Origin of the sequence: Lacimicrobium alkaliphilum (assembly GCF_001466725.1) — a bacterium.
GTDB lineage: Bacteria > Pseudomonadota > Gammaproteobacteria > Enterobacterales > Alteromonadaceae > Lacimicrobium > Lacimicrobium alkaliphilum_B.
Genome location: NZ_CP013650.1, coordinates 2,590,235 through 2,647,905 on the forward strand (window position 1 = coordinate 2,590,235; position 57,671 = coordinate 2,647,905).

A 57,671-nucleotide genomic window follows, 5' to 3' on the forward strand; every position below is an offset into this window, starting at 1 on the left:
AGCGGCAAAATAAATTCCCACTGATTAGAACGGTAGTGTTCAGGTACATGGGCCCGGTGAATCTCTCCTGAACTCATGGGCCGGGCTTGTGGTGCATCGAGCTGCCCGGTTTTTGCAGCCCGATGGTTGGCTTTTTTAAGCCGCGAGCCGGAGAAGGTCAGAATATTCATGGCCAGCAGAAAGGTACCGAACACCGCCAATATGGCGTAAAAACTTAAAGGCACACTGGAAAAGAAAAAAGCGATGCGATCGGCTTCGGTAGCCAGAAAGGCTACCCCCGGCACAAAAATAAAGGCCTGTACATAAGCCGGCCAGGCATTAAAAGCCAGAAACACGGCTATGGGTGATGCGGTAGAGTCCACCACATAGCTGAGCTCTTCATGGCTGACGCCGGCTTTATCGGCGATGGGCCGCACGGTTGTACCGACTAAAACGGTACTGATAGTGCCGCCCTGAAAGAACAGAATACCCAGCATCCAGGTCACCACTTTGGCGCTTCTGGGCCCACGTACAAAGTGTCTGGTCATGCTTTCGGCAAAAGCCTGAGCGGCACCGGTTTTAGCCCAGATGCCGGTCAGCCCGCCCAGCAGCCACAAATATAGAATCAGAATAGCTGCGGCGCTCTCAGTACCCAGACTCGGGATCAATACCTTGTCGATAATATCCAGTTGCCCCATCAGAAAAGCGCCACAGACAATACCACCGAGTAAAGCAATAATAGGCTCACGACAGATCAGGCACAGGGCTATGGTGATAAAGGCCGGTAATAATGACCAGGCGCCATAATGGTAATCGGTTTTAAGCAACACGATCTCACCATCAGGTTTTTTAACCCATTGGCGGGTCAGTTCAGGGTCGCCCTCAAGCTGATCCAGCGCGGCTTGCCTGAGCACAGAGTCCTCGTAGTCCACCAGCTTTTCAATCAGTATTTCTTCGCCCTGATGCCGGTATTTGAGTTTGCCGTCAGCGGTTTCGAAGGTTTCATACAGATAGCTCTGCTCTTTCCACTGTGGGCTCTGGTATTGATGAGCTAACAGTGCACCAACACAGCCAAGCAGCAATAAAATCCAGGTAAAGGCGTTGCGAGACACAATACAGCTCCGCTAAAAGTATGAAAAGAAAGATAAAATAGCATTAATTACGGGTAAAAAGCGAGGCTGACATATTGTCCCCATACCCTGTTCGGGTTAGTCTGAGGCATAGCGTTAAATAACCAGTCAGGCAAAATGCACGACCACCATCATCACCATCACACACCGCCACAGGATCGCATTGCCACGGCATTTTTTCTCAATCTGGGCTTTTCCATCATCGAATTTATCGGTGGGCTGTTGACCAACAGTACGGCCATTATGGCCGATGCAGTACATGATCTTGGCGATGCGTTGTCCATAGGGCTGGCGTGGCTGGCGAGTAAACTGTCTGATAAACCGGCTGACCATCATTTCACCTATGGATTTAAGCGGTTATCGTTATTATCAGCAGTGCTCAATGGTGTGGTCCTGATTGGCGGCACCATCTGGGTGTTATCTGAAGCCATTCCCAGGCTATGGGCACCAGAAATGCCTCATGCTTCTGGCATGTTTGCACTCTCTTTACTGGGCATTGGTGTCAATGGTTATGCCGCCTGGAAGTTGCACGGTGGCAAAACCCAGAATGAAAAGATCCTTAACTGGCATCTGCTTGAAGATATGTTTGGATGGGTGGCGGTACTGATCGTCAGCCTGATAATGATGTTAGTGGAATGGCCGATTCTCGACCCGATTCTGGCGATTGGATTCAGTCTGTTTATTCTGGTGAACGTGTTGCGCCATACCTATACCAGCATGGGCCTGTTTTTGCAGCGTACTCCAGATCCTGAACTGCTAAAAAAAATCCGCCATACGTTACTTGATCTGGACAGTGTCAACGACGCTCACCACCTGCATCTGTGGTCACTGGACGGTGAGAAACATGTACTGACCGTGCATCTGGTCAGTGAAGCGCCCCTGACCGCGATGCAATATCAGCAGCTTAAGCAGCAAGTCAGTGACAGCCTCGCTGATTTTGAACTGGCCCACACCACTATTGAAATCGAGCTACCCGAAGAGGCCTGCCGGGATATCAGCCATTGAGAACCCCGGTTGAACCTGCGCCAGGCGATGCTGTTGTAATTGATAACACGCTGTAAATCCTCTTACGCTGCACTGTCCTGCTTCGCTCAGAGCCCAGCCATGTCATCCCTGACATATCGTTCTCTGAACTGCGAAGCTGCGCTTCGGTTTCAGGTCACCCCTGGAAGCTCCACCACAGCATCCCTGCTGTGGAGGGTTCTCAATTACAACAACATCACCTTTTATCAGACTCAGGCCGTGCTGGCCCTGGCTTTTTGTTCACAGGCGCGCAGGTATTCTTCATAGGGCCCCTGAAAATCTACGATGCCATCGCTGGTCATATCCAGCACGCGGGTGGCCAGGGAGGAGACAAACTCGCGATCATGGGACACGAAAATCAGGGTACCCTGGTAGTTTTCCAGCGCCAGATTCAGTGCCTCAATAGATTCCATATCCAGGTGGTTAGTAGGCTCATCCATCACCAGCACATTAGGCTGCTGGTTAATCAGCTTGCCAAACAGCATACGGCCCTTTTCACCACCGGATAAGGCTTTTACCGACTTTTTAATGTCATCCTGAGAGAACAGCATACGACCGAGAATGCCGCGAATGGTCTGCTCGTCGTCATTGGCATTTTTCCACTGGCTCATCCATTCAAACACCGTCATATCCTCGGCAAAATCCGCACTGTGATCCTGCGCATAGTAGCCAATACTGGCATTTTCTGACCATTTCACCATACCGGACTTCGGCGTCAGCTGGCCCATCAGGGTTTTCAGCAAGGTGGTTTTACCAATACCGTTAGGGCCAATCACGGCCACCTTCTCACCCACTTCGAGCATCAGATTCAGATCACTGAACAGCGGATTAGTATACCCACTGCTGAGCTGTTCCAGTTCCAGTGCATTGCGATACAGCTTCTTATGCTGATTAAAACGGATAAAGGGGCTGACCCGGCTCGAGGCCTTTACCTCAGCCAGTTCAATCTTATCGATTTGCCGCGCTCTTGATGTGGCCTGTTTGGCCTTGGACGCATTGGCAGAGAAACGGCTGACAAAGGTCTGCAACTCAGCAATCTTTTCTTTCTTACGGGCATTTTCATTCAGTAACTGCTCACGGGCCTGCGTTGCTGCCGTCATATACTCATCATAGTTGCCCGGATACAGGCGCAGTTCGCCATAATCCAGATCCGCCATATGGGTACAGACCTGATTAAGAAAGTGGCGATCGTGAGAAATAATGATCATGGTGGCCTGGCGCTGAGACAGCACCTGTTCCAGCCAGCGGATAGAGTTAATATCCAGGTTGTTGGTGGGCTCATCCAGCAGCATGATATCAGGTTCGGCAAACAGCACCTGAGCCAGTAACACCCTGAGTTTCCAGCCGGGCGCCACTTCGCTCATAGGGCCAAAATGCTGCTCAACCGGAATATCCAGCCCCAGCAACAGCTCCCCGGCACGAGACTCGGCGGTATAACCGTCCATCTCGGCAAACTCGGTTTCCAGGTCCGCAACCCGCATGCCGTCCTCTTCGCTCATTTCCGGCAGCGAATAGATACGATCCCTTTCCTGTTTGACCTGCCACAATTCTTTGTGGCCCATGATCACGGTGTCCACAACACTGTATTGCTCATAGGCAAACTGGTCCTGCCCCAGTACACCGACCCTGTCGTTACTGTCCAGCATCACCTGCCCGGCTGAGGGTTCCAGCTTGCCAGCCAGGATCTTCATCAGGGTCGATTTTCCACAGCCATTAGCGCCAATCAGGCCATAGCGATTGCCTTCGCCAAATTTAACGGAGATATTTTCAAACAGCGGCTTAGCGCCAAATTGCATGGTGATATTTGCGGTGGAAATCATAATAGCCTTAAGTGGAACAGGGGTAGGTGTAAACGACACGAACACAGAAATTAAACGGCGCGCAGTGTACCCTGTTTACCCGGGTTTGTCTGCATAAGACGATGAATCGGCGTTTACTGCAAACAACCTCTTATCTACATCTCATCAGCGTAGCGCCGGTACCAATTAACAAACTCCCCTATACCCTTTTCCAATCGGGTTTGGGGCAGAAAACCAGTCTTTTGTTGCAAGGCGGTGATATCCGCACAAGTTTGATACACATCGCCAGGCTGCATGGGTAACATCTCAAGATTGGCCTGCACGCCACAGGCCTTCTCAATACAGGCAATAAAGTCGAGCAGCTTTACCGGCTGGTTATTACCGATGTTATAAATAGCATAGGGTGGCTCTGCACCCATTGGGACAGGAGCAATAGCCTGAATTTCGCCGATCCCACTGACAATGTCATCAATAAAGGTAAAATCCCGCTGCAACTGACCATGATTAAACACCTTGATAGGCGTCCCCGCCAGAATTGCCTGGGTAAACAGCCACGGCGCCATATCCGGCCGTCCCCAGGGACCATATACCGTAAAAAAACGCAGCCCGGTTACCGGTAACTGATAGAGATGACTATAACTGTAGGCCAGTAACTCGTTAGATTTTTTAGTAGCCGCATATAAGGAGATGGGGTGGTCAGTGACGTCCGTTTCACAAAAGGGCACCTTTTGCTGATTGCCATATACCGAGCTTGATGAGGCAAACACCAGATGCTCAATATGATGATGCCGACACGCCTCCAGAATGTTCATAAAACCAACCAGATTGGATTCTGTATAGCTCTGGGGGTTGTCGATGGAATAACGCACCCCGGCCTGCGCGGCCAGATGGATCACCCGGGTAAAGGCATAATCTCTGAACAGGGCATTCAGCCCGTCACGCTCAGCAATATCAAGGGGGTAGAAGGTAAATTGCTGAAACCCTGCCAATGTCGCCAGTCGGTCTTGTTTAAGCTTCGGGCTGTAGTAGTGATTCAGATTATCGATCCCGATAACTTCAACGCCGTGCTGACATAGTTGGCGGGCAACATAGCTGCCGATAAACCCTGCAACACCGGTGACCAGAATCCGCATGTTGTTTAACTCTGAAAAGACCAGAGTCACAGTTTGCAAAGGTAAGCTTAAGGCTGCCTTAAGCAACCAACGTTATGTTTACCCTATTCCAGAAGCAAATCTGTTGCCTTCATGCTAAAGCTCTCAGTGGTTATTCCGGCTAAAAACGAACAGGATAATGTTCTTAAGTTGATCGAAGAGATTATTACTGCCCTCACTCACCAGAGGGAATTTGAAATCATCGTGGTCGATGATGGCAGCGATGACCAGACCTTTAATAAACTGCAACTGGCTCAACAGCAGTTTGCAACCATCATCCGCATTCTTCAGCATCCGCACTCAACCGGGCAGAGTACCGCCATCTACAATGGTGTGCGTTTGGCAAAAGGCGAACTCATCGCCACCCTCGATGGCGATGGCCAGAATGATCCGGCTGATATCCCCCGCTTGCTGGAACAGGCCGACTCATTCCATCCCCGACAGGATTTTTGCATTACCGGTTATCGAAAATGTCGCCATGATAGTCACTGGAAGCTGCTACAGAGCCGCATCGCCAATAGCATTCGCAGCTCCTTGCTAAAAGATGATACGCCGGATACCGGCTGTGGGCTGAAAATATTCCCGCGCTCAACCTTTATGAAACTGCCCTACTTCGATCATATGCACCGTTTCTTACCAGCCCTGATTAAACGCAGTGGCGGCATTATCCGAATTGTCGAAGTCAATCACAGAGCCAGGCATGCAGGCGTCTCCAAATACACTATGCTGAACCGGGCCTGGGCCGGTGTTATCGATATGCTCGGTGTGATCTGGCTACAAAAACGCAATCGCCTGCCCGTTGACGTCGAAGAGCACTGAGTCATGTCCTCAGCACTTAGCCATCTCAGATACTACTCAGGCTTGCTGTGGCTGATTGCATTATTGCTGCTGGGCTGGGCGCTGGCTCAATCTCAGTACCTTGAAATCCTGCAACCCCAGAAAATCAACAGCCTGCTCAGCGAAAACAACCTGCTGAATGTGGCGGGCTTTGTGGCGGCGGCTGCACTGATGACGGCCGTCGGCCTGCCCCGACAGTTGCCTGCGTTTTTAGCCGGTTTTATCTTTGATATTTACACGGCGGTATTGCTGACAGCCGCCGCCGCGACACTCGGTGCCTGGTCAGGCTATATGCTAGCCCGTTATCTTATCAAAGGGCCGTTTATCAAAAAATTAGTCGATAAAAATCAACGTATTACCAGTCTTTTCAAACAGCATACGTTCAGCACTGTGTTAGCGGTACGGCTTTTTCCCGTGGGCAATAATTTGCTGGTCAATCTGCTCAGTGGTGCCGCGGTAATCCCCTTAGCGCCGTTTCTGGCCGCTTCTTTTGTCGGCTATTTGCCACAGACTCTGATCTTCAGCCTCTCCGGGGCCGGCCTGCAAACCGGGACATACCAGAAAATTCTGCTTGGCCTGGTACTTTTTATTATCTCAACACTGGTAGGTATCCGGCTTTACCGGCGCAGTGGCCGGTTAGCCATCACCCCACCAGAATCCGATCCTCAGCAGCAAACAGAAAGTATCCATGGATCAGGCTGACATCCGGCGGCTGACCTGGCTGTTCTGGGCCAGTGCCTTAGTGCTGATTTTTAGCGGACTGGGACTCAGAGATCCCTGGCCAGCGGATGAACCCCGCTTTGCTCAGATAGCCCTTGAGATGGTGCAATCCGGTGACTGGTTTTTCCAGCGCCGGGGCGGCGAGCTATACCCCGACAAGCCCCCGATTTTTATGTGGTCCATTGCCCTGTTTTACTGGCTGACTGGCTCAATCAGACTGGCATTTTTACTGCCCTCGGCGCTGTGCTCCATGCTCACCCTGTATCTGACCTGTGATCTGGGCAAGCGCTTTTGGAATGCTCAAACCGGCCTGATCGCGGGGGCCACATTACTGTTAACCCTGCAATTTACGATACAGGCAAAAAGTGCCCAGATTGACGCCATGGTCTGCTGTTGGATCACTATAGGCTGTTATGGCCTGCTCAGGCACCTTATACTAAAAGATGGCTGGTACTGGTATTGGCTGGCGTTTGCCGCCATGGGACTGGGTGTCATCACCAAAGGCGTGGGTTTTCTACCGGTGTTAATGCTGATCCCGTTTTTTATCAGTCGTCGCCAGTTCATGGTGCAGCCTGCGGTCACAGGCCGCCTGTGGCGCTGGTGGTCCGGGCCTGCCATTATGCTGGCAACCATAGGGCTGTGGTTAGTCCCCATGTTGATTATGGTTGGCTTATCAGATGATACGGCCCTGCAGGCATACCGGAACAATATTCTGTTTAAACAAACCGCCACCCGCTATGCCGATGCCTGGCACCATATCAAACCGTTCTGGTATTACCTGACCTCGGTGATTCCGATACTCTGGCTGCCATTAAGTGCGTTATTACCCTGGCTTATTCCACACTGGATAACGGCGATCAGAGCCAGAGATGCCAGGTTTATTCTGCCTTTAGGCTGGATTTTACTACTGCTGCTGTTTTTCAGTATCAGTCCCGGCAAGCGTGGTGTTTATATTCTTCCGGCACTGCCCATGCTGGCCCTGATATCGGCACCTTTTCTGCCCCGGATTATGCAAAACCCCGCGGCCTGCCGGGTGCTCTGGCTGATTACTGCATTCATCAGTATTCTGCTGCTGGTACTGGCCATCGGCGGCTGGTCAGGGGTTGAGGCAATTCGTTCCCTGGTATCTGAATATGACATTCAGCCCTGGACATTTTTGCTGACCTGTTCGCTGTTTGGTTTTATCAGTCTGATTCTGAGCCGTAATAACAAGTTTAAAAGCTGGTTGCTGTTTATCCCTTCATTGTGGCTACTCTACAGCACCTGGGGTTACCTGTTGCTGGAGCCGGTAAAAACTCCTAAAGCCATACTCAGGCAAGTGGCGATACATACTCAGCTGGACTCAGAACTGGCCATGATAGGGCTCAAAGAGCAGTTTTTGTTGTTTGCACCCAGGCCCTTTACCCATTTTGGCTATCATACACCGACCGAACAGCAACAGGCACAAGCCTGGCACTGGCTTAAACAACACCCGCGCGGGCGCATCCTGGTCGCCAGTGATGAAAACCTGGCGTGTTTTAATCCCACAGATGCTATAAAACTTGGCCACGCACATCGCCAGGACTGGTTATTGCTTGGACCTGAAGTGATGAAACCGGCGTGCGCTGGGGCTGACGTGCCGGCACCGGTTTTCCGCCTTGATTAATTGATCTGAACTGTCTGATTAACCTTAAGTCAGCGTTAAGAAAGCCACCGTATTGTAGACACCATCTGCTATTTAAAGGATGTTGTTGTGCGTCAAATCATCTTACTATTTTGCCTGCTGAGTTTTCCATTAATGGCTCAGCAGGCTCCCGACTTCAGACTCAGCGATCCGGCCCTCGGACAACAACTGTCTGATCTGAAAGGCAAAGTGGTGTATCTGGATTTCTGGGCTTCCTGGTGCAAGCCCTGCCGCCATTCTTTTAGCTGGATGAATCATCTGCAAAGCGAGTATGGCGATCAGGGGCTGGTGATACTGGCGGTTAATCTCGACGCTGAACCTGAGCTGGCTCAGGGGTTTTTACAGCGGCATCCTGCCAGCTTCCATATCCAGTTCGACCCACAGGGTAAGATTGCTGAGCAATATCAGTTGCTGGGCATGCCCAGCAGTTACCTGATCGATGCCAATGGCACCCTGCGCCATGTTCATCAGGGTTTCTTTACGGATAAGCAACCTGTCTATCACCAACAAATAAAAACCCTGCTCGGGGAACGTTACACCGGGCAGTTACTGACTAATATGGGAGCCCCAAAATGAAATCCAGACCCGTTGTTGTGCTTTGTCTTGTGCTGTCGCTCAGCGCCTGTGCCTCTGTGGGGGTCAAGCCCTGGGAACGGGATCTGCTGGCCAGAGATGAAATGTCACTGGGTGCCGATTCACTGGATCTTGCACTGGACGATCATATCTATTTCAGCAAAGAAGCTGCCAGCGGCGGCCGCGCCTTTGCAGGAGGCGGCTGCGGATGCAACTGAATCAAAGTAAAAACATACTCGGCGCCCTGGCCGCAGCAACCTGCACACTGATAGGCACACCGGCCGCAGCACAACAGGCACCCGGTGCCGAGGAGCCGTGGAAATTTGACACCGCGATTCTCTACTATGGCGAATCTGAGCGGGTCACTGCGGTTGAGGGGATATTTTCTGCCAGCAAAGATTTTGGCAACGAACATATTTTCAACGGTAAAGTGACCATTGATGGGCTGACCGGTGCCTCAGCTACAGGCGCCGTAGCGCAGCCCACTGCACAAACCTTTACCCGGCCCTCCGGCAAGGGTGAATATCAGATCGCAGCCGGTGAAACACCTCTGGATGATACCTTCCGCGATACCCGGGTACAACTCAACGGCCAGTGGACTCAGCCTGTCTGGCAGGACTACCGGGTCAGTGGCGGCCTGCATTTGTCGAAAGAGTACGATTATCTGTCTATGGCAGTCAATGGCGCATTGGCCAAGGACTTTAATCAACGCAATACCACCGTCTCGCTGGGTCTCTCCTATGCCTTTGACAGTATCGATCCCGAAGGTGGCAGACCCGTGGCTCTTTCCAGTATGCCACTCAGAACAGATTTCGCCTCAGAGGAAGAGTATCAGCAGGCCTTTGATGCCACTCGTTTAGCCGGCAGTGACGATAAAAACACGCTGGATCTGTTACTGGGCCTGACGCAGGTGATAAACCGGCGCACTATTATGCAGCTCAACTACGGACTTTCTGTGGTGGACGGTTATCTCACCGATCCCTTCAAGGTACTCAGTGTCGTCAATACACTAGGGCTGACCGAGGACATCCGTTATGAAAACCGGCCTGACAGCCGTACCCGCCACAATGTCTTCTGGCAAACCAAATATGCCATGGACAGTGGCGTTGCCGACATCTCCTATCGCTTCACCACCGATGACTGGGACATTAACTCTCACACCCTTGATTCGAGACTGCGCTATAACCTGACGGCGAACACCTATATTCAGCCTCACTTTCGCTATTACCAGCAAAGCGCCGCTGAGTTCTATCAACCCTATCTGCTGACAGCAGCCGGTTTGCCCGAATTCGCCAGTGCCGATTATCGTATTGGAGAGATGACCGCCTATACCCTGGGCTTTAAGTACGGCATCTTGCTCGATCAGGGTAAAGAACTGGCCTTCAGGCTGGAGTATTACCAGCAGGTTCCTAAAAACGCCGGTTTCGAGGAACCCGGGGTATTACAGGAACTGGATTTATATCCCAGTGTGAAAGCAGTGATCGCTCAGGTAAGTTATAGGTTTTGAGGCAATCCGTGACAGAACCTGCATTTCAACTGACCTGGCAGGGCGATCACTTTTGTGGTCGCTTTAGCGCCATGGCTAGTCCCTGTGAGGTTTTGATCGACACAACAGACAGACAGCTGGCTGAGCAACTCGCCGCCGTGGCATATTTTGAAGCCAGACGCATTGAGCAAAAATACAGCCGTTATCTGTCTGACAATCTCTGCAGCAGAATCAATCTCAGCCAGGGCCAACGGGTTGCCAGTGATGATGAAACCTACCGCTTGCTGTGTTTCGCCGATAGCTGTTATCAGCTCAGCGAAGGACTGTTTGATATCACCTCCGGTGTGCTGAGACAGGCGTGGAAGTTTGATGGCTCAGACCGATTACCGGAGGCGCAGCAGGTAGCCGCGTTACTGCCCCTGATCGGCTGGCAACAGGTACGTTTTGACCAGCACAGCATTATCCTGCCACCAGGCTTTGAACTGGACTTTGGTGGTATAGGTAAAGAGTATGCTGTCGACGCCGTGGCTACGCGCTGTTTACACCTGACACCCCAGATATCGGTCGTGGTCAATTTCGGTGGCGATATTCAGGTGACCCGCCCCAGAGTCAACAAACAATGCTGGCATATCGGCATTGAAAATCCGGACTCAGAGGGTGATGCTGTGAGGTTGCTCAGGATCACTCAGGGTGGTCTGGCAACCAGTGGTGATGCCCGGCGATTTTTATACAAAGACGGCGTTCGCTACAGCCATATTCTTAACCCTCAAACCGGCTATCCGGTCGCCGATGCACCGCGCTCTGTGACCGTCGCCGCCGATCACTGCGTTCAGGCCGGCATACTGGCTACGCTGGCGCTTTTAAAAGGCAAACAGGCTGAAGAATTCTTAAACCAGCAAGGCGTGATGTTCTGGCTACAGGCTTAGTTTTATAAATTCCAGACAAACATGATGCAGATCATAGCGTTGTCATGAAAACATTTTAAGCTCTATGACCAGTAACGGAGAGAGAAGACCAGTAACGGAGATAAAGAATGCAAAATACGACTGAAAAGTACCATCGAGCCAGTATTGCCCTGCACTGGATTATGCTGTTGTTAATTGTTGCCGTCTACGCCTGTATTGAACTAAGAGAATTCTATCCCAAAGGCAGTGAGCCCAGAGAGCTGCTAAAACAGTGGCACTTTATGCTGGGACTAAGCGTGGGATTACTGGTTCTGATTCGGCTATCTGTCCGTTTGCGCCACCCGGCACCGGTTATCAGCCCTCAGCCTCCTGCCTGGCAACACCGGCTCGCCAAAGTGATGCATGGTCTGCTCTATCTGCTGATGCTTGGCATGCCTGTGGCTGGCTGGATGATATTGAGCAGCGCAGGCAAACCTGTTCCTTTCTTTGGTCTGGAACTACCTGCTTTGCTACCGCCAAATGAAGTGCTGGCAGAACAAATTGAGGAAGTGCATGAAACCATTGGCAGTGCCGGCTATGTATTGATCGCGCTGCATGCCCTGGCGGGACTGTTCCACCACTATTTTATTAAAGACAATACGTTAAAACGGATGCTGCCCTGAATTACCGCTATGTGGTAACACGCAACTAGCTTATTCGGTGCTATAGGCCTGCAAATAGAAATTCACAATATCCAGGCTGGAAAGCATGCCTGTTACTTCTGATCCACTCACTACCACCAGGTGGTGACAATGTTGTTTCATCATCAACTCTGACACCCTGCGGATACTGTCATCGGGAGTCACTGTTATCAGTGGGGAAGATGCATGCAGGCTGACCGGCGTACAGACGAAATCATCCACCTCAAGTAAATCATGGCTGGTAATAATACCGGTGGGACTCTTCTCACTATCCACTACTAACAAAGCCCCGATGCGATGCCTTCGCATCAGCGCTCTGGCTGTCTGCGTGTTATCAGACCCGTTGACATAATGCACTGCCAGATGCAGCTTCATATCCTTTACTAACATGTTGACACTCCTTGGCATCCGGAACCATAAATTGTCTATCCAATCCTCTGAGAAACCGGTTTAGAATTCATATTCCAGCACAAAACGCAGAGTATGATCCTTGCCAATATTACTCAGTTCAGTGATAAATCCCAGCTCCCATTTCAGTTGTTTCTGGCCATCAAAACGCTGCAAACCCATTAACGCAGGACCAATGCCAATATAATCCTCTCCGCTGTATAGCTCAATGGAAGGCTGAACCTGCGGCATCCAGCGGTAACGATATTGCAGACGGAACTCACTTTCCAGTTCGTCCTGTATCTCTCTGCCCCATTCATAAATCATAAACCAGTTAAGGGTCAGGCTGTTGCGACCAAATTCTTTTTCCAATACCAACCCGGACGCCGTCTCCCACTGATCCGAACCCTGGCGTTTTTCCAGTTCAAACACCATCCCCCAGTCGGCCCAATAGCGCCCTTGTTCAGTCATCATCCAACGAGCTTCAAGTTCATAGGCCTCAAGACCGAAATCTCCGTCAATATCGCGTTCACCAATCAAATACAGCTCAAGGATCCACCTGTCGTTAATGGAATGGCCAAATCCAATACGCTGGGCAAGAAAATTTTCATCGTCGGTCTGCCGCGACATGAAACGCCATTCCACTCTGTGTTCATTAGCCAGTACATAGGGGTGATAAATACGATCCACCACCTGACCGTCAGCCTTAAGGTTGAATGGGACGACCATAGCCAGCAGACAGAGAGAGCAAAACAAATTTATTCTGATATTCATTCTGAAACTCCGGTACTTTGAACCGTTTCTGATTGACTGGACGTTCTGAAAAAGATGTATAACGGCGTCAGAATGCACAACAGATAGGTGATGATTTGCAGCAGAGTGGGCGTGGATTCATAGCCAATCAGCGTATTTAACACCAGTCCCAGCTCAGAGCTGTCTGATATCCAGTCACTGGTATCCCATATGGGAGCGGACGCTGAAATCACATTAACCTGGGCTAGCAGGTTGAAAGTAAAAATCAGCTGACCTGCACTCCAGCACAGTATCAGCAACACAAAAAGCCCCTGACTGCCCCGACGCAGGAAAGCATGATTGAACAGATAAATCAGGATCCCAGCGCTGAAACAAACACCAAATCCTAATAAGGTTCCGGTGAACAACGACCAGTAGTGCTGTCCGGCGCGCCAGTAGTTGTCCAGAAACATGAGAAAATAACTGCCGTTTATGCCGATGGTTAACACACCGAGTGCCCCGGCACTCTGTTGCCAGTATTGATTAAGGCCTTGTCGGAAAATATACAGGTGTAATACCACCAGCAGGTAGATCAGTGTGTGAGTCACAAAGGTCATCCACTCCAGCCCGGCTCCCTCCGCCAGATTGCTCAGGGCAGAGAAATTGAACATCAGAGCAAAAGCCAATATCAGCCCACCAGGTACCGTCCAGAGTACCCAACGATAGCTCTGCTTTGCGCTGTTGCCCTGGGCCAGTAACAGACTGATTAACCAGAATACCGGCAAAGCATCGCGCAAAAACAAAATGACGGTATTAATCAGCATCGGCGTCTCCTGTAGAAACTGCGTGAACTTGCCCTTTTGCCTGATTGGGATGAAATTCACCAAAAAACGAATAGATGCCGGGCTCAAGAGGGCCGATATAGATAATGGTTCGACGCCCTGGAAACAGCACTTTTTCACGGTTTAAATCAAAGCTGTCAAACTCTTCTGGTGCGTCATCCTGATTATGGATAATCAGCCTGAATTTCTGTCCGGCGGGTACCTCCAGGCGCTGGGGATAAAACAAGTGCTGCCTGAGTATCAATTCAAACTCAGGCAATTCGGCGCTGACCGCTAAACTTGCAGTCAGACTGAGTATGGCTGTAAAGATTAGCAGCAGTCTGCGCAAACGATTAATCATCCACCCCTCCGGATGGAAGTGTTACCCGTACTTTTAATCCTCCCAGACTCTCAGATTGTCCAAGGTAAATGTGGCCCTGATAGAGTGTCAGTACATGCTGGACGATTGAAAGACCCAGCCCGCAACCGGGAATGCCTGACTGATGCCGATCCCCGCCGGCACGATAAAAGCGATCAAAGACCCTTTCATACTCTTGCTCATCCAGGCCTGGTCCGGAATCCTCGACCGTCAGCTCGACCTGATCGCCGATTTTGTTAATCGCCACTTCTATCTGACTTTGTGCCGGACTGTATTTGTTGGCGTTAGTCAGCAAATTCTGCACCAGTACTCTTAAGGAAAATTCATCTCCCCGCATCATGCAAACCTGCCCCTGCAAACTGATGTGCTGGTTTTTCTGTGCAATCTGCGGATAGAGCTCGCTGATCACCTGCTGACTGATCCTGTACAGATCCACCGAACCGAACTTAATACTAAAATGCTCCGGGTTCGTACGATTTAAAAGCAGTATCTGATCCACCACATGGCTCATTCTCTCTACACCCTGTTTCAATAGCAGCAAGTTCTCAGAGTCTGGGCTCAATTCTTTTTCCAGATTATATGCATTGAGTTTAAGGACACTCAGCGGAGTGCGCAGCTCATGGGCCGCATCGGAGGCAAACCGACGCTCTCTGACAAAGGCCTGCTCCAGCCGTTGCAACAGACTGTTTATGGTTTCCACCACAGGCTGGAGCTCTTTTTGCTCCGCATATAGCTGCAGCGGACTGAGATCATCGGCACGTTTGGTTTTAAGCTCACCGGTCAATTGATGTAATGGATTCAGCCCCTGTTTTACCACCACCGAGATCAAAACTGCCAGCACCGGCAGGCTCAGTACCAAAGGAACCAGTGTCGCCAGGATCATTTCCTCGCTCAACTCAACCCTGTGATGCAGGGGCTCAGCCACCATCACCCGGTAGCCTGTACCCGGATAAAAGTGAACCAGCACCTGCCAGCGCTGGCCCTGAATATTCTCCTCCCGGATACCCGGAGATAAGTCACTGAATGGCATTTTTGCTAAACCAGCACTGGTCAGCAGTAAATGGTTCTGATGCCACACCTGAAAGATAAACTCACCATCAGCTTCGACCTCTTGAGGCCTGTTATCCTGCTCATCGGTCTGCTCCAGAGGCAGACTGTTGAGGGTGTCTGCCAACGCCTGTAACTGACGGTCGAACAGTATCGCCGAGGCACTGATAGTATTGCGATAACTTTGGGTCGCTGAGAAGAAGATCACCAGAGTGATAATGGCGAGCAATACCAGTACCAGATAGCGACGGACTGAACTCATACCGGATTCACTGTGTAACCCACCCCTCTGATGGTTTTAATAAAATTCTCCGGCAGTTTCTTGCGCAGGTGATGAACATGCACTTCCACAGCATTGCTGGCAACTTCGTCTCCCCATTCATAGAGTTTTCCTTCTAACTGCTCCCTGGACTGAATACGTCCGGCATTTTCCATCAGTACCCTGAGCAGCATATATTCGCGGCGGGATAAGGTAATGACACGGCCATCGAGTGTCACCTGATGGGCGCGAGTGTCGACACACACACTGCCAATACTGATGGTGGCCTGAGCAGCAGTACCCAGTCTTCTGGTGATCACCCGAATTCTTGCCAGTAACTCATCCATTTCAAAGGGTTTGGCCAGATAATCATCGGCACCCAGATCCAGCCCGGTGATCTTATCTGAAGTACTGTCACGGGCAGTCAGTACCAGAATTGGTATCCGCTGTTTCTGCTGACGGGCCCGTTTCAACACCTCAATCCCATCCATATCCGGCAAACCTAGATCGAGGATGGCCAGATCGGCACTGGCGGTTTCAATGGCCAGCAATGCCTGTTTACCACTGGTTAAATGGTCAACAGCAAAACCTTCCTGACGCAAGGCCTGCTGCAAAGCCCTGGCTAACTGTTCATCGTCTTCGACCAATAACAGACGCATGCTTATCCTTTTTATCTGGTTTTCGAACTGCCACCGGAATCTTCTAACACAGGCACCTTAAATCTGGCTTAAGAAACCTGTTGAACCGTAGTGACTTAGTCGTAGTATAAACAGCATTATTTAACAAAAATAAGCTTTTCTTGATGCCTTTACGCGCTAGTTTGCTGAGTTTTCTGCTGCTTTTCAGCCCGCTTTTGCTTGCGTCTCCCACGGCTACCGGCCAACATATCGAAGTGGCGCTGGTATCTGAGCATCAAAAGCTTAAAAAAAATGTCACTAACTGGGTCGGGCTGTATCTGCAACCCGAACAGCAATGGCATACCTACTGGCGCAATCCTGGCGACTCCGGCGAACCACCTAGAATCGACTGGCAACTGCCCGCTGGTGTCAGTGCCGGTGATATTCTCTGGCCCATTCCGCAGGCCATAGACGTTGCTCACCTGACCAATTATGGCTATGAAGGTAATAATCTGTTGATGGTGCCGCTGACCCTCGGTGAATCGGTGCAGGGCCCGGTGCAGCTGATTGCCGATGTGTCCTGGCTGGTATGTAAAGAAGACTGCATTCCCGGCTGGGCAACCCTGAGCCTGAACCTGGAGGTCAGCGATACGACTCAGCCCTCTGAACATGCCGGATTGTTTGCACAGACCCGGCAGCAGTTACCGCTTGCGTCAGACAAACAGGCCAGCCATGAGTTTGCCGATAATCAACTGCTGGTGTCCATCTCCGGCGTTGAAAAAGATCAATGGCGGCTGTTCCCCTTTCGCAGCGACCTGATTCAGCATGCCGGTGAACAACAAGCTTACCGTGAAGGTGATACCCTGACTTTAAGTATTGAGGTTTCAGATTATCTGAATCAGCCTGCAGAGAGCTTTGATTTTCTGCTCAGTGACGGTAAACAGGGCCTCTATCTGCAAAGTACCCTGCGGACCGGCCCTGTTGGGAACAATGCAGCCACTGCAACCGCAACGCCCTTGTATCTGTATCTGCTGATGGCATTCGCCGGCGGGCTGATCCTCAACATTATGCCCTGCGTGTTCCCTATATTGTGCTTCAAAGCCATGTCATTGAAACAGCAATCCCCGGTGCAGTGGCAGCACTTAGGCTATGCCACCGGCATTTTTGTCAGCTTCTGGCTGTTTGCTCTTGTGATCAGTTTACTGAAGCTCTCAGGGCAAACTGTTGGCTGGGGTTTTCATCTGCAAAACCCGCTGATTATCGCCCTGCTCACCTACCTGTTTTTTGCCATAGGTCTGATGCTGCTCAATACCCTGCCTGTGGGCTCAAGGCTGGCCGGACTGGGTGATAAGCTGACCCGTGGTCAGGGCTTTGGCAGTCAGTTCTTTACCGGCGTACTGGCAGTGATCGTTGCCTCGCCCTGTACCGCTCCTTTTATGGCCGCAGCCCTGGGCGTGGCCATGGTCAGCGATATGCTCACCTCCTGGCTGATTTTCAGCTTTCTGGCGCTGGGTTTTGCCCTGCCACTCACCTTACTGGTGATGTTGCCGTCACTGAACCGCTTACTGCCTAAACCCGGTAGCTGGATGGAACATTTCAAGCAGTTGCTGGCCTTTCCTATTTTTGCTACCTGTGTCTGGCTGCTGTGGATCTATCAGCATCAGGTCGGCGGCACGCAGCAGGCCATGCTGATGCTGGGCCTGCTGGCCATTGCCCTGCTCTGCTGGCAGTGTCGCCTTGGCAGTAAAACCGGCAGAGTTGTGCTGATCATCTGCGCTGTGGCGCTGATCATCAGCCCGCTAATATGGCCAGCCAGTGAAAATAAGGTTGAACGCCGGGATACTCTGGCGCTAAATTTTTCGCCTGACAGGCTCAGGCAATTGCAACAGGATAATCAGGTTATACTGTTGAATATGACTGCCGACTGGTGCATCAGCTGTAAGGTTAACGAACAAACAGCGCTCTCCAGCGAGAGAGTAAGGCAGGCGCTGCAACAGCCTGACACCCATTATATGGTGGGTGACTGGACCAACAAAAATCAACAGATACTTGAGTTTCTGAACCACTATCAGCGCAGCGGCGTACCTTTATATGTGGTGTATGGCGGTACGTCTCATGTTGAGATATTGCCGCAGTTACTGACGGTAAACATGGTTATTGACGCCCTCAACCGGGCAAAAAAGGAGATAAAGCAATGAACAATGTATTTCGCCTGCTCAGTGCCGGTCTGTTTGCCGGCCTGCTATCCAGTCACGCTCTGGCAGCCAAAGTGGATGAAAAGGCGCCGGATTTCACCCTGACCAATACCAAAGGTGAGCAGATATCGCTGCAGGACTACGCCGGTAAGCATGTGGTGCTGGAATGGACCAATCATCTCTGCCCTTATGTACAGAAACATTATGGCAGTGACAATATGCAGTCATTGCAGAAAAACTATACCGGCCAGGATGTGATTTGGTTGTCGGTGATTTCCTCAGCCGAGGGTAAACAGGGCCATGTCAGTGCAGCAGAGGCCGATGCGCTGAGCGAGTCCCGGAGTGCTCACCCGACTCATGTACTGTTCGACCCCAGTGGTAAGGTGGGTAAAGACTATGGCGCTAAAACCACGCCGCATATGTATGTTATCGATACCCAGGGCGTACTCAGATACAACGGCGCCATCGACAGCATTAAATCTGCCAATCCGGCTGATATTGACAAGGCCAAGCCTTATTTTCAGCAGGCCATGGATGCGGTGCTAAAAGGTGAAGAGGTGGCCAGCAAAATGACCGTACCCTATGGTTGTTCAGTAAAATACGCAGGCTAGGAACCGGGTTCAGGCGCGGCAATATCAATCAGCTTCTGGTCTGAGCCGCTGCCTGGGTCAGGCTCTGGTAAAGAGCCTGAACATCAGTGAGCGCATCATCCACTATCATCAGCGCACTGGTCGGCTTAAGGTTCAGAGTCCGGCCCTTTGAGATATGAACACCCTGAGACCTGATAGACTGGGTGATACGTTCAATCTGCTTACGCGCCTGAAGCTCATCAATATCACTTAAACAGACCATAAACTCGTTAACCCCAACACGGCCTACCACATCACCATGGCGAGTGGCGCCCTTGAGTTCTGCAGCGATTTGCTGCAGCGCCTTGTCACCGGTTCCCTGGCCATGCATGGCATTAATCTCGTCAAGCTGATTGAGTTCAAATAACGCCAGCGCATGAGCCCGCATCGAAGAGGGTCGTGGCAGAGATTTGAGCTTATCCAGGGTCGCCCGGCGGTTAAGCATACCGGTCAGTTCATCGATTTGCGCCAGGCCTTTGTGGCGACGGTAAAACATAAACAGTAAAATCAGCAGCAAAATGACGGTCAGCGTCAGACCGGTAACGACTCTCATCGTGGTATTGGATTTTTGTTGCTGCACCTGCTGTAAGCTTGACTCCAGCTCAACAATATCGGTCATCATCCTGGCCACGCCGAGAATACGGGAGGCCGCCTGTTGCTTCTCAAGTGCCTGCTCTGCGGCGCTGGCATAATGACCAAAAGCCTGCTGCGCGCTATCCGGCAGTTCCAGAGCATAAAAACTCTCCACCAGCAGCTTCAGGTAAGGCAAATCATCGCTCTGATGCATTGGCCGGATAGCCAGTTCTGTATCCAGATAAGCAGCCACACAGTTCAGATCACCCCGATGCAGGCACAGACGGGTATTCAGACGCCTGTACTCCTGCTCCATCTCCGGCATCGACAGTTCAGGTAAAAATGCAGACCAGCGCATTAAGCTTTCTTCCAGAGCTTTCCAGTCTTGATTATTTTCTGCCAGATGCGCCTGCGCCTGGTTCAGCCAGGCATTGGACAGCGGCGTGTTGATATCGATGTTCTTGCGGATCAGTTCCTGTATCACCTCTTCGGTGCGTTCCACCTGAGCACTGTTAAGATAAGTTCGGGCAGCGTTGAATAGCGGCAATATCAGGGTTTCCCCTTCATAAATGCCCAAAGACATCTGATAAGACTTGTAATATTGCTCTGCAGCCAGTTCATGTTGGCCAAGCAAGCGATAAAGATTGCCGATGTTATTAAAAATATCTGAGCGAGTGGCCTTGTTCTGTGCACCGGAGTATTTTTCCAGCAGCATATACAGGGTACTCAAACTCTGCTCAATTTTATCAGCACCGATATCACAGGCGGAGGTCAGCTCCAGCTGTGCTCCCAGGTGAATCGACTCTGAACCGACTCTGAGGGCTTCTCGCTCGGCGCGGCGGTAGTAATCACAACGCTGTTGTTTGTTGTCCGGGTCAGTCACGACCCCGGCAAGAAACAGTGCATAGGCATGATTTTCACTTTCATCTTCCGTTACTGGCCGTGATAACAAAGTATCCAGAATTGTACTGGCCTGATCATATTTGCCGGCACAGGCCTGATACTGTGCTTTGCGCACTTTTAGATAAAAATCCTGCTGCCCCGTTAGCCCGTCAGAGGCCAGGTGCCGATCCAGTTGCTCCACCTGCTCCTGGGTCAGGCAGTCATAATTATTGACCTGGATTTCACTGATAAAGTCCTGCAATGCCTGCTCAGCCTTTAGCGAAAAGGCCGATAACAGCAGCGCCAGCAAAATCAATTTGTTTAGTATTGTCATTATTCGGTAAACGAGCAGCAAATAGGGGCTTGTATAAGCTCGATTTTGCATTGTTATACAAGTGCTTACAATAAGAGATCTACAACCGTTGCTGATATTGACGAGATTATTCAGTCATGAGGCCTGCCCTGGTGCCGGTCCGTCAGCACCTCGACATCGTCATCAGAGTCAGTCTGCCAGGCATCACCAATGACAGGATCTTCCTGCTCGTTATTCTCCCAGCTGTATTTTTTCTCTTTTGGCCTCGGATCCCGGCGCTGGAACAAAATGGCTGCCAATGTACCTGCCACCGCACCAAAAAAGTGATACTCGAAAGAAATACCCGGCTCGCGGGGCAGAATGGTCATGATCATGCTGCCATATAGAAAGGCGCCGATCATCATTAGCGCCACAGAGACTTTATCGCGACGCAAAATACTGGAAATAAACAGGTAGAAAAAGATGCCATGAGTGAGACCACTGGCACCAATATGGGTCGCATCACGGGCAAACAGCCAGACACCGAGCCCGGACAATGGCCAGATCATCAGCACAGCAATCCGCCATGAGCGCGGATAACCATAGAGCAGCAACGACCCTAAAATCAGCAAGGGTAAAGTATTACTGAACAGGTGCTGGTAAGAGCCATGCACCAGCGGGCCGCCGAGCACCCCCACCAAACCGCCCCACTGCCCCGGCGTCACGCCGAGAAACCCCAGATCCAGTCCGGTAAAGGACTCCGCCAGCTTGATCCACCACAGCAGACAGACAAACAGGGCTGAAGCCAGTATGCTTTTGGTGAGCCGCCTTTTATTGGTCATAGTGTATTCCTGCGGTGAACTTAGCATCAGGATGGGGGCAAAAGGTGTAATACCAAATGGGATACACATCATCGGATAAGAATTATTTGCACAATGTTGTAATAAAAACACCGGCCGGTGCGTTATATCCATGAGCAAATAATACCAGTGTGCAGAAATAAGCCCTTCTGACCCGCTCTGAATGGGCAATTATCTATGCGGATTGGTATAACAGGAGCACCACATTGAAGCACTCAAACAGAGCCATTATTGCCAATTTGGCAGAGAAGCATGGACGCCAGGTTTTTCAGACTGCCTATCGCCTGCTGGGAGACAGCCATCTGGCTGAAGATGTCACCCAGGAGGTGTTTCTGAAGCTGTTTAAGAAAAGCCCTGCGGCGTTCGACAAGATCCAAAACTGGCCCGCTTACCTTTGTACCATGGCAACCTCCGCCGCCATCGATCAGTTGCGCAGGATCAAACGACGCAGTGAACAGCCTATTGAGCAGGCCTGTGCGGAGAGTGACTCCGCTTCCGGCCCCTGCTCCACGCTGGCACAACAGCAGGATCTGGAAAGGTTTCGCCGGACACTGACCCGGCTAAGCCCCCGGGATGCGCAAGTATTTTGCCTTCGCCATATTGAAGGCCTTTCCTATCAGGAAATAGCCCATTGTGTTGATATCTCCACCAGTCTGGCCGGCGTGAGCCTGCATCGTGCTCAGCAAAAACTCAGCCAGTGGCTGGGTGAATCACAACTTTCAGGAGCAGAACATGAACTTACCTATTGATACCTCTCAGGAACTGGAAAAGTACCTGCAACAAATAAAAGCACAAACGCCCGACAAGGATCAGACCGACCAGGCTCAGCAGCGCCTGCAACAGGCGATTGCAGGCTATCAGGAAATACCGTTAAAGTCTGAGTCCTGGCTTAACCGTCTGAAGCAAAGACTAGGCACAGTTTTGCCTGCGCGTTATCTGGCATGGACCGGCTCTGCTGCCATCTGCACCCTGGTCTTCGGCCTGATGTTCAGCACCGCTCAGACACCGGCTTTTGCGGCAGTAGTCGAAAAGCTTCAGCAAATATCCAGCATGAGTTACAGCGGCGTGATGTCCTCCAACGGGCTGCAGATTATGGACTTGCAGGTGTACTATCAGGCGCCGGATAAAGTCCGTATTGAAAACACCCCGTTGGCGGGCCAGCAACAGGCAGCACCGGTGATCAACATACTGGATGTGAGTCTGGGCAAGGGGCTGATTCTGATGCCAGGACCCAAAATGGCGACGCCCTTCAGCTTCACCCCGAATCAGCAGTCAATGCAGTCTGTTGAAGATGACCCGCTGTACTGGTTTGAAGCAATCAAAAATCATCAGGGAGAGGTCACCAGACTGTCTGCTCAGATGGTCAACGATACTGAAGCAGTGGGTTATCAGATTATTGAACAGAACATACTCATCACCCTGTGGGCCAGTGTAAAAACCAGCCTGCCGGTCAAAGTGGAAGTCAGTATGCCCGGTACCGGAGAGAATCAGGGCGTCTTTCATCTTGAAGCCGATCTTGAGTTTAACCGGCAACTTGACCCGCAATTGTTTTCACTGACCCCGGACAGCAGCTACCGGATGGGTAGAGACCAGGAGTAAACTGAAGTAAAACAACACAGAGGCAAGGCCCCTTGCCTCTGCTTATTTTCAATAAATGTCGTCAAGACCACTCTTTATGTCAATTACACTTGACTTTCAACGGGCACCTGACTAACCTGATCTAAAAGTAAAGCAGAGTTTACTTTATGACAAAGGAGTCAGACTTATGCAAAGCCATCAAGGTCAACATCATTGCGCTAAAAATACCCTTAATCTGGCAATCTGGACATTTGCCTGGTTACTCTCTCTGGCTCTGGCCCAGTTTGGCCCGTCCTTGTTGTGGGATCAGCACATCGCTCTTACAGCCGCAGCCATAGTACTGAATCTGCTGTTAGGCATTGCCATGTTGCTGGCCAACCGAAAACACCTGCGCGGGCTGGATGAACTGCAACAAAAAATTCAGTTAGAGGCGATGGCACTTACTCTGGGAGCCGGGCTGATAGCCGGGATCCTGTATGAAGTCATTGAAGATACCGCCCTCATCAGCTTTAACGCCGAGATCTCGCACCTGGTAGTGTTTATGTCACTGGTCTATATCGCTGGCGTATTGCTGGGTTATCGGAGATATCAATGAAGAACAAGCTCAAGGTACTGCGGGCCGAGCGGGACTGGACTCAGGCCGATCTGGCCAACGCCCTGCAGGTATCCCGCCAGACCGTCAATGCCATAGAAAAAGGCAAGTTCGATCCCAGTTTACCGCTGGCATTTAAAGCCGCCAGGCTGTTTAACCTGGCCATTGAAGAGATTTTTCAGGATGAACCGAGTCCGAAATAAAGCGGCAATGACTGCTGCTTCACCAGTTCACTACACCTCTAAATGCTTATTCACCGGCAAATCGCGGATACGCTTGCCGCTGGCGCGGAAAATCGCATTGGCCAGGCTGGCGGCCACCGGCGGTACGCCGGGCTCACCCACGCCACCCGGAGGCGCATCGGACTCAACAATATACACGCTGATGGGCGGCGACTGATGCATGCGCAGAATGGGGTAATCATGGAAGTTGGACTGTTTGACGGCCCCCTCTTCTACTGTGATTTCCCCGAGCATGGCCAGTGACAGACCGAAGATCATCGAGCCTTCCATTTGTGATCGCACCCGATCCGGATTTACGATAGTGCCGGCATCGATGGCGCAGTGCATTTCCAGTACCTTTACTTTGCCCTCTTTGACCCTGACTTTGGTGGCTACGGCGGTATAGCTGACAAAACTGCGGTGCACACTGATGCCCCAGGCCTCATTGGCGGCGGTTTGCTGTTCAACATTGGCCTTGTCTGCCACCAGATTCAGCACCTTTTTCAGGCGCGCGGTATCGATAGGGAACTTCTCTTTCGGATCACCGTAATTACCGTACTTGAAGCCTTCAGGTTCGGGATCCACATGGCGGTCACTGCCGAGCAGTTCCAGCCACATCTGCCGGGGTTCACGGCCGAGTTTATCCGCCAACTCATCCACAAAAGAGCCGATGGCAAAGCCATGCTGGATATTACTTACCGAACGCACCCAGCCGATACGGATATGGCCCTCTGCGGTCTGGGTTTCACAGGAGAGGTTATCCAGCGCAAAGGGCAGATCGCCAAAGCCCAGTGACAACTCACCATCAGAAGGCGCATCGGTTTTACCGTCGAAGGTCCAGCTTATGCTCGGAAACGCGGTACGTTGTAGCCAACTGGTAACCCTGCCGGTATCATCCATACCCGCTTCATAATACTGCGCGCTGACGGCATGGTAGTAACCCTGTTTAATCTCATCTTCACGGCTCCAGGTGACTTTTACCGGCTTACCGGTCTGTTTTGCCAGCAGCGCCGCCTCGACGGAAAAATCAGGCTTGGACTTGCGCCCGAAGCCGCCACCTAAGAGGGTAACGTGAACCTTAACCTGCTCTTTCTCCAGCCCCAGAATCTGCGCCACGGTACTTTGCGTGCTCTGGGGTGTCTGGGTACAGGCCCAGATTTCCATCATGCCGTCTTTAAACACGGCCGTGGCCGCAGGCGGCTCCATGGGCGCGTGGATCAGATAAGGCAGGGTATAAGAGGCCGAGTGAGTCTGTACCGCATTCATCATGCCGGTATAGGCATCACCGATCGAGCGGATCACTTTGCCACGGTTTTGTACACGCTGTTTCAGAGTATCCAGGTATTCGGCAGAATCATGGCTGCCGTGTTCACTGTCTGTCCAGCTGATTTTAAGCTTTTTGCGGCCCTGCATCGCCGCCCAGGTATTGTTCGCCAGCACTGCAACGCCAGCCAGAGGTTTAAAGGCGGCGGGCAGGCTGAACTGTGGCATCGGGATCACATCCACCACGCCACTGACTTTTTTTGCCTGGGTATCATCCACCGAATCGATATTAGCGCCCAATACCGGGGCACGTTCGATACTGGCATACAGCATCTCCGGCATCTGAATATCAATACCAAATTCGGTATTGCCGCTGAGCATATCCTCTAGATCCACAATCGCCACATCTTTGCCGATATAGCTGAAGTCTGCTCTGGACTTATACACCAGTGCGTCTTTATCCGGCGCGCTTAGTTCAGCGGCTTTCTCTGCCAGCTCGCCATAGCGTAAATGACGATCCGAGGCTTTATGCCAGATCTGATGATCCCTGGCCTGTACCTCTGCCACCGGCACCTGCCAGTGCTCTGCCGCGGCCTGCTCTAGCATGGTGCGGGCCATGGCCCCCATTTCCCGCATAGTCTGATAGAAATGTCTTACCGAGCGTGACCCATCGGTGTTCTGACTGCCGTAGGCTTCATTTGCCAGCCCCTGTACCACCTTAACCTTGTTCCAGTCGGCCATCAGCTCATCAGCCACCACCTGTGGCAGACCGGTGCGAATGCCCTGCCCCATCTCCGAGCGATGACAGATAATATGTACCTGATCGTCGCTGCCGATGCTGACAAACAGATTCATTTCACTGAGCGATTCCGCCGTTTTTGAGTCAGCCCAGGCCGGGGCCCAGCCAGGCATAACGGTACCTAATACCAGAGCGCCACTGCCGATACCGGCAAGCTTCAGAAACTGACGACGGGATGCGTTTTTAATCGGGTTCATGCTTTGCCCCCCATTTTGCCAGCCGCAGTTTTGATCGCCGCTTTGATCCTGGGATAGGTGCCGCAGCGACACAGGTTGCCCTGCATAAATTCATCGATGGCAGCATCGTCAGGTTGCGGATTACTGTTTAACAGTGCCACCGCACTCATTATCTGGCCGGACTGACAATAACCGCACTGGGGCACATTGTGCTCACGCCAGGCCTGCTGCACAGGATGAGAGCTATCCTCTGACAAGCCCTCAATGGTGCTGACAGATTTACCTGCCGCCGCAGAAACCGGGGTGGTACAGGAGCGAATCGCTTCGCCATCAAGATGCACAGTACAGGCGCCACACATGGCCATGCCGCAACCGTATTTCGTGCCGGTCATACCCAGTACATCCCGCAATACCCATAACAGGGGCATGTCGGACTCGGCCTCCACCTTTTGCGCTTTTCCGTTCAGGCTAAACTCAATCATTTTTTATCCCCTGTCTGTTTGATTCTGCCGGACTGTTGTCAATTAAATCCTGCTGTGTATCTATATCTATGGCTGCCAGTGGCAGATCATATTGAATGACCTTGTCTGCAAACTGATTTAATAGCGCCTTGGCACCCCTGTCGCCCTTAAGTTGCATCAACAGGGCAAATTCTGCTTTGCAAAAGATAGCAGGTACACCCGGATTGTGCTGATAATATGCCGCCACTATACGCCCCGGATGGCTGTCAGAAAGTGCCAGCAGCGCCTCATAATCATGGGTTCTCAGGGCCACCTGATCGGCCAGGCAAATCAGCACCCGCTCTGTGTCAGAGCCAAGCTGCCTGATGGCAAACTTAAGGCTGTGGGCCAACCCCTGCTGCCAGTCCGGAGCAATAAGTGGCTGAATATGTCTGAAGTCAGGATTGCTCGCTACCACCTCTGCAATTGTCTGGCTGTTTGCGCCTAAAACCAGATAGTAACGTGCCTGATTTGGGGGCAATTGTGCCAGGGCGTGACAGATCATAGGCCGGCCATCAATCATTGCCAGTTGCTTAATACCGCCAAAGCGGCGGCTTGCTCCTGCTGCCAGCATCACCACGGCGGTTTTCATTTCTCCATCACCTTTTCAGGTGCTTCTGACTGCAGTTGCAACGAGATAGAACGGCCGTCTTTTTGTTCAAGTACCGCATGCATCTCACTGAGTATGGCCAGCGCTATAGACTCAGGCAGTTCACCGCCAAGGCGCAGACCCACCGGGCTGGCGAGAGGTACAGGCAGATCCGAGAAAGACATCCCGGCTTGCTGCAACACTTTCTGGGTACGATGATCCGGACCAAGCAGACCAAGATAGCGAACAGGAACGGCCTTAAGCAGCGCCAGCGCCTCCGCATCCAGGGTCATATTGTGATTCATGACTACAGCGCCATCGAGTGTCTGCAACCAGGGCGCACCGGCTAACCCGGTATAAGGTTCGCGGATTATCTGGGCGCCCTCAAAATAGGTTTCACGGGCATTGGCCGGACGTGGATCCAGCAAAGTGACCCGCCAGCCGAGCTGTCTGGCGATAGCCGCCACCGGTATGGCATCCAGGCCGCCACCAAACACCGCCAGATGAGGCGCAGGACGAACGTGCTGCACCAGTGCTCGCTGTCCATCGATGTCCACCTGCGCCACTTTAATATTGTCGTTCAGAACGTTTTGCACCTGCGCCAGAGAAATCAGCTGATTTTTCGGTGTTGGTTGCTCCAGATATTGCAGATAACCGCAATGCTGGTGTTGCTGCAATGACAACAGCAATTTATCCAGTTGCAGGTAGTGATTATCAGCATTTACCGGCTGCAGCAAAATTTGCACCATACCGCCACAGCCAAGCCCCAGTTGCCAGGCCAGATCTTCTTCTTCGCGCATATCGTAGCGAATAGTACGGTTACACTGGTCATCCCAGCAGCGCCTGGCCTGGCGCATGATATCTGCCTCCAGACAGCCGCCGCTGAGCAATCCCCGATACTGCCCAAGGCTGTTGATCAGCATCATGGCCCCGGCCTTGCGATAGGCTGACCCCTCTGTGGCGATAATGGTCGCCAGCACCCACTGCAAGTCGTCTTTATGCTGATGCCAGTGGGTGAGCAATTGATTTAGCTGGTTCGCCATAAGCCCGTATGAAACCCTGTGTAAGTAATGATCTCACTACAACATCTGTCGGTCATTACTGCCAGACCAACCGGGATAAGTAGCTGTAAATCCGGGCTTACCCGCCGTTTTCTGTCAAGGTTTTCAGATTCTCCAGACCGGTTTCAAAGTCTGGCCCAATCATCGAATCCATCATCAATGCCATATAGTGCATAAATGGATTCGGCCCCACATCGCCATAATCCTGCCACACTACTTTGGTACCCTGCTCATGCTCGGTGAGAATAAACTCACCGGTGCTGCCCATCTCATATTCTGGAAAATACAGGCTGTAAACCAGCCGTTTATTCGGCTCAGCGGCAATAATTTCCATCTGGCCACTGCCCTCAGTGTCACTTTGCCAGATAGAACGCATACCTATGCCACTGTCGGGCCCCTCATAACGTAACTGCATATCCGGATCGCGCTTAAACCATACCCCCCAATCCTGCCATTCACGCAGATCGTCGAGCCTGGCATACACCTGCTGCGGCGTCGCCTCGATCACAATATCCCGCTGTACTCTGAATTCAGAGGGCAACACAAAACCAATACCCACCAGAATCAGCAACAATAACAGCAATACCGTCAGGCTTTTTTTCAGTATATTCATAGGATTATCCTTTTTATATCGCGCCCAATCGCCAACAGAACTAACATACTATTAACATCTGACTTCTCCAAACTATTTTGCGCCTGAGGTAATGAGTTTAAACCCATAATTGGCACCTTTGTCGCATCTGTCTTGCACATTAATGATTTAAAGGTTTAGCTGTATCGGTGTGCACAAAAACAATAGGAATAATAATGAAATATCGCCACTTACTCCTGCTCTTACCTCTGCTATTCAGCGCTCCGCTTATTGCCAAACCCGGCGCCAGCGCGCCGGATGCTCCCGCTGATGAGGCTCAGGGCCCATGGAAACGTCTGATATTACGAGGGGTCACCCTGATCAACGGTGAAGGCGCCCCGCCACAAGGTCCGCTGGATATCATCATCGAAAACAACCGCATCACCAACATTGTCAGCGTGGGTTACCCGGGCGTGCCAATAAAAGATGCGGGCCGGCCTGAAATAAAAGAAACCGACAAAGTACTGGAGCTGGAGGGTCATACCGTATTACCCGGCTTTATTGATATGCATGGCCACATCGGTGGCTCCGCCGATGATATTCCCGCTGAATATGTGTTTAAGCTGTGGCTGGCCCATGGCATTACCACAGTGCGTGAGCCAGGCAGTTTTAATGGCGTTGACTGGGTCATGGACCACGTGCGCCGCAGTGAGAAAAATCAGATTACCGCGCCCAGACTGATCCCCTACTTCGGTTTTGGTCTTGAACGTAAGGATCCGATTTATTCTGCCAAACAAGCCCGTGAATGGGTAAGATGGGCTAAAAACAATGGCGCCAAAGGCCTGAAATTCTTCGGTGCCACGCCGAAAATCATGCAGGCGGCGCTGGATGAGGCCGGAAAACAGGAACTGGGCACAGCAATGCACCATGCCCAGCTTAACGTCATGAGCATGAATGTGCTGGACTCCGCCCGTCTGGGTCTGACGACGATGGAGCACTGGTACGGGCTGCCCGAAGCACTGTTTGAAGATCGCCGCATTCAGCACTACCCCAGCGACTACAACTACAATAATGAACAACACCGCTTTGAAGAAGCGGGCCGGCTCTGGCAACAGGCCGCCAAACCCGGCAGCGATAAATGGAATGCGGTGCGCGACGAACTGATTGAACTGGATTTCACCTTAAATCCCACCATGACCATTTATGAGGCCAGCCGCGATCTGATGCGTGAACGCCGCGCCATCTGGCACGAAGACTATACCCTGCCGACACTGTGGAATTTTTTCCAGCCCAGCCGCTACGCCCATGGCAGCTACTGGTTTGACTGGACCACCAGCGACGAGATTGCCTGGAAAGAGAACTACCGTCTGTGGATGCAGTTTATCAATGACTATAAGAATCATGGTGGCCGGGTCACCGCTGGCTCAGATTCAGGCTATATCTATAAAATCTATGGTTTTGGCTATATCCGCGAACTGGAAATGCTGCAGGAGGCCGGTTTTCATCCGCTGGAAGTGATCCAGGCGGCTACTCTCAATGGCGCAGAGGCGCTGGGGCTGGAAGATGACATTGGTTCAGTGCGAATCGGCAAACTGGCGGATCTGGTGATCATGGAACACAATCCGCTGGCTAACCTGAAGCTGCTCTACGGTACCGGCCATTTTAAACTGGATGAAAATAACCAGCCTGTCCGGGTCGGCGGCGTCAAATATACCATCAAAGATGGCATTCTCTATGACGCCAAGGCACTGCTTACGGATGTCAGAGAAATGGTGGAAAAAGCCAAAACAGATCAGCAGTAATGAGCAAAGCTCTACAAGTGAGTGAAGTGGTTTCTCCGCGCCTTGGCGCCTCTGCGAGATCAAAAAGATAAGAACCTGAGATCACGCAGAGCCGCGGAGGACGCAGAGATTGGAATCTCTGACATCCAGCAGATCGCCCCGGATTACGCTTCGCTGCATCCAGGCTACGAGATGGTGTAGCCTGCAAGGAGCGAAGCGGATTGCGGGATTATGGAACGTCGCGGAGTTAGCCGCCAATGGCTTATCGAAACCGCTCTACAATCTCAAACAGGCTGTTGGAAACATCCCGCAGCTCTTCACTTTCCTTAGCGCCCTGCTTGCTCATATTCAGACTCTCATCGGCCAGGTCGGAAATATCCACGATCTGCTTGTTGACCTGCTCCGAAACCGTGGCCTGCTGTTCTACCGCTGAAGCTATCTGCTGCGACATATCGGCAACCTTGGTCAGTGCATCACCGATGCCGTTCAGTAACTCTGCAGTCTCTTCCACCTGTGCCACACCGGTCTCGGCAGCCTGCTGGCCGTTACCTGCTGTTTCCACTGCCTTGGTGGCGCTGGCACCCAAAGACTGAATAATAGCGTGAATATCCTTAGTTGAATCAGTGGTGCGTTTGGCAAGCTGTCTGACCTCATCGGCCACCACCGCAAATCCTCTGCCCTGCTCACCGGCGCGGGCTGCTTCGATAGCGGCATTCAGAGCCAGCAGATTAGTCTGTTCGGCTATCTGTTCGATAATCTGCGCAGCGCTGGAAATATTCTTTGATTCCTGAGCCAGTGTATCCACCGCCGCAGAAATGTCTTCAACCGATTGCTTTAAACCGCTGATGGATGACGCCGTGCGTTTTGCAATGCTGCGCCCGGAGCTTGCCAGTTCGTCAGCCTTACCGGTTTCTTTGGACGTATCCTGCACCCGATGAGAAACCTCAGCAATCGTGGAGGTCATCTCGTTCATCGCAGTGGCGACCTGGGCGGCCTCCTGCTGTTGTTGTTGAAGCTGACTGACAATGCCCGCAGAAAAATTCGCGGCATTTTTTGCTCTGGCGGACACCTGAATAGCCGCATCTTCTATACGCGACAAAACCGTAATCAAATGGGAGCGCATACTGTGTATCGCCACCTTTAGTTTACCCTCCTGCCCCACATCATCGGTATAACTCATAATGGCCAGGGGGTGATAAAAGGCGCTGGGTATCATGGCCAGATACTGGTTGCATTTCTTGATCATGATAATGCTGGGTAATGACGACAGAACCAGCATCGACAGACTTAATAACACTATGGCCAATACCGGACTGAGCAGATGCCAGATCATCACCGCCACCACTATCGCAACTAATGCGAACAACGGATACCTGATTTTCTGCAGTATCACCCTTTTATCCACGGGCAGGCTGGTTTTGTCCTTTAACTGCGCATAGAGCTTATCTGCCCGTTGTACGTTCTCACGGGAGGGGCAACTGCGAACCGACTCATAGCCAACCACTTTGCCCTTTTCGGTAACAGGAGTGACATAGGCATCGACCCAGTAGTAGTCACCATTTTTACAGCGGTTTTTTACCAGTCCCATCCAGGGTTTGCCGGCTTTGAGATGCTCCCACATCACTTTAAACGCCAGCGGTGGCATATCCGGATGGCGAATAATATTGTGCGGCTGACCAATAAGCTCATCACGGGTAAAGCCACTTATCCGCTCAAACGCATCATTGCAATGCAGAATGTTGCCCTGAGTATCAGTGGTGGAGATCAGGCGTTCATTTTCACCAAAAGTGCGTTCTTTCTGGGTAACAGGCTGATTATTACGCATGGTTTTCCATCCTTGTAAAAATAGGTGTTTATTCTGATATCGCGTTTTACGTTGTTATCTTGAAGCAATGATAGTCCAGAATTAAAAATACGCTTTATGTCTCAATAAGTTAAATCTGGGTACGGAAGGATTTTCAGGCAGGATGTTTTTTATTCACAGGACTTTTATCATAGCCTGACTCAGGCTATGCTTGGCCCGGTTGCAGTAAAAAATACGAATCACCAGGCAACAAGGACGCATTGATGGATCAAAATAATTTATCGACCCGGCAACAGCTGTTGACGGCGCTGGCCCGCCAGAGTGACGCGCTGGATGAGTATCTGAGCACCCCGGATGATGCCCGGATGGCCAGCAAGGTGATCGAATGTAACCGCGAGTTACTGGCCATACTGAAAAGCATTATGGATAAGCCCACCGATTCAGAGCCCCCGCGCTGATCACAACTGACTGGTAGCCCTTTGCAGACGATTGTTGATACCTCGCCACATTGTCGTCAAAGGAGGGTGCTCGATGATCAACAGCTCATTGTCAGATTGCTCAAAATCATGCAGCCGTAAATACAGCTCTCGGGCATAAAATACCGGGTCAACCGGCATCACAACCCAGTCGACATGCTGAAGATCGTAACGATTCGGCGTTAATGACCATACCTGAACCCGGCCCGCAGATTGCTGTTCAATCCTTTGTTTAAGTTCTTTTGGGGGACACAGACTGGCAGGTTTAGTCGGCGCATAATGACGAAGATCACTGCCTGACACCCTGGGTACATTACCCTCATTGGCATGCCCGTAAGCAGCAATGCCAAGCTTTATCAGTTCATTGTCCAGCAATCCGGGCCGAAGAATTCTCGGTTGATCTGTGCTCAGATCAACGATACTTGACTCGATACCCACAGGGCACAGACCACCATCCACAACAGCGCCAATCTCGTTACCAAATTGCGCCACAACATGGGAGGCTGCTGTGGGGCTGATACGCCCATATTTATTCGCCGATGGTGCGGCCAGCGCACCACCAAACTCTCTTAATATGTCCAATGCCACCGGATGACCAGGTATCCGCAGTGCAATGGTGTCCTGGCCACCGGTGACGATAGCCGGTGCCATCGCTGACTTTTTCAGTATCAGAGTAAGAGGTCCGGGCCAGAATTGTTCGGCCAGTTCATAGGCCAGTTCCGGTATATCCACTGCCCAGTCCGCCATTTGCCGACTGTCGCCAAGATGTACAATCAGCGGGTGGGTTAACGGCCGTTGCTTGGCCCTGAAAACCTTGCCGATGGCCTGCTCACTCGTGGCGTCAGCCGCCAGACCATAGACGGTTTCAGTGGGTATAGCCACCAGCTCACCACCGCGTAACAACGCCACAGCCTTTGAAATATCCTGACTCAACTCTCCGTCCAGTTCTAACCTGTTCATACATACCTCATGGATTACAAATGGAACAATTAAATGGGTTGGCAAAATCATCGCTGACAGCCTCGAAGTGGCTGGCGTTACAGACACCACAACAGAAATATCTGCCTTTGGTAACGGTGGTGGGCGCCTGACATTGCTCACAGGGCAGCCCACCCAGGGCCTTAAATGGGCTGTAGCCAGGTGTGTGGCAAGTCGGACAAAGCCTCAGCAGATGTTCGAGCAACTGCTCTGCAGCCTTGCCAATCGTATGCATACGGCAAGGACAACAATGGGCTCTGAAGTCCCATTCGGCAAACACCTGATTCTGGGCAGAGCGCGACAAACAGTCTACAAAGGCCCGTTCGAGGTCGTTAACAGACTGGATGCCGGTGACAGGACAGAGGTCGCTGTCATTATCGGCCCTGAGCACTATGCCCTGGGCGGGAAAGCCACTTTCTCTGGCGTATTTTTCCAGCTTTGCATAATCACTGGTGGTCAGGCTTGATGCCGAAACCACCGTCTGATGTTGTGCACTGATACAAAAATCCCGTTTGGCATCAAACCACACCAGAATTTCACTGTTCAGACAGGCAAGCCCGCCCAGTGCGCTGGAGTCAAAGCTGCCTTCACTGCCTATACCGATACTGAGACCACTGCGCCTGGCCGCCAGACGCGCCTTCTTTTCAGCTGTGACAAGTTGATCATCCACTCTGGCAACAGTGCGGGTAAAATTGCCCAGACTGTCGGTGTCGAACCCCTCATCCACCTCCAGCTCAATACTCAATCCCCGGCTCAGTACAGGCGCTATTACCTGCTCCTTTTTATGTTTCGTCAGCAAACAAACAGAGGCCTGAAAATAGGGATGATGGGCGAGTTCTGCGTTGTTTTGCATCATAAAGAGTCCTCATGTTCCTTTTCCCTGATTGAAGCGCTCTGATGCTGCTGCCGCCCTTCAGGTTCACCGGTCTTGCTTAACAGCGACGCCTGCAAGTGATCGAAGGGCAGCCATCTTCCGGCGATATACCGCTGTGGCCGCCTGAGGCCACTGAACAGATACAGCCACTGATTATCAACCAGGTGCTTAACCTGGGGATGTTTCTCCACAATTTCTGCAATTGCATGCTTCGGGGCGTCGATCACCACGGTTAAACGCAACGGATGATGTACCCAATCTTTGCCATCATGTACCGACTGCATTGACAGACCCGTGCGCAGATCACCGCCGTTTCCTTCAAACACACCGATGTTGCCACCCACCACGTTATGCAGCACCTTATTGCCACTGCCGTAGCGAAGGTTGTCTGTCACCGAGGCGTAGTACTGAAAGTTGATCCAGTGAGTCACCAACATGGGGGCGGTGATGATCTGCTCCAGTAACTGATAACCCGAGTCCTGACTGTGCTCATAGTCATGCAGGAATGTGCGTCCGCACAGATCTATCCCACGGGTTTTCCATCTGGGCGCCACAATGAAGCTGGCATTGTTTGCCAGCCCCCATTCCGGGCGCACCTGTGACCAGTCATGGCTGCGCTGAATGAAGTTTTTTCTTAAAGATTGTCCCTTCTCCATCGTCAGTGACTGCCCCGCCCCGGAGCTAGCCCGGTGTTGCCGGGTCAATTCCGAGGCTCGTTGCAACCAATCTTCAACCTCAGCCATATCGCCATCATCCGGAGTGTTGAATAATCGGATATCTTCCGTGGTGGTGTTGTGCAGCCCGGCGATAAAGCGTGAATTGGCAGGGACCATGATCCCATGGCGTATTAATCCATCGCGAACCTCTGCATTATTGAGCAAGGTTGCCAGAGCCTTACTGTTAACCTCACCGGTTTGCCCGCCACAGGCACCACAATCCAGACCCGCCGCATGGGGGTTATTATGACTTTCACTACCATGGCCAATCAGCAATATCTTCTCAGCAAAATCCCGGGTAAGGCCCATTCCGGTGAGAATTTGCGCGGCCATATTGACCTGCTCATCAATGTCTATTTTCTGATCCGGCTCGCTGCAGGAAACCAGGTCAAACTTAACCGGCTTACCTTGTGATAAAGCCGATACCGGATGATTGGGCTGCTGAGTCGGCAAGAAGCTCTGGCGGAATAGCTTCAGCGCATAAGCAGGACCGGTGGTTTCTACAAAAGTGAAGGCACTGGGTGCCGCATGCTTAAAACGCTGCCAGGCCTGACGAATCGAAAAACCATGGTAAACCGGCGTTTCCTCAACCGACTCAACCAGCCGGTATGCCGGTTTCAGTAAACCCGGTAACTGCGGCCGGCGGTAATAACACCCTTTTGGCTGGTACTCTGCCGCCAGGCCAAAAAAACCCGCGAAGCCTTTGGTCTGAATATCCGGGCTGAGTGATTCCAGCGCCCGACGATATGGCTCAGAACGCACATCAATACAAAACACCGCCTGCATCTTCGGCTGCACGGCATCGGGTTTCTCTGTTTGCGCAGCGAGACCTGTGAATAAGACCTGCTGATAAGACAGCTCCAGCGCCTGTTGCCATAACCAGTCATACTGCTGAATACCAAAATTAAACTGCTCATAATCATTCATCTGCTGCTGGCTCAGTTGCCACTGACGCTGCAGGCTGGCGGAATGATAATGACGGAAAAGCACACAATCCCAGGCGGCCCGGATCGCCAACAACTCTTCAAGAACAGTGCACTGCATACCCTTGCGCCCGGCTTCCTGCTGTTGATAAGCACACCAGCTTGCCCAGCCATTAATACTCAACATCAATGCATGCAGGTAAGGTTGTAATGATGCTTCCTGCAGTTCCAGTGCCTGAGGGAGCTGCTGCCACAGCTGCTGATAGTCTTCAGGCAGCCGGGTAAACTGATGATGAATATCCGGATCGCCCATCAGCAACCCAATTCCGCGATCATGGCGCACTGTATTCAGCCAACTGTTATACAGGCCAGTATGGGTAGAAACCTTCCACTTAGCCTGATGTTCATCGAAATAGGCGGCACAAAACTGACTGATCTGATGAATGATTTCTTCAACCCAGGCGATGTTGCGGGTCATATCGCGCCCGGCATCCACAAGATGGGAAACCAGTCTGGATTCGTGGGTATGGCGCTCAGTACTGATATGAGCCAGCAATGACTCTGTGGTCACCCCTTCACACCCTTTGGCCACTTGTTGCAAATGTGACAGCTGTATCTGCCCAAGCTCGTAACATTGACGATAATAATATCTGGGCATCAGTACCTGCGCCCCACTGCAACTGGCTAATTGCGCCGCCACCTTATCGATGCTCTGATGAGTCAGCTTCCACCAGGGATTGACGGCGATAAACTGATCCAGCGGCCAGACCGGGGTGACAGACTGGCAGACCTGCTCAACGGCCTGCTTTACCGCGTTATTTTGCGACAAGGATGCATAATGAGGCTGCATTAATAATCTCCTGTTTTAGCCACTGGTGCGGGAGAGCCCATACCACTGAGGGCAAAACTCTTCAGTCTGACCGGCCATATCCTCATTGCCTGGCGTGTAAACCATTCATCCAGGTATAAACCGGCGTAAAGCAACGGATAAAGCCACTGCGACAATGCACTGCGGGGATACACTCTGATAACCACATACAACAGGTAAAACAGGCTGAATGTGAGCATCACCAGCACAGCCTGGGTCGCTGATGCCACCGATGCCGGCGTAATCGCCTTGGTGATGTCCGCAAAAAACTGATGCCAGAGTGCATAGAACAAGGCCAGCGTTACCACTACCGGTACGACCATAAGTTTGGCCAGCGCAAGAGGTTGCTTCAGGCCTTCGATAAGAATGACACACAGGGCGATATTGATGATCCACAGCAGACTCATATAGCCATAGTTTCCAGCAGCCCAGGCATCGGAGAACCAAAGCGCAGCCATAAAGCCGGTAAACAGTGTTACAGAGACCACGCTCGCCAGTGGCAGGTTAGGTTTGATGGGCGGCATGGCCAGTCGGGCGCGAATAAATTCGTTAACGGTATTGCCGGCATTAAGAAAGCTGTACGCCTTGTATAAGGAATGCGCCAGCAGATGTAACAACGCCAGATCGTACGCGCCGAGGCCACATTCGAGCAGCATAAAGCCCATCTGTGCACAGGTAGACCAGGCCAGCATCACCTTGATACTGATGCGGGTCATCATAATCAGACTGGCTATAATCGCCGTGACACTACCAAAAAAGATCAACAGGGTATTGGCATAGTCTGCCTGAGCCAGCAAGGGACTGAAGCGAATAATCAAAAAACCGCCGATATTGACAATGCCTGCATGCAACAGCGCTGAAACCGGTGTCGGCGCTTCCATAACCTGCAGCAACCAGCCATGAAAGGGTAACTGAGCACATTTTAAGATTGCCACCAATGCGATAAGCATTGCCGCTATGCTGACATTCACTGATGAGGGCTGCACCTGACTCAGCAGCGTCGATATTGACAGTGTCTGAAACTCAATCATCAGTAAGATAATGGCGAGCAGAAGTGCCAGGTCGGCGATACGGCTGAGAATAAACTTCTTGTGAGCTGCCAGCACCGCCTTGGGGCGATCCGGATAAAATACCAGCAAGCGGTGCAATGTCAGACTACAGGCCACCCAACTGATAAACAGCACCAGAAGATTGTCAGTAACCACCAGCATACCGACAGTACCCAGTGTAGCCAGAAACCAGCGCTGATAGTAAAGCTGGCGCTTTTCCCCGGCCAGATAGTTGCGTGAAAAGCGCAGAATAATCAAACCGATAAAACTGACCATCACCAACATCAGGGCGCTGAGCACATCCAGCCGGATGGTAACTAAGGCATAAACAGGTTCAGGCAGTCCCATCAGCCCCAGCGCGCCGAGAACCGACATGACACAAGCCATAGAAACGGTACTGAGAGTATAACGCCAGGCTCTCTGTGTGGCGGGCAACAGCAGTGCACCGAGCAGCAAAATAACAGGTGTAGCGAAGAAAAGCAGCGCTGTAACAGTTGCCATTGAATCCCCCTTTATTGACCCGGGTGATTCTCGTTCTTGTTTTAATTTAAGTAAAATATATATATATTCATATATCGTTCTCTTTTAATTAACTTAAGAATTCAGCACCATCATGCCGAGACTTAACTATCACCACTTGTTTTACTTCTGGCGTGTCGCCAAGGGTAAGAACCTGACTCAGGTTGCCCGTGAACTGCACGTGTCACAATCGGCTTTGTCGATGCAGATTAAACAATTAGAAGAGCAAATGGGCCACCCCCTGTTCCGTCGTGAGGGTCGTCAGCTGCACCTTACCGAGCCCGGCAGGATTGCTCTGGAATATGCCGAAGAAATCTTTAATAAGGGGGAAGAATTGCGCGCTTTTATGCGCGACCATTCTACGGGGCATACCCGACAGCTTAGGATTGGAGCAGTCGCCACACTGTCACGTAATTTTCTTGAAGCTTTTATCCGCCCGTTACTGCCACAAGAGGATATCAGGCTCAGTCTTCGATCTGCTGGCCTGGATGAACTGCTTAAAGAACTGGCCGAACATAATCTTGATCTGGTGCTGTCTAATATTCCGGTGATAGCGGATCGGGAAAGATCCTGGCGCAGTCAGCGCATCGCGCGCCAGGCGGTCAGCGTCATCGGTCATCCGGACAAACGTGCTCAGTACACTGATATAGGCGATCTGGCCCATCAGCGGCTGCTGGTGCCGGGTCCGCACAGTGAAATACGTATGGCCTTTGAGCTGGTCTGCCAGCAATGGCAGATCCAGCCGAAGATTATGGCCGAAGTCGATGATATGGCTATGCTCAGGCTGCTGGCCAGAGATACCCAGTGCCTCGCCATTTTGCCAGGTGTAGTGGTCAAGGATGAGATTCGAAAAGGGGAACTGATCGAGCTTGGGCAACTGACCGATGTGCATGAGAACTTTTATGCCGTAACCATTCGCCGCCAGTTCCAGTTGCCGATAGTGACAGAATTACTCAAACGGGGATCCGAGGATATTCTGGCTGTCAGTTAAAGAACCTGGTCGATACCAATAAAAGACAGCGGCACCACAAAAAATACGCCCAGAATATAACCCGCCACATACAGCTTGTTGCGCTCAGCCAACAGCGCCAGAAATTCAGCCATATAAACCGGAACAGAGCGTAAAAACGGCAAGCCAAAGATCACCGCTATCGCCAGCAGATTAAACAACAAATGCACCAGCGCAATTTGCAAAGCCAGAGCGGCAGTGGGCCCGCTGATGGCGGTGGCAGCGAGCAACGCCGTTACGGTGGTACCCACATTGGCGCCCAGGGTAAACGCATAGATTTGCCTGAGACTGAACAAGCCCGAACCGGCCAGAGGTACAATCAGCGCCGTTGTTGTCGATGATGACTGCACCAGCACTGTCATTAAGGTACCAGAAGCAATACCGGCCAGTGGGCCCCTGCCAATGGCGGCATGCATAATCTGCTTCGCCCGGCCCACCAGCAAACTGCGCAGCAATTTACCTATGTTGGACACCACAAACAAAATCAGCGCAATACCGACCACAATCAGAGCAACGCCGGAGAAGCTCCCGGGCAACCAGGAGGTGGAGAGTTTAAGCAAATCCGATGCAGGCGAGAGCAGCACACTGATAAAATTCACCTCACTGAGGTTGATACTGCTGCCCGAATAAATCTGCTGGGAAATCACAGCAGAAATACGCTCCAGGGGATGAAACAATAACTCCAGTGGCAATAACACCGCCACAGCCATCAGATTAAAGCAATCATGCACTGTCGCCGCGGCAAAAGCCTTGCGAAATTCCGTTACCTGACGCACATGGCCCAGACTGACCAGGGTACTGGTCAGTGATGTGCCGATATTGGCCCCCATCGCCATCGGAATGGCGATACTCATGGGTAAACCACCGGCAACCAGCCCGACGATGACCGAGGTAGCGGTACTCGAACTTTGCATCAATGCCGTAGCTACCAGCCCTACAACCAGTGCAATCAAAGGGTTTGAGGCAAAGGCAAACAAATCTCTGGCGTCATCACCGGCCACCGCTTTGAAGCCATCACCAATGGCGCCCACCGCAGCCAGCAACAGATAAATCAACACCATTACCAGCAACCAGGCACGCCAGCGACCGCGGCCACTGGCCTGCCTGAGCGTTAACTCAGGCTGATAAACACCAATTTCAGAGTTGCCTGCCACAATCGCCCCTGCGTCATACAAAAGGCCATTGTCCTGTTAATATATGACGCTAGTATTACCAGGTTTGAAAAAGTGCCAGACCCGTCACTAAGGTTTGGCGGCAACGACACAAATCAGGCTCAGGCAAACACCATTGGTGCGATAAAATACGCCACTGCAGAAACCAGTACGATTCCCAGCAGGTTAAGTAACAGACCGGCTCTGGCCATTTGCGGAATACTGATCAGCCCCGATGAGAATACGATGGCGTTTGGCGGTGTTGCCACCGGCAGCATAAAGGCACAGCTTGCCGCCAGCGCAACCGGCACAGCCAGACTGATAGGCGCCCCGCCAATTTCCACGGCAATGGCAGCAACCACAGGTAGAAAGGTCGCAGTGGTGGCCAGATTGCTGGTCATTTCGGTCAGAAAAATGACCATAGTCGCTGCGCAGATGATTAACACCAACAGGCCGTATGTATTCAGCGACACCAGGCTTTGCCCCATCCACTCCGCCAGGCCCGTATCGGAAACCGCCGCCGCCAGACTCAGGCCACCACCAAACAGAATCAGCACCCCCCAGGGTATATCCCGGGTATCCTCCCAGTTCATCAGCGCACCACCTTCAGACTTGCCGGCACTGATCACAAACAGGCTTAAGGCTGCGAACATGGCAATACCTGCATCCGACAGCCCTTCGATACCAAAGGCCCCTTCTATCAGCGGACGCGTCATCCACGCCAGAGCAACCAGCGTAAAAATTGCCCCCACTCTGGCCTCTGCCTTAGTCATAGCGCCAAGGCTTTTTCGCTGCTGTGCGAGACGCTGCTTAACTTCTTCCGGGGTCTTAAAGTTAACCGGATAGACCCATCGGGTCAGCATCCACCACGCCAGCGGCAGCATGATCACAGCCAACGGCAGTCCTACCAGCATCCACTGAGCAAAACCAATCTGCAGGCCGTAGGTTTCATTCATAAATCCAGCCAGAAATGCATTCGGTGGCGTACCCACCAGCGTCGCCATCCCGCCTATGGTGGCCGCATAGGCGACCCCCAGCAACAGCGAGAGCTGAAAATGCCTGCGCTGCGTATCTGACAACTCAGGTTCGTCGGTTTCCAGTGTCGAGATAATCGACAACGCGATGGGTAACAACATCATTGTGGTAGAGGTATTGGTCATCCACATGCTGAGTAAGGCACTGACAAGCATAAAGCCAAGGATGATGGAACGGGCACCGGCGCTGACAAAACTCAGAATAAAAAAGGCGATACGCCTATGCAGCCCACATTTCTGCATCGCGGTGGCGATCATAAAGCCACCCATAAACAAATAGATTGTAGGATTGGCATAGGGCGCAGCCGCAGCCTTCAGATCAAGAATGCCAAGCAACTCAAAGGTGACCAGTGGCAACAGGGCGGTGACCGAAACCGGCACCGCTTCAGTTGACCACCAGATGGCCATCCAGATCCCTATCGCTGCGGTAGCCCAGCCCGCCTGACTCAGTTGCTCAGGTGGAGAAAGAAGCAGCAGACAAATCGCCACCAGCGGTCCAAGCAACAAGCCCAGTTTCTGATGCTGGCTGCGGCCCATCTGCACATTTTGCGCCTCATCAGAGGTATTAGTGATCACCGTCATGGTTTACTTCTCCTCCTGCTCAGGGAACAACAGCGGCAGTGCATGGGGCGTTATCTGCTTGCTGTTATGGCCGACGTTCTGCACAATGTTCAGCTGCCAGGCCGTATCCACCTGATAAGCCGATATCCAGTTCACCGCCCGGGCATAAAATGCCAGACCACGGGAGAAGACACTCAGCCCCTGGCGTCGTGCCGGTTCACTGTTACTCAGCGACTTGGTTCTGGGCCCGGTATCTTCAGCGCCAAGCATGATAGTCAGGGGTTTGGCTAGCCACTGATTAACATCCTGTTTGCTGATACCTGTTCCTTTTAATCCAAAGGGGTAGTCCTGTTGCAGGTTCGCCATGGTGAAAAATGCCGCATTGGCTGACACCGCCTTGCTGACTGGCGCATCGGGACGCATCAGCATATACAGATGCACAAAGCCGCCTCCGGCTGAATGGCCATAGAGAGCAAACTCGCGCTGCTCAGATCCGAAGCGGCCGGTGAAATCCGTGAACACCAATTCAGGCACACTGAAAAACTGCAATTCAGGAGCAACCTTTTCCCCTTGCGCGCTAAATGCGCCACCGAGGTTATATTCGTACTCAGTGGGGCACGAGGAAAAACCGCAGCGAATGCTCAGCACGATAAACTCATGTTGCATGGCCAATTGATGCCAGTGATCTCTGTAGGTGTCCGCATTGCGCCTGGCGCCCGGGATCACCACTAAAACAGGGGTTTGGGCATTGGCCGTGGGAGGCACAGAATAATGCACCTGCAGTTCACCACCAGGCCATTTGTTAAAATCATACTCACCTTTGAGTGCGCCGGGCCAGTCGCTCGCCTGATTACCGGCCGCGGTAAAACTAACTAAAGCGGACAAGCTCATCAACAGTGCCATGACAGCGGCACCTGAGGGTAAAGCTAAACGAATAAACATATTTGATTCCTGCTTGATAAGACATGGGGCGCCATTAGTGGCGCCCGGTAATAGGTAGTCAGCCCAGGCTTACAGCGTTGCTTTCATATCCAGATAAAAGTAACGGCCATAATCCTGATGAGCATCTTCAAAATAGCCAAAGGAAGAGTCCGCCAGAGGCGCCCTTTCATCGGTGATATTTTTCACTCCCAGTCTGAATCGCACAGAGGTATCCACCACTTCGGTATAGTAATCAAAGGTGGTGTCATAGGTTGTCATGGATGGGATCACATAACGGGTGCCGTCATCCAGCGTCAGGCCGCTCTGATAAAAACTGCCAATTTTATAACCGGCCAGGGTTGCCCCGAAATCGCCATGGCGCCAGGACAATCGCATACTGTGTTTCTGCTTCTGGTTGCCATCCTGACCGATAAGATCCGCAAAGCCGGTGACCGGGAAACTTTCCGGTATCACGCCCTGAGACTGGGCATCGACCAGCCGCGCGGCATCACCGCCAGCCACCTGCTCGAACTTGTCCAGGTAAGAGCCGTTAAAATCAAACCTGAAACGGCCAACATCAGTATCCAGATCGTAGTACACCCCTATGTCGTAGCCTTTTACCGTTCTGGTGTCGAGGTTAGCGTAGCTGTCATCGACAAACTGAATATCACCGGCCGGACAAATCCCCGCGGCCTGATAAATCGGCACCACGGCGGGATCAATCTCGCCCCGGCTCACGGCCTGATTAAAGCTGCTACCAGAGCAATTCGTGTCGCCCTGCTCAAGCCTGGACAACAGGTCCAGCAAGGTATGATTTTCCTCGCCCAGCAAACCAATGGTATTTTTCTTCTCGATAGACCAGTAATCAAAGGTCAGCGCCAGTCCATCGAGCGGCTCAAACACAAAGCCCACTGAGATATTATCTGACTTCTCGGGTTGTAACTGATCGCTGCCCTGGGCGATACGCTGGATGGAGTTACGGCAACTGAGAATTTCCTGATCCGGATCTCCGCCATTTTCCGCCGCGTACTGACAAACATAATCGGTGCGGGTTGCCTGTCTGGCAATAATCTCTTCATTGATGGTGACCAGGTTAGGCGCACGGAAGGCTTCAGACCAGGAGCCGCGGAACAACAGGTTATCCAGGGGCCGCCAGCCAAAGGCCAGTTTACCGACTGTGGTGTCGCCCACATCAGAGAAATCTTCGTATCTCAGTGCCAGTTGCAGATCCAGATTACTCAGCACCGGTACCTGTAACTCGGCAAACAACGACGCCACATCCCGCTCACCACTGCTGTCCGGTGTGGGGCTGGAGTTAACCACATCAGACACAAATGGATAAGTATCGCCCTCCTCATCGGTAAACTGAATAGTGCCATCCAGACGCGGATCTCTGTCATCCTTAAACGACTCTTCCCGGTATTCCAGGCCGGCCACAAAGCCTACGGGCCCGGCGGGTAACTGATAGATATCCGCATTAGAGAACTTCACATCGAAGGTCGTCAGCTCCGTTTCACTTAAGCGGGTGACACTGACCTGTGCCCTTTCGATATTGCTGTTCTCGCCGCCACTGAAAGGGTTATATGCCGCTGAGGTGGTATCATTCAGCGCTTCGCGCATCAGCGTATTGGAAACCCGGTTGTGCGTGACATCATCTTTTGTGGCCCTGGACCAGGATACGGCGCTTTCCCAGTCCCAGTTACCCCACTGCCCCCTCAGGCCCTGTAAAATTCTGTAGGTGTCACCGTCGTTGTCCACCACTCTCGGTACTTCGGCAAAGCGGTAGTTATCCAGTACCACAGGCAGTCCTTCGCAGGGTACATCTGCGCCTATCAGCTCATCTGGCAATCGGTTTGGCGAACCACAGGGACCAAAGGGGTTGTAGTAGTTACCGGCGCCCACCACCAGTTCGGAGGTGGAAAAGGATGCCGTAGGATGGCGTCGCAAATTGGTTCTGGACTGATAGGCCATCAGCTCAGTGAAGGCTTCTGTGCCGTTATCGAACACATGGTTAATATTCATAAACACATTCATGCGCTCAAGTTCGGAGACCAGATCGCGGTTTTCATTCAGGTTATAACGGATCACGCCCTGGCCATCTTCGGCACCGCAAAGCTGGTCAGAAATCGCATACTGACAGCGGGGATCGCCAATGGGGTAGGTTTCAAATTCACCGGCGTTGTCTACCACACCGTTTTCTCTGAGGCTGTGATCAGAACCCAGTCGCGGCACTACATCAAATTGTCCGAAAAGAGAGTTGGCACTGTCGTTACGGAATCTGATGTCATCAAACCACAGGGAATCTTCCGGGATCCTGTCTCTGAGATCGGAATTGGACCATCTTGGGTCATCCTGTGAGTTAACCCGATCACGCTGATAATAATTGGCGACCAGACCAATATTGGTTCTACCATCGTTAAAATAATCTCCCCACTGCAGTGACAGGGTCTGATCATCGCGGGGAAGGTGCTCAAACTCTTTCCACTTAACCCGAATATTAAAACCTTCATAATCATTGCGGGTGACGGTGTTAATAACCCCGGCCACCGCATCGGCACCATAGATAGCAGACGCCCCATCGCGCAAGACTTCAACCCGGCGCACGCCGTATAAGGGTAAAGTCTGGGTATTGACAGTATTCACCGGCACAAAACTCCCGCCTACCTCTTCGGTCTGATAAGACGCGGCATTGACCATGCGCCGGCCGTTGAGCAGCGCCAGGGTGTTGCCGGTACCCAGGTTACGCAGGTTAAAGGCGCCAATATCACCACGGGCGGCGTTCACACCGCCGCTGATATTGCCCGCTTCATTGAAAAAATTCTGACCGTTTTCGGGGATAAGGTTAAGCAGTTCGTCTCCTGAGTCGATGCCCAGGCCTTCGATAACCTCACCTTCGAGTACTGACATGGCCAGCGCTTCACTGATCTCCGCACCTTTAATCTGAGACCCGACTACGGAGATTTTCTCGACATCGGCCGCCTCCTGAGCCTGAAGGCCGCTTGACAGCCCTGCGGCTAAAAGCACCGCCATTGGCATCACAATTTGTTGCTTTGAGTAACGCTGTCTTATCGCCTGTAAAATTGAATTAATCATTTTTCCACCTGGCTAAACTATTATTTTTAAGTGTGATGGTTATACCAATCCGCATAGATAATTGCCCACTCAGAGCTGGTCAGAAGGGCTTAGGTCAAGGCGGCACTTCGCAGGCATAGTGGTTCTACGTCAAGAAGTGGCAACGCAGAGATAAGCCCTTCTGGCTGCTCCCTTCGTGCGAGGCTAAAATGCCCCCTGGCTTTGTTATGGTCCTTCGATTTAGATCCACTAGACCTTCAGAACCATGCCTTGCCAGAGAACATTTTTGTCTCGCTGAGTGAGCAATTATCTATACGAATTGGTATTAGAGTTAACCCAATACGACCAAACGTAATCTGAGTTAACAACGTTAACCTTTTTGCAACATGCCTGCCAGTTTGTATAATCATTAATTTCACTTATAAATCAAACAGATAATAAAACCCAATTATTTTGCATGGGTAGTACCATACCCAAGCACAAAATCTGATGGGTAGATTTCCACCCATTATCCGGCGCTACCTTTTCGCACCATCTCTGGCCGCCACGCCTGAATGTGAATTTTTTTAATCTTATGCTTTCAATCCCATAACATTGCCGGTTAAATTAGTGCTCGTTTTCAGGTGCCACATGCCATGCCCGTTTTAATCAGGTTGTAATCCATGTCTCTCAGTTTTCCCTTCAGATATTTCAGGAAATCGTCACTGACAGTAGCGAAAGCGGTGATGGTGTGGCTGATGCTGGCACTGGCGGTAGGCGTAGTTGCGTATTTCAAAGGGCTGGAAAAAACACAACAACAAGCCAGTGCCCGTCTCAGCGAAGTGGCCACCAAGCTGGAAATTGAGCTGGACAAATACCGCACACTGCCAAAGGTATTAGCGTTACACCCGGATATTCAGCAAAGCCTGCAGTTCCCCGAAAAGGCCAGCCCGGGCCGGATAAATCATCTGCTGTCTCGCTATAATCAGGCTATATCCAGTGACGTTGTCTACCTGATCGATGCAGATGGCCTGACATTAGCGTCAAGTAACTGGGACAGCAGCGAGAGTTTTATAGGCACAGATTATCGCTTCAGACCTTATTTTAAACAGGCCATGGACGGCAATGCCGGCAGCTATTTCGCGCTGGGTACAGTGTCAGGTAAACGGGGCTATTACTTTTCATATCCGGTGCGCAAAGACGACCAGATCCTCGGTGTACTGGTGATCAAAGTGGCGCTGACCGTTCTCGAGGAAACCTGGTCGGCACCACCTTTTGAGTTTCTACTCACCGATGTGCATGGCGTGGTGTTTTACAGCTCTTATCCTCAGTGGAATTACCATACTCTGGCCAGACTCGCGCCTGACACCGAAGCGCAATTGCTCGAACAACGGCAATACGGCAGCCAGCCGATCCCGCCCCTGACCGACGCACAGACTATTCAGCAACTGAGCGAACAGCAGCAACTGCGCCTTAACAAAGACGGCCAGCGCCTGACTTATCTGCAGGCTCATCAGGATATGAGCAATGCCGGATGGCGGCTGTTTGTGCTGGCGCCAGTGACACTGCTTTATGACGATGTGATCCCCGGTGTGTTGCTGTTTACGCTGGTATATGTACTGCTATATCTGATTGGCTTTTCCTGGCGACGCACCGTGGAAGCCAGGAAGCAACTGGCGATCATCAATGAGCAACTGGAACATCGTGTGGAAGAGCGTACCAGTGAGCTTCGCGACACCAACGAACAGCTACGCCAGATTATCGAAAAATATAAGCAGACTGAGCTCACCCTCAAACGTACCCAGAATGAACTGATTCAGGCCGGCAAACTGGCCATCCTGGGGGAAATGTCAGCCAGTATTAACCACGAACTGAATCAGCCCCTGACCGCGATGCGCACCTATACTGAGACCCTGTGCCTGTTGGTGGAGCGCGGTGATACTGAATCAATCAAGCAGAATGCGGCGGAAATTCTCAGGCTGAACAAGATGATGGCGAAGATTATCGGCCAGTATAAGCTGTTTGCGCGAAAGTCCGTCGGCAAGGTAGGCCCGGTATCCGTGGCCGAAGTGGTCAGCGCGTCGCTGGGCATACTGGACTCCAAGGTCAGTCACTACAAAGATCGGCTCAGCGTCACCAGTGTTCCCACAGATATTCAGGTTATCGCCGATGCGGTGCCCCTGGAACAGGTGGTGATCAACCTGCTCAACAATGCCTTTCAGGCCATTGAAGACAGCCCACAACAGCTAATCCGCTTCGATATTCATTACAACGACAATCACGTGAGCCTGATTATCGAAGACTCTGGCCCGGGTTTTTCTGATGAAGAACTTAACCGGCTGTTTGAGCCCTTTTATACCACTAAGCGCAAGGGTCTGGGACTGGGGCTGACCATATCAAAGCGTATAGTTGAATCTTTCGGCGGGCAGATTGAAGCCAGCAATATAAATTCCGGTGGTGCGCGATTCTCAGTGATCCTGCCCCGTTTTACCGATTAATCCATGGAGTCAGAACATGCAACCACAGGTGATCCTGATTGATGATGAATCCAGCATACTCAATGCGCTGGCACAGCGGCTGAAAATAGAGGGTTACGAGCCACTGTGTTTCAGTCATGCCGAACAGGCCCTGCCCTTGCTGGAGTCTGACTGGCCAGGCGTGATCATAAGCGATATCAATATGCCGGGCATGGACGGCATCGAATTTCTCAAACAGGCACTTGACCGTGATCAGGAGCTGGCGGTGATTATGCTTACCGGCCATGGTGATGTCTCCATTGCCGTGGAAGCGATGCGCCTGGGTGCCTATGATTTTCTCGAAAAACCCTTTTCCAATGAGCACCTGCTTGATGTGCTGCGCCGGGCCACAGACAAACGCCGCCTGGTACTGGAAAACCGCGAACTGAAACGGGAGCTGTCGGTACAGGGCACATCCGGCCCGAGGATCCTGGGCAACAACCCCAGAATAAAAGCGCTACGGCAGATACTGGCGCGGGTGGCGGATATACCGGCGGATATTCTGGTCAGAGGCGAAACCGGTACCGGTAAGGATCTGGTTGCCCGTTATCTGCACTACAACAGCAAACGCAGCAGCGAGAACTTTGTTGCCATAAACTGCGGTGCCATTCCTGAGAATATGATTGAAAGCGAGCTGTTCGGTTTTGAAGCCGGAGCTTTCACCAGTGCCCAGAAACGCCGTATCGGCAAGATTGAACATGCCAATGGCGGTACCTTTTTCCTGGATGAGATAGAAAGCATGCCCATGGCCCTGCAGATTAAATTGCTGAGGGTGCTGGAAGAGCGCAAGATCGAGCCGCTGGGCAGCAACAAAGTGGTCGATCTGGATGTACGCTTTATCGCCGCGGCCAAAGTGGAACTCAGGGATTTAGTCGAGCAGGGTGAGTTTCGTGAAGATCTGTACTACCGCCTGAATGTAATCAACGTAGAAATTCCACCTCTGCGTGAGCGCACCGACGATATTTCACTGCTTTTTCAGCACTTCGCCGCCATTGCCAGCAACCGCTTCGGCACCGATGCCCCCAAGCTCGATACCCGCCAGCTGTATGCTCTGCAGGCTCATGAGTGGCCTGGTAATATCCGCGAACTGCGCAATGTGGCAGAACGTTTTGTGCTGATGGGCGGAAAATCTGTGCTCGGGCAGGACAATCCTGAGCCTCATCAGAGTACACTGTCACTGGCAGATCATCTGAGCCACTTCGAACGCTCAGTGATTCAGGACGCCCTGCAGGAAAATGAAGGCCGCCTGGCCAGCGTACAACAGCAACTGGGTATCGCCCGTAAAACCCTGTATGACAAAATGCGCAAGTATGGCCTGGACAAAGACCAGTATAAAAATTAGCAATCGAGGAAAACCAATGAAACCCGTCTATCTCGCTCTGCCCCTGATACTCCTGCTCGGCTGCGACAGCAACGAAGTCGGCGATGTATCGCTGGGACTGTTTACCACCAAGGACATTAAGCTGGATGCCTTTACCGACCCGGTAGTGACCGGAGTCACCTGCCATGTGTCGAGTATCGAGGCGAACCTGGATTTTTCTGACCCCTCAGATAGTGCCATTGCCTGCAGGCAAACCGGTCTTATCAGTGCCGAAATGATTGCTGCAATAGACAAAAGCGACAGTGGCGAAGTACTGTTCAGCAAATCCAAAAGCATCTTCTTCAAATCCATGAAGATTCGGCGCATTTTCGATCCAGAGCACCAGACCCTGATGTATGTATCTTACTCCACCAAAGAAACCTCAGGCAGCTTTAAACACAGCCTGTCGACGGTGCCACTGTGGGGCACCGAGGCTTACGGCAAAGTTTCAGGAAACTGATATCAAAGCGGTATATCTATTCGGGTGCGGCGTTGTTTTTAGGGCGCTTCAATGATGATCCCACTGGTGTTTCATCCTATTTACAGCCAGCTCTCGCTGCCGGTACGACATCGCTTTCCGATAGAAAAATATCAGGCCATTCGTGACAAGCTGGCTGAATCTGCTGTACCGGATAACTGGTTTTATCAGCCTCAGCCGCTGACTATTAATGATTTGAAAGCGCACTTTTGCCCGGACTACCTGTCAGGGCTGCTGGCCGGCACACTGGAGCCTAAAGCCATGCGCCGGATTGGCTTTCCCTGGTCTGAACAACTGATTCGCCGTACGCTGACGGCGGTGGCGGGCACCTGCCTGACCGCCAGACTGGCACTGGAGCACGGTAAAGCGCTGAATCTGACCGGCGGCTATCACCACGCCTTTGCCGATTTTGGCTCCGGCTTTTGTATGCTTAATGATCTCTATCTGGCCGCGCGAACGATGCTGGAAACAGCAGAGATTGATAAAGTACTGATCGTGGATTGTGATGTGCATCAGGGCGATGGCACCGCTAAACTGGCAGAGAATAACCCGGATATTATTACCCTCTCACTGCATGGCGAGAAAAACTTTCCCCATCGCAAGCAGATATCGGATATGGATTTTCCCTTACCCAAAGGCACAGGCGATGATGACTATCTGGATACTCTGGATAGTGCCCTGAGCCTGGCATTTAATCTGCACCGCCCGGATGCGGTGATCTATGACGCCGGAGTGGATGTGCATATCAATGATGATTTAGGCCACCTTCATATCAGCACAGCAGGCATATACCGGCGCGACAAACTGGTATTTGAGCGCTGTGAAAAAGCAGGGCTGCCGGTAGCTGCGGTGATCGGTGGTGGTTATCAGCGGGATATTGTCGCCCTGACAGAAGTGCACCTGCAGCTTTTTCGGGCCGCCGGAGTCGTGAAATAAATGCTGCCAGTGCTGGATTAAGAAGACACCGGTTCAGCCTGCCTGTCAGCGTTTTGCCACATGGCGATACCGGCAAAGCCGTAAAACACCGAGATGGCCAGCACCAGAAAGTGGTACCAGAGAAAAGGAAGATAACTGACCGTGGCCACGCCCAGGGTTGTGGCCATAAACACGCCGCCATCTGTCCAGGGCACCATGGGGGTAGTGATAGTACCGCCCGCTTCGGTATTTCTGGATAACACCCGCCGGTCGATGCCCATCTGATCATAATTTTTGCGGGTAATGGTACTGGCGGTAATCAGCGACACATAAGCGGCGCCGCCCAGAAAATTACCCAGAAAACCGGCAAATACCGTCGACACCCCCAGCTTGCCTGGAGAATCGGCCCAGCGCCGCAGACGTTCTGAAATCACCGTGAGTACCCCGGTCTGATCCATCAGCCCCCCTAACCCCAGTGCGAACAGCACCAGTATGATCACTTCAAACATCGACGACATGCCACCGCGGTTGAGCAGAATATTGAGAAAATCCAGATTCGATTCTATCTGGTTGCCACTGTACAGGGTGCGGATTGCCGCAACGATATCATTGCCCTGAAACAAGGTGGCCCAGACTACGCCCAGCAAGGCGCCGAAACAGATCACCGGCACCGCTGGCATATGCAATACCAGCAGACCGATTACAATGGCAGCCGGCAGCAGACTGTACCAGGCAATCATAAAGTGACTGTCGAGCGCCGTCATCGCCTGCTGCGCCTGAGAAATATCACCATCGGGCTGGTAAAACAGCCCGGCCAGCAGGAACAGCACAAAGGTGATCAGAATGGCAGGGCCGCTGACGGTAAACATGGATTTGATATGCTCCACCAGTCTGACTTCACACAGAGATGCGGTCATCACCGTGGTATCGGAAAGCGGCGACATCTTATCGCCCACATAGGCGCCACAGATTGCGGCCCCGGCCACAATCGGCAGCGGCATACCAAAGCCGGCACCAATCCCCATCATGGCAATGCCAGCCGTGCCGATGGTACCGAAAGACGTACCGGTAGCCAGAGAGGTAATGGCACAAATCACAAAAGCCGCCGGCAGAAACCATTCGGGGCTCATCGCCGCCAGGCCATAGTAAATGATACCCGGCACGATGCCACCGGCCATCCAGCTGCCGATCAGCGCCCCCACCGCAATCAGCACCAGCACCGCATCCATGCCCTTGTGAATGCCGGTGGTAATGGCCTTTTGCATGCTGGCGTAATCCTGACCGAGCCATTTACCCAGACCAATAACCAGAAACCAGCTGACAAACAACGCCAGATGAATAGGCAGCGCCATGGCCTGCACAAACAAAAAAATCACGCCAATGATGGCCACCGCCAGCAACAGCACCTGACGAAGACTGGGCAAAGCAGCCGGAGGATAGGTCATGCAGCTCTCCTGAATATTATTGTTATGGCCAGGATCTGGCAGTACTAACCTGCCTGAAGCAGATTAAAAAGCACACAACACCAAGCTACCCTAAGCGACAACTATTCACAATAATATCAGGCAGATAGTGCCAGGCTAACCGCACAGATTAGTGAAATAAAGGGAAGATTTTTCGGACGCACACTAATGATCAACTTGGCGATACAGAATTTAATAAACTGGAGCAGCCCCGGTCTTACCTGAAATGGGAGCATTGATTAGCCATCCCCATTGTCCTCATGTAAGCTCAGAGCAGTGGCCAAAAAGAATAATCAATGAGCAACGTTCAGAACTTCAGCACGGCGATGCTTCTTCTTAAAGTGCCTGTTCATGCTGGAGGCTTTATTTTATTGCGAAGTCGAAAGAGGTCAATAAAAGACAGTCGGAATAGGGACTACCAACGGAAGTCAAAATGTGGAACCCTAGCGGAAATAATCAAGCATCCGTGACTTCCAAGAATGAATACATCTGTTACTAACTTCCATGACCTGCCACCTGAGGCCATTCCCTCAGATATTGCCAAGTTAAGTTACGAGTCTCATCTAGAAGATGCCAATGCTCTTGAAGTGGAACTCTCGGACCATCCGTCTATTCTTGACTCTGGAGAGAATCCCAAACTTTTTACCATCGATGTAGAGCACAATCTGCTCCAGTTCGTCAACGTTGAAGCAAAGAATCATTGCGCTGCAATACACTTATTCAGGTCTTATTCCAATTCGTCTCCCGTCTGGGGTGCCGAAAAACTGTTCGATGAATTGTATAAAGTTTGGGTCCAAGAGCATCATAGCAAAGACACTGTAGCTGGGCGTTTTCTTGGCCTATTGTCTTCATCGGATACGAACGTATTTGGCCTGGGTCAGGAAGCTATTAAGGGAAAGGATTCACACAGAGTTTATGTCGTTTTCTCCTGCCTGGGCAGTTCCTTTTTATTCATGAGAGAGCTGCCATTGCAGGGACTTCTCGAGTTCTTAGAAGCCCAATACAATTTAGAACACAGAGACCAATCGGTTCCTGTTTTTTACAACGAACTCAGTGACTTTCTGTCAGAAAAACTTCCTGTTGCTCAACAACTTGCTGAGCTCATAAGGAGGGACTTATCTGAAGCAAAAGTTAGATTATATGTTAGTTGTATGGAGGCGTTTACCAAAGCAGGAGAGCTACCAAAGGCCATTAACTGCGCCTTAGAGGATGTAAAGTCAGATAAGAATATATCGAAACGCGCCGCAATGCTTATTTTGGGTCAGTTGATAAGACATTGGGAGGTTGTCCCTGAGTTACGAAAGGAAATCCAAACACTGATAATTAATACGTGCGACCACTCTGAAGACGAGATCAAACGAACTTCTTTGAACCTGTTAAGTCGTGCAGCGAGTACACAACATGAATTAATACCAGAACTGGTTAAAAGAGCAGTCGAAAACAACCAAAACGCCCTGCATGCTCTTAAAGACTTTGTTTGTATGAACGGAAAAGTAATAGCAGAGTTGAGCGACCTTAGTAATGTTCTCGAGCCCTTGATTTTTTTGACTGCAGAAAATGTAGACCTTCTTGACTACTCACTTTCCCGCCTTATTAAAGCTGAAAAACATTGTGAGGCAGTTGAGGATTGGCTTACCCAATGGGCAATCAGAAATTGTGCTTCCTTGGACTCTGAAGACAGACTAAGCAGAAGCTTTCAACAGTCAATTACGGAACTGTACACCCAAGAGAGACTTTTCAAGCTGTTAACGGATTGGGCTCTTGCAGACGAGAAGGGCTTAGGTGTCGCCTTCGCTGACGTAATAAGTGAGTTATGGGTACGTGGTATCAAGAATCCCGTATTCCATAAGTTAACAATCGACTCACTTAACCAAGATGATTTTAGGTATTTGGCGAGACGAATGCTTGGCTGGATTTGCCATGAAGAAGCTTTACTGTCACTCACTTTTTCGTTGTTGGATACGGATAACGCACTCAATCGTTCGTTTAGATGGGTCCATGAGCTACTAACAAACGATATTGGTAAAAATTATCCTCGAGCAACGCTTCAAGAAATAGAGAACAGACTAACCACTTCAACCGGTGACGAAGATAAGTTGTTACGCTCAGCTCACACCAAGCTTTCAAAATATATAGATGCGCTGGACAAACTCCCGCGTCTCAACGAGCTGCGCCCACCTGAAATGCTTCAACGCCACATAACATTTAAGAAAAATAAACAACAAAGAGAAGGGCAGGAGGCGGCCCAAAAGCATTCATTATTGACGCAATTATGCACGCATATTCCCCTTAAAAATGGAAATGGCTGGTTCAGCATTAGGGACGGAAAGATTGGCGAGATAGGTCGCCTATCAACACATTCTTTTCACGGAACACTTCCTGTCGGAGCCGTAATGGACCCTGTAAACGACACGATAACAAGACTAGGTTACAGAACCGCAAAAAGAGGTGATGAGTGAAATTAATTATCGCCGAATACCTGCGAACACTTAGAGAAAGAGATGAGCTTGATAGGTTGCTACCAGACCTGCTTGTTGAAATGGGCTACAAACTCGTTGCACGCCCACAAACAGGTAACAGGCAGTATGGTGTAGATATCGCTGCACGAGGTGAAAACGATGACGGTCAAGAAGAACTGTTACTATTAGTAGTAAAAAGAGGAGATATAGGATCATCTGAATGGGATACGAAGCCACAGTCAGTTCGTCAAAGCATAAATGAAATTTTTGATGTTTACCTTAGATCCCATCTCGAACCAAGAGATGAAGAATTGCCAAAGCACATAGTTTTAGTTACCAATGGGGAATTAAAACAGACAGTACTAGCAAATTGGTGTGGCTTGGTTTCTGAATATGAAGACAAAGCAAAAATAGAGTTTTGGGGAATTGATACTATCTCCAGCTATGTCGAGGAATACCTTCTCGACGAGCATGTCTTTCATGATGATGACCGGCACGATCTAAGAAGAGCTTTAGCGCTCTCGGGCGACAGTGAGTACAACAGGAAAGATCTGCACCGGATCTTCCGACGGGCGCTGGATTTAGATGAAAAAGGAAATTTGACAGAAGAATCGAAAACAGGAAAGAACTTACTCAAGGCAATGAGAATAGTCAACTTATCAGCCCAAATCTACGCGAATTGGTCTCTGTTAAAGGACGGTGACAGCCGCCAAGGACTATTGGCTTTGGAGCGAGCTCTGCTTTGGTCTTGGCATAGAATTCAGCTGACTGACTCAAACAAAGATGTTGTTAAAGGACCTTTTACCAGCATTTGGAGTAGCTACACCAGATACATTCCTGAATATTTTTCAAGGCTTATGCCTTACTACTTCACCCCAAATAGCCTTAGTCGAAGTCCAACCTATGGGGGAGCTGAAACATCCCTTGTTGCATTTGAACAAATCGGCTTTTTGGCAAGCTTTGCTGTATTCATGGCTTTGCAACCAATTTCTCCCAATCAGGACAGTGAACGGGAGTACTGGTTTCAACAGTTAAACTCAGCATGTGACGCACTAGTTGCATTCATAGACAACAATGGAATTTGTACTTCGCCGTGCCTGGACAGCCACAGTCAGGACATTACCTTGGCTCTCTTTGCCCTTATGCTTGCGGGAAGAATTGAATTTGCTCAAGGATGGTTGAAACGGTTATTCAGAAATATAGATTATTCGTATAAGAGTAAGAACTATGTACCAATAGCGATAGAATCTCTGGAAGACCTACCCGACGAAGGCGGATGGCTGGGAGATCATGCCTCAAAACGTATGATGGAAATGTCATGGACTCTTGCGACAATAGCAGGCTGGTGTGTCATCCTCGACTTAGAAGACGTATACAAAGCCCTAGTTGAAGGCGCTACTCAAGACTATCCAAACACTTGTATCCAGCTATGGCATCCAGAAGATGACTTCTATCAGCACCTCTACTTCCGTCCAGCCCACTTTGTGTCAGGTGTGTCTCAAGCTCCGATAGAACTTCCACCGTCCATTGAAGAATATAAAAAGCAAATGATGCAGATACTTGAATCAGATTTTGCCAAAGCCATTTCCGGCTCCCCGGCTGTTAAATCTCGTCTATTAGGTTTAGATTTCATCGCTTTTAGACATTTCTCCACACCGGTACCTCCTGCAACTTGGTATGGAATTTTAAGGCAAGAAAATGACCTAGATTCATAGACTTGTACACCACAACATTTCCAGACATATTATGTTGTAGGCAAGCCCTTCTAACCAGACCCCATTCGGCAGCCTTTCCAT

At 51.3% G+C, this 57,671-nt stretch carries 50 protein-coding genes (1 of these 50 cut by a window edge); 24 read left to right on the forward strand and 26 right to left on the reverse strand.

The genetic code is table 11. From position 1 onward, the window contains the following. On the reverse strand, positions 1-1,091 hold the 5' portion of the coding sequence (locus tag AT746_RS11735; RefSeq protein ID WP_231730927.1) for a hypothetical protein. It extends 109 nt beyond the left edge of the window; 1,091 of the gene's 1,200 nt are visible here — the first part of the coding sequence; the start codon lies at positions 1,089-1,091; its stop codon lies beyond the left edge, outside the window. Between the two features lie 135 nt (positions 1,092-1,226). On the opposite strand from AT746_RS11735, the gene AT746_RS11740 reads away from it, so the two are divergent. After that, positions 1,227-2,114, forward strand: coding sequence for a cation diffusion facilitator family transporter (locus tag AT746_RS11740; RefSeq protein ID WP_062480531.1), 888 nt, complete (start codon positions 1,227-1,229; stop codon positions 2,112-2,114). Between the two features lie 230 nt (positions 2,115-2,344). Here the strand turns inward: AT746_RS11740 and AT746_RS11745 are convergent, their stop codons facing one another. Together AT746_RS11745 and AT746_RS11750 are read right to left on the reverse strand one after the other, a co-directional pair. After that, positions 2,345-3,952, reverse strand: a complete 1,608-nt coding sequence (locus tag AT746_RS11745) for an ABC-F family ATPase (RefSeq protein ID WP_062480533.1) — start codon at positions 3,950-3,952, stop codon at positions 2,345-2,347. 134 nt (positions 3,953-4,086) lie between these two features. Further along, positions 4,087-5,064: an NAD-dependent epimerase/dehydratase family protein gene (locus AT746_RS11750; protein ID WP_062484170.1), complete on the reverse strand. Its 978-nt coding sequence runs from the start codon at positions 5,062-5,064 to the stop codon at positions 4,087-4,089. Between the two features lie 111 nt (positions 5,065-5,175). Here AT746_RS11750 and AT746_RS11755 point away from each other — a divergent pair, with 111 nt between their 5' ends. The 8 genes from AT746_RS11755 (at position 5,176) to AT746_RS11790 (ending at position 11,928) form a co-directional block, all read left to right on the forward strand. Continuing rightward, a complete protein-coding gene (locus AT746_RS11755; protein WP_062480535.1) occupies positions 5,176-5,901 on the forward strand; it encodes a glycosyltransferase family 2 protein in 726 nt (241 codons plus the stop codon). 3 nt (positions 5,902-5,904) lie between these two features. Beyond that, complete coding sequence (locus AT746_RS11760; protein WP_082633248.1) at positions 5,905-6,621, forward strand: TVP38/TMEM64 family protein; 717 nt, start codon at positions 5,905-5,907, stop codon at positions 6,619-6,621. Then, a complete protein-coding gene (locus AT746_RS11765; protein WP_062480539.1) occupies positions 6,608-8,284 on the forward strand; it encodes an ArnT family glycosyltransferase in 1,677 nt (558 codons plus the stop codon). The genes AT746_RS11760 and AT746_RS11765 overlap by 14 nt, the downstream gene beginning before the upstream one ends. Positions 8,285-8,371: 87 nt before the next feature. Beyond that, positions 8,372-8,878: a peroxiredoxin family protein gene (locus tag AT746_RS11770; RefSeq protein WP_231730928.1), complete on the forward strand. Its 507-nt coding sequence runs from the start codon at positions 8,372-8,374 to the stop codon at positions 8,876-8,878. After that, positions 8,875-9,093, forward strand: coding sequence for a DUF4266 domain-containing protein (locus AT746_RS11775; RefSeq protein ID WP_062480541.1), 219 nt, complete (start codon positions 8,875-8,877; stop codon positions 9,091-9,093). The genes AT746_RS11770 and AT746_RS11775 overlap by 4 nt, the downstream gene beginning before the upstream one ends. Continuing rightward, complete coding sequence (locus tag AT746_RS11780; protein WP_062480543.1) at positions 9,084-10,382, forward strand: DUF3570 domain-containing protein; 1,299 nt, start codon at positions 9,084-9,086, stop codon at positions 10,380-10,382. The genes AT746_RS11775 and AT746_RS11780 overlap by 10 nt, the downstream gene beginning before the upstream one ends. Before the next feature lie 71 nt (positions 10,383-10,453). Further along, the gene (locus tag AT746_RS11785; protein WP_062484174.1) at positions 10,454-11,287 is read left to right on the forward strand and encodes an FAD:protein FMN transferase; all 834 of its coding nucleotides are present in this window, start codon (positions 10,454-10,456) and stop codon (positions 11,285-11,287) included. Positions 11,288-11,394: 107 nt separating this feature from the next. Next, a complete protein-coding gene (locus AT746_RS11790; protein ID WP_062480545.1) occupies positions 11,395-11,928 on the forward strand; it encodes a cytochrome b in 534 nt (177 codons plus the stop codon). Between the two features lie 30 nt (positions 11,929-11,958). On the opposite strand, the gene AT746_RS11795 is transcribed toward AT746_RS11790, so the two are convergent. From AT746_RS11795 to AT746_RS11820, 6 genes are read right to left on the reverse strand one after another with little or no spacing between them, the layout of a single operon-like run. Then, positions 11,959-12,336, reverse strand: coding sequence for a cyclic nucleotide-binding/CBS domain-containing protein (locus AT746_RS11795; RefSeq protein WP_062480547.1), 378 nt, complete (start codon positions 12,334-12,336; stop codon positions 11,959-11,961). A 60-nt stretch (positions 12,337-12,396) separates the two neighbouring features. Continuing rightward, a complete protein-coding gene (locus AT746_RS11800) occupies positions 12,397-13,107 on the reverse strand; it encodes a hypothetical protein (RefSeq protein ID WP_062480549.1) in 711 nt (236 codons plus the stop codon). Further along, on the reverse strand, positions 13,104-13,889 hold the full coding sequence (locus AT746_RS11805) for a hypothetical protein (protein WP_062480551.1): 786 nt from the start codon (positions 13,887-13,889) through the stop codon (positions 13,104-13,106). The genes AT746_RS11800 and AT746_RS11805 overlap by 4 nt, the downstream gene beginning before the upstream one ends. Further along, complete coding sequence (locus tag AT746_RS11810; protein ID WP_062480553.1) at positions 13,879-14,247, reverse strand: cupredoxin domain-containing protein; 369 nt, start codon at positions 14,245-14,247, stop codon at positions 13,879-13,881. The genes AT746_RS11805 and AT746_RS11810 overlap by 11 nt, the downstream gene beginning before the upstream one ends. After that, a complete protein-coding gene (locus tag AT746_RS11815; RefSeq protein ID WP_062480555.1) occupies positions 14,240-15,574 on the reverse strand; it encodes an ATP-binding protein in 1,335 nt (444 codons plus the stop codon). The genes AT746_RS11810 and AT746_RS11815 overlap by 8 nt, the downstream gene beginning before the upstream one ends. After that, entirely contained in the window at positions 15,571-16,230 is a 660-nt protein-coding gene (locus AT746_RS11820; RefSeq protein WP_062480557.1) for a response regulator transcription factor, read from the reverse strand. The genes AT746_RS11815 and AT746_RS11820 overlap by 4 nt, the downstream gene beginning before the upstream one ends. 143 nt (positions 16,231-16,373) lie before the next feature. On the opposite strand from AT746_RS11820, the gene AT746_RS11825 reads away from it, so the two are divergent. Together AT746_RS11825 and AT746_RS11830 are read left to right on the forward strand one after the other, a co-directional pair. Then, positions 16,374-18,386: a protein-disulfide reductase DsbD family protein gene (locus AT746_RS11825; protein ID WP_062480559.1), complete on the forward strand. Its 2,013-nt coding sequence runs from the start codon at positions 16,374-16,376 to the stop codon at positions 18,384-18,386. Beyond that, positions 18,383-18,994 carry a redoxin domain-containing protein gene (locus AT746_RS11830; protein WP_062480561.1) on the forward strand — a complete coding sequence of 204 codons (612 nt, stop codon included), beginning with the start codon at positions 18,383-18,385 and terminating at the stop codon, positions 18,992-18,994. Before AT746_RS11825 ends, AT746_RS11830 begins: the two co-directional genes overlap by 4 nt. A 28-nt stretch (positions 18,995-19,022) precedes the next feature. Here AT746_RS11830 and AT746_RS11835 read toward each other — a convergent pair whose 3' ends face one another. Together AT746_RS11835 and AT746_RS11840 are read right to left on the reverse strand one after the other, a co-directional pair. Continuing rightward, positions 19,023-20,801, reverse strand: a complete 1,779-nt coding sequence (locus AT746_RS11835; protein ID WP_062480563.1) for a GGDEF domain-containing protein — start codon at positions 20,799-20,801, stop codon at positions 19,023-19,025. A gap of 110 nt (positions 20,802-20,911) precedes the next feature. Next, complete coding sequence (locus AT746_RS11840) at positions 20,912-21,601, reverse strand: rhomboid family intramembrane serine protease (RefSeq protein WP_062480565.1); 690 nt, start codon at positions 21,599-21,601, stop codon at positions 20,912-20,914. 224 nt (positions 21,602-21,825) lie between these two features. Here AT746_RS11840 and AT746_RS11845 point away from each other — a divergent pair, with 224 nt between their 5' ends. From AT746_RS11845 to AT746_RS11860, 4 genes are all read left to right on the forward strand, one after another. Next, on the forward strand, positions 21,826-22,368 hold the full coding sequence (locus AT746_RS11845) for an RNA polymerase sigma factor (RefSeq protein WP_062480567.1): 543 nt from the start codon (positions 21,826-21,828) through the stop codon (positions 22,366-22,368). Next, positions 22,352-23,218, forward strand: coding sequence for a hypothetical protein (locus AT746_RS11850; RefSeq protein WP_062480569.1), 867 nt, complete (start codon positions 22,352-22,354; stop codon positions 23,216-23,218). The genes AT746_RS11845 and AT746_RS11850 overlap by 17 nt, the downstream gene beginning before the upstream one ends. A gap of 166 nt (positions 23,219-23,384) precedes the next feature. Further along, positions 23,385-23,792, forward strand: a complete 408-nt coding sequence (locus AT746_RS11855) for a hypothetical protein (protein ID WP_062480571.1) — start codon at positions 23,385-23,387, stop codon at positions 23,790-23,792. Continuing rightward, complete coding sequence (locus AT746_RS11860; protein WP_062480573.1) at positions 23,789-23,992, forward strand: helix-turn-helix transcriptional regulator; 204 nt, start codon at positions 23,789-23,791, stop codon at positions 23,990-23,992. Before AT746_RS11855 ends, AT746_RS11860 begins: the two co-directional genes overlap by 4 nt. Before the next feature lie 30 nt (positions 23,993-24,022). Here the strand turns inward: AT746_RS11860 and AT746_RS11865 are convergent, their stop codons facing one another. From AT746_RS11865 to AT746_RS11885, 5 genes are all read right to left on the reverse strand, one after another. Further along, on the reverse strand, positions 24,023-26,269 hold the full coding sequence (locus AT746_RS11865; RefSeq protein ID WP_062480575.1) for a xanthine dehydrogenase family protein molybdopterin-binding subunit: 2,247 nt from the start codon (positions 26,267-26,269) through the stop codon (positions 24,023-24,025). Continuing rightward, positions 26,266-26,730, reverse strand: a complete 465-nt coding sequence (locus AT746_RS11870; protein ID WP_062480577.1) for a (2Fe-2S)-binding protein — start codon at positions 26,728-26,730, stop codon at positions 26,266-26,268. Before AT746_RS11870 ends, AT746_RS11865 begins: the two co-directional genes overlap by 4 nt. Then, complete coding sequence (locus tag AT746_RS11875) at positions 26,723-27,340, reverse strand: nucleotidyltransferase family protein (protein ID WP_062480579.1); 618 nt, start codon at positions 27,338-27,340, stop codon at positions 26,723-26,725. Before AT746_RS11875 ends, AT746_RS11870 begins: the two co-directional genes overlap by 8 nt. Continuing rightward, entirely contained in the window at positions 27,337-28,380 is a 1,044-nt protein-coding gene (locus AT746_RS11880) for an XdhC family protein (RefSeq protein ID WP_062480582.1), read from the reverse strand. Before AT746_RS11880 ends, AT746_RS11875 begins: the two co-directional genes overlap by 4 nt. Positions 28,381-28,477: 97 nt before the next feature. Further along, on the reverse strand, positions 28,478-29,011 hold the full coding sequence (locus AT746_RS11885) for an SRPBCC family protein (RefSeq protein ID WP_062480584.1): 534 nt from the start codon (positions 29,009-29,011) through the stop codon (positions 28,478-28,480). A gap of 194 nt (positions 29,012-29,205) precedes the next feature. On the opposite strand from AT746_RS11885, the gene AT746_RS11890 reads away from it, so the two are divergent. After that, positions 29,206-30,771, forward strand: a complete 1,566-nt coding sequence (locus AT746_RS11890; RefSeq protein ID WP_062480585.1) for an amidohydrolase family protein — start codon at positions 29,206-29,208, stop codon at positions 30,769-30,771. 241 nt (positions 30,772-31,012) lie between these two features. On the opposite strand, the gene AT746_RS11895 is transcribed toward AT746_RS11890, so the two are convergent. Continuing rightward, positions 31,013-32,575, reverse strand: coding sequence for a PAS domain-containing methyl-accepting chemotaxis protein (locus tag AT746_RS11895; RefSeq protein ID WP_062480588.1), 1,563 nt, complete (start codon positions 32,573-32,575; stop codon positions 31,013-31,015). Positions 32,576-32,817: 242 nt separating this feature from the next. On the opposite strand from AT746_RS11895, the gene AT746_RS11900 reads away from it, so the two are divergent. Continuing rightward, the gene (locus AT746_RS11900; protein ID WP_062480590.1) at positions 32,818-33,012 is read left to right on the forward strand and encodes a hypothetical protein; all 195 of its coding nucleotides are present in this window, start codon (positions 32,818-32,820) and stop codon (positions 33,010-33,012) included. Here the strand turns inward: AT746_RS11900 and AT746_RS11905 are convergent, their stop codons facing one another. The 4 genes from AT746_RS11905 to AT746_RS11920 are packed head-to-tail and all read right to left on the reverse strand — an operon-like array spanning position 33,013 to position 38,939. Beyond that, positions 33,013-33,990, reverse strand: a complete 978-nt coding sequence (locus AT746_RS11905; RefSeq protein WP_062480592.1) for an L-threonylcarbamoyladenylate synthase — start codon at positions 33,988-33,990, stop codon at positions 33,013-33,015. It lies immediately after the preceding gene. 7 nt (positions 33,991-33,997) lie between these two features. Continuing rightward, a complete protein-coding gene (locus AT746_RS11910) occupies positions 33,998-34,864 on the reverse strand; it encodes a DUF6671 family protein (RefSeq protein ID WP_062480593.1) in 867 nt (288 codons plus the stop codon). Further along, positions 34,861-37,371, reverse strand: a complete 2,511-nt coding sequence (locus tag AT746_RS11915) for a YbcC family protein (protein ID WP_062480595.1) — start codon at positions 37,369-37,371, stop codon at positions 34,861-34,863. Before AT746_RS11915 ends, AT746_RS11910 begins: the two co-directional genes overlap by 4 nt. After that, positions 37,371-38,939: an NADH-quinone oxidoreductase subunit L gene (locus AT746_RS11920; protein ID WP_062480597.1), complete on the reverse strand. Its 1,569-nt coding sequence runs from the start codon at positions 38,937-38,939 to the stop codon at positions 37,371-37,373. The genes AT746_RS11915 and AT746_RS11920 overlap by 1 nt, the downstream gene beginning before the upstream one ends. 112 nt (positions 38,940-39,051) lie before the next feature. Here AT746_RS11920 and AT746_RS11925 point away from each other — a divergent pair, with 112 nt between their 5' ends. Further along, positions 39,052-39,948 (forward strand): LysR family transcriptional regulator, encoded by an 897-nt coding sequence (locus tag AT746_RS11925; RefSeq protein WP_062480599.1) that lies wholly within the window; start codon positions 39,052-39,054, stop codon positions 39,946-39,948. On the opposite strand, the gene AT746_RS11930 is transcribed toward AT746_RS11925, so the two are convergent. The 4 genes from AT746_RS11930 to AT746_RS11945 form a co-directional block, all read right to left on the reverse strand. Then, positions 39,945-41,027 carry a Na/Pi symporter gene (locus AT746_RS11930; protein WP_082633404.1) on the reverse strand — a complete coding sequence of 361 codons (1,083 nt, stop codon included), beginning with the start codon at positions 41,025-41,027 and terminating at the stop codon, positions 39,945-39,947. The genes AT746_RS11925 and AT746_RS11930 overlap by 4 nt on opposite strands. A gap of 212 nt (positions 41,028-41,239) precedes the next feature. Continuing rightward, positions 41,240-42,733, reverse strand: coding sequence for an SLC13 family permease (locus AT746_RS11935; protein ID WP_231730930.1), 1,494 nt, complete (start codon positions 42,731-42,733; stop codon positions 41,240-41,242). 3 nt (positions 42,734-42,736) lie between these two features. Next, positions 42,737-43,654 carry an alpha/beta hydrolase gene (locus AT746_RS11940; protein ID WP_062480601.1) on the reverse strand — a complete coding sequence of 306 codons (918 nt, stop codon included), beginning with the start codon at positions 43,652-43,654 and terminating at the stop codon, positions 42,737-42,739. 69 nt (positions 43,655-43,723) lie between these two features. Continuing rightward, complete coding sequence (locus tag AT746_RS11945; RefSeq protein WP_062480603.1) at positions 43,724-46,726, reverse strand: TonB-dependent receptor domain-containing protein; 3,003 nt, start codon at positions 46,724-46,726, stop codon at positions 43,724-43,726. Between the two features lie 641 nt (positions 46,727-47,367). On the opposite strand from AT746_RS11945, the gene AT746_RS11950 reads away from it, so the two are divergent. From AT746_RS11950 to AT746_RS11965, 4 genes are read left to right on the forward strand one after another with little or no spacing between them, the layout of a single operon-like run. Continuing rightward, positions 47,368-49,182 (forward strand): sensor histidine kinase, encoded by a 1,815-nt coding sequence (locus tag AT746_RS11950; protein WP_062480605.1) that lies wholly within the window; start codon positions 47,368-47,370, stop codon positions 49,180-49,182. A 16-nt stretch (positions 49,183-49,198) separates the two neighbouring features. Further along, a complete protein-coding gene (locus AT746_RS11955; protein ID WP_062480607.1) occupies positions 49,199-50,542 on the forward strand; it encodes a sigma-54-dependent transcriptional regulator in 1,344 nt (447 codons plus the stop codon). Positions 50,543-50,558: 16 nt separating this feature from the next. Next, positions 50,559-51,020, forward strand: coding sequence for a CreA family protein (locus tag AT746_RS11960; protein ID WP_062480610.1), 462 nt, complete (start codon positions 50,559-50,561; stop codon positions 51,018-51,020). Between the two features lie 51 nt (positions 51,021-51,071). Continuing rightward, positions 51,072-51,974, forward strand: coding sequence for a histone deacetylase (locus AT746_RS11965; protein ID WP_197414251.1), 903 nt, complete (start codon positions 51,072-51,074; stop codon positions 51,972-51,974). 17 nt (positions 51,975-51,991) lie between these two features. On the opposite strand, the gene nhaC is transcribed toward AT746_RS11965, so the two are convergent. Further along, positions 51,992-53,398: a Na+/H+ antiporter NhaC gene (gene nhaC / locus AT746_RS11970; RefSeq protein WP_062480613.1), complete on the reverse strand. Its 1,407-nt coding sequence runs from the start codon at positions 53,396-53,398 to the stop codon at positions 51,992-51,994. Between the two features lie 497 nt (positions 53,399-53,895). Here nhaC and AT746_RS11975 point away from each other — a divergent pair, with 497 nt between their 5' ends. Then, complete coding sequence (locus AT746_RS11975; RefSeq protein ID WP_062480614.1) at positions 53,896-55,875, forward strand: hypothetical protein; 1,980 nt, start codon at positions 53,896-53,898, stop codon at positions 55,873-55,875. After that, positions 55,872-57,590, forward strand: coding sequence for a hypothetical protein (locus tag AT746_RS11980; RefSeq protein ID WP_062480616.1), 1,719 nt, complete (start codon positions 55,872-55,874; stop codon positions 57,588-57,590). The genes AT746_RS11975 and AT746_RS11980 overlap by 4 nt, the downstream gene beginning before the upstream one ends. Positions 57,591-57,671: the final 81 nt, after the last annotated feature.

Coding starts and splice junctions, on each gene's coding strand:
- AT746_RS11740 (WP_062480531.1), top strand. CDS start 1,227: ATGCACGACCACCATCATCACCATCACACACCGCCACAGGATCGCATT.
- AT746_RS11745 (WP_062480533.1), bottom strand. CDS start 3,952: ATGATTTCCACCGCAAATATCACCATGCAATTTGGCGCTAAGCCGCTG.
- AT746_RS11750 (WP_062484170.1), bottom strand. CDS start 5,064: ATGCGGATTCTGGTCACCGGTGTTGCAGGGTTTATCGGCAGCTATGTT.
- AT746_RS11755 (WP_062480535.1), top strand. CDS start 5,176: ATGCTAAAGCTCTCAGTGGTTATTCCGGCTAAAAACGAACAGGATAAT.
- AT746_RS11760 (WP_082633248.1), top strand. CDS start 5,905: ATGTCCTCAGCACTTAGCCATCTCAGATACTACTCAGGCTTGCTGTGG.
- AT746_RS11765 (WP_062480539.1), top strand. CDS start 6,608: ATGGATCAGGCTGACATCCGGCGGCTGACCTGGCTGTTCTGGGCCAGT.
- AT746_RS11775 (WP_062480541.1), top strand. CDS start 8,875: ATGAAATCCAGACCCGTTGTTGTGCTTTGTCTTGTGCTGTCGCTCAGC.
- AT746_RS11780 (WP_062480543.1), top strand. CDS start 9,084: ATGCAACTGAATCAAAGTAAAAACATACTCGGCGCCCTGGCCGCAGCA.
- AT746_RS11785 (WP_062484174.1), top strand. CDS start 10,454: ATGGCTAGTCCCTGTGAGGTTTTGATCGACACAACAGACAGACAGCTG.
- AT746_RS11790 (WP_062480545.1), top strand. CDS start 11,395: ATGCAAAATACGACTGAAAAGTACCATCGAGCCAGTATTGCCCTGCAC.
- AT746_RS11795 (WP_062480547.1), bottom strand. CDS start 12,336: ATGTTAGTAAAGGATATGAAGCTGCATCTGGCAGTGCATTATGTCAAC.
- AT746_RS11800 (WP_062480549.1), bottom strand. CDS start 13,107: ATGAATATCAGAATAAATTTGTTTTGCTCTCTCTGTCTGCTGGCTATG.
- AT746_RS11805 (WP_062480551.1), bottom strand. CDS start 13,889: ATGCTGATTAATACCGTCATTTTGTTTTTGCGCGATGCTTTGCCGGTA.
- AT746_RS11810 (WP_062480553.1), bottom strand. CDS start 14,247: ATGATTAATCGTTTGCGCAGACTGCTGCTAATCTTTACAGCCATACTC.
- AT746_RS11815 (WP_062480555.1), bottom strand. CDS start 15,574: ATGAGTTCAGTCCGTCGCTATCTGGTACTGGTATTGCTCGCCATTATC.
- AT746_RS11820 (WP_062480557.1), bottom strand. CDS start 16,230: ATGCGTCTGTTATTGGTCGAAGACGATGAACAGTTAGCCAGGGCTTTG.
- AT746_RS11825 (WP_062480559.1), top strand. CDS start 16,374: ATGCCTTTACGCGCTAGTTTGCTGAGTTTTCTGCTGCTTTTCAGCCCG.
- AT746_RS11830 (WP_062480561.1), top strand. CDS start 18,383: ATGAACAATGTATTTCGCCTGCTCAGTGCCGGTCTGTTTGCCGGCCTG.
- AT746_RS11835 (WP_062480563.1), bottom strand. CDS start 20,801: ATGACAATACTAAACAAATTGATTTTGCTGGCGCTGCTGTTATCGGCC.
- AT746_RS11840 (WP_062480565.1), bottom strand. CDS start 21,601: ATGACCAATAAAAGGCGGCTCACCAAAAGCATACTGGCTTCAGCCCTG.
- AT746_RS11850 (WP_062480569.1), top strand. CDS start 22,352: ATGAACTTACCTATTGATACCTCTCAGGAACTGGAAAAGTACCTGCAA.
- AT746_RS11855 (WP_062480571.1), top strand. CDS start 23,385: ATGCAAAGCCATCAAGGTCAACATCATTGCGCTAAAAATACCCTTAAT.
- AT746_RS11860 (WP_062480573.1), top strand. CDS start 23,789: ATGAAGAACAAGCTCAAGGTACTGCGGGCCGAGCGGGACTGGACTCAG.
- AT746_RS11865 (WP_062480575.1), bottom strand. CDS start 26,269: ATGAACCCGATTAAAAACGCATCCCGTCGTCAGTTTCTGAAGCTTGCC.
- AT746_RS11870 (WP_062480577.1), bottom strand. CDS start 26,730: ATGATTGAGTTTAGCCTGAACGGAAAAGCGCAAAAGGTGGAGGCCGAG.
- AT746_RS11875 (WP_062480579.1), bottom strand. CDS start 27,340: ATGAAAACCGCCGTGGTGATGCTGGCAGCAGGAGCAAGCCGCCGCTTT.
- AT746_RS11880 (WP_062480582.1), bottom strand. CDS start 28,380: ATGGCGAACCAGCTAAATCAATTGCTCACCCACTGGCATCAGCATAAA.
- AT746_RS11885 (WP_062480584.1), bottom strand. CDS start 29,011: ATGAATATACTGAAAAAAAGCCTGACGGTATTGCTGTTATTGTTGCTG.
- AT746_RS11890 (WP_062480585.1), top strand. CDS start 29,206: ATGAAATATCGCCACTTACTCCTGCTCTTACCTCTGCTATTCAGCGCT.
- AT746_RS11895 (WP_062480588.1), bottom strand. CDS start 32,575: ATGCGTAATAATCAGCCTGTTACCCAGAAAGAACGCACTTTTGGTGAA.
- AT746_RS11900 (WP_062480590.1), top strand. CDS start 32,818: ATGGATCAAAATAATTTATCGACCCGGCAACAGCTGTTGACGGCGCTG.
- AT746_RS11905 (WP_062480592.1), bottom strand. CDS start 33,990: ATGAACAGGTTAGAACTGGACGGAGAGTTGAGTCAGGATATTTCAAAG.
- AT746_RS11910 (WP_062480593.1), bottom strand. CDS start 34,864: ATGATGCAAAACAACGCAGAACTCGCCCATCATCCCTATTTTCAGGCC.
- AT746_RS11915 (WP_062480595.1), bottom strand. CDS start 37,371: ATGCAGCCTCATTATGCATCCTTGTCGCAAAATAACGCGGTAAAGCAG.
- AT746_RS11920 (WP_062480597.1), bottom strand. CDS start 38,939: ATGGCAACTGTTACAGCGCTGCTTTTCTTCGCTACACCTGTTATTTTG.
- AT746_RS11925 (WP_062480599.1), top strand. CDS start 39,052: ATGCCGAGACTTAACTATCACCACTTGTTTTACTTCTGGCGTGTCGCC.
- AT746_RS11930 (WP_082633404.1), bottom strand. CDS start 41,027: ATGGTGTTGATTTATCTGTTGCTGGCTGCGGTGGGCGCCATTGGTGAT.
- AT746_RS11935 (WP_231730930.1), bottom strand. CDS start 42,733: ATGACGGTGATCACTAATACCTCTGATGAGGCGCAAAATGTGCAGATG.
- AT746_RS11940 (WP_062480601.1), bottom strand. CDS start 43,654: ATGTTTATTCGTTTAGCTTTACCCTCAGGTGCCGCTGTCATGGCACTG.
- AT746_RS11945 (WP_062480603.1), bottom strand. CDS start 46,726: ATGATTAATTCAATTTTACAGGCGATAAGACAGCGTTACTCAAAGCAA.
- AT746_RS11950 (WP_062480605.1), top strand. CDS start 47,368: ATGTCTCTCAGTTTTCCCTTCAGATATTTCAGGAAATCGTCACTGACA.
- AT746_RS11955 (WP_062480607.1), top strand. CDS start 49,199: ATGCAACCACAGGTGATCCTGATTGATGATGAATCCAGCATACTCAAT.
- AT746_RS11960 (WP_062480610.1), top strand. CDS start 50,559: ATGAAACCCGTCTATCTCGCTCTGCCCCTGATACTCCTGCTCGGCTGC.
- AT746_RS11965 (WP_197414251.1), top strand. CDS start 51,072: ATGATGATCCCACTGGTGTTTCATCCTATTTACAGCCAGCTCTCGCTG.
- nhaC (WP_062480613.1), bottom strand. CDS start 53,398: ATGACCTATCCTCCGGCTGCTTTGCCCAGTCTTCGTCAGGTGCTGTTG.
- AT746_RS11975 (WP_062480614.1), top strand. CDS start 53,896: ATGAATACATCTGTTACTAACTTCCATGACCTGCCACCTGAGGCCATT.